The organism is Cedecea sp. FDAARGOS_727 (assembly GCF_012273235.1).
Taxonomy (GTDB): Bacteria; Pseudomonadota; Gammaproteobacteria; order Enterobacterales; family Enterobacteriaceae; genus Cedecea; species Cedecea davisae.
Genome location: NZ_CP050966.1, coordinates 3,505,973 through 3,563,643, shown reverse-complemented (window position 1 = coordinate 3,563,643; position 57,671 = coordinate 3,505,973). Strand labels below are relative to the sequence as shown.

The following is a 57,671-nucleotide window of genomic DNA, read 5'->3' as shown; positions in this document are numbered from 1 at the left end:
TACGGCACTCTGCTTTGCGTGTCCGATAAGCCGCTGCACGGCGAGATAAAACTGCCGGGCCAGGCAAACCGCTTCTATGAAGGGGCGATTTCCGAGCACCTGCAAATCGGCATTCGGGCCATTGATCTCCTGCGCGCCGAAGGTGAGAAGCTGCATTCACGCAAGCTGCGCACCTTCAACGAACCGCCATTCCGCTAACAACAATAATAAGGAAACTGGATGCAACACACCTCCACACTCGGCGCACTGCGTGCGCTGCTCACGGAGCGCGAACTGGACGGGATTATCGTCCCGCGTGCCGATGCTCACCAGAGCGAAGACTGCGCCCCACACGACAATAAACTGGCCTTTATCAGCGGCTTTACCGGCTCGGCCGGGCTGGCGCTGATCCTCGCCGACCGCGCCCTGCTGTTCGTTGATGGCCGCTACCAGGTACAGGCTCGCCACCAGGTGAATTTGCAGGAGTTCGACATTCATCACCTGCATGATGAGCCGCTGCACCTTTGGCTGCGCGACAATCTCCCCGCAGGAAAACGTATCGCCTTCGAACCACTGCTAATGGTAAACAGCCAGTACGAAAATCTGCGTACCAGCGGCTGTGACCTGGTGACCGTGGATGACGATCCGCTCGATGCTATCTGGCCCGATCGCCCGGCGGCACCCTGCGGAGCCATTAGCGCCATGCCGGAGGAGCTGAGCGGTGAAAGTTCTACCTCAAAACGCTCTCGCGTGGCTCAGGCGCTGAATAAAACCGGTGCCGATTACCTGGCGCTGACGCTGCCGGACAATATCGCCTGGCTGCTGAACGTGCGCGGGTCCGATATTGCGATGAACCCCGTCCCACACTCCTTCGCCCTGGTGAGCGCCAGCGGCGACATCGAGTGGTTTGTTGATCCTGCCAAACTGCACGGGCTGGATAACGCCGCGCTGGCAGGGATCACGCCCCAGCCGATGGAGGCTTTTATCGGGCGCTGCCAGCAGGTCGCGGCGGGAAAACGCATCCTTATTGACGCCGATTACTCACCCGTGGCGGTTCGCTTCGCCGTTGAACAAGGCGGCGGCGAGGTAATATGGGCCGCAGACCCGGTAACGTTAATCAAATCCAACAAGAATGAAACCGAGCTGGCGGGCTACCGCAGCAGTCACGTTGATGACGGCGTTGCCTGGGTGAATTTCCTGGCCTGGTTAACCCGGGAAGTTCCGCTGCGCGAGGCCGCAGGCAACCCTGTAACGGAGCTGGAAGCCCAGGAAAAACAGCTCGGCTTCCGCCAGCAGAGCGCTAACTTCACCGAGCAGAGTTTTAGCACTATTTCCGCCGCGGGCAGTAACGCCGCGATGTGCCATTACCACTCTTCCCCGGAAACCAACTTCGCGCTTACCGGCGACCAGTTCTACCTGAATGATTCCGGCGGCCAGTATTTCAACGGCACCACCGACGCCACGCGCACCCTGAGCTTTGGCGAACTGGACGCGAACCGCCGCCTGCATTACACCGCGGTGCTCAAAGGCTTCCTGGCGCTTATCTCTCTGCAATTCCCGCAGGGTACTCAGGGCCACCAGCTGGATGCGTTTGCCCGCGCCCCGCTTTGGGCGCTGGGGCTGGATTACGACCACGGCACAGGGCACGGCGTGGGCCACCGCCTGATGATCCATGAAAACCCGCACCGCATGGCGAAAAAGGTAAACCCGTGGCCAATGCTGCCGGGCAACATCATTACCATCGAGCCGGGCTATTATCTGGCGGACCATTACGGTATTCGTATTGAAAACCAGGTGGAAGTCGTCGCTTCTCAGCCCGGTTTCTGCAAGTTTGCCTCGCTGACGCTCATCCCTATTGACCTGGCGGCGGTAGATTTTGATTTACTGAGTACCCGGGAGATAGCCTGGCTTGATGATTACCACCGGCAGGTGCGCGAGACGCTCTCCCCTCGCGTTGGAGAAGAAACCCGCCGCTGGCTTGCATCAGCTACGGAGCCGGTCAGCGTTCAGCGCAGCCGGTAACCGCTCAAAGGCCGCAGAAATGCGGCCTTTTTCATTGATTTGCTGGATTAATCGGCAGTTGAGCGCATTTCGCCAAAACAGGCTTTGACAACCCGCCCCCCCGCCGTTAATATGCGCCCCGTTCACACGATTCCTCTGTAGTTCAGTCGGTAGAACGGCGGACTGTTAATCCGTATGTCACTGGTTCGAGTCCAGTCAGAGGAGCCATATTTGAGAATCCCGCTCAGGGAAAACCGAGCGGGCTTTTTGCTTTTGTCTATGGCAAACGGCCTGCATTACTCCCAGGCGCGTTCGGCCTTGCTGGCGTCAAACACCGGCGGAGGCCTGCGGAAACGGCGGGTCAGCCAGGTGAGATACAGCACACCAACCGCAGCCCACACCAGCCCAAGCGTCAGTGAGGTGGCTTCGAGGTTTACCCACAGCACCGCGACGGTAGCCGCGCCAATCAGCGGCAAAATCATATAATGCAGTTTTTCCCGCCAGGTTTTATTGCGCCCTTCACGCCGCCAGAAGTGGTTAAACACCGACAGATTGACGAAGGTAAAGGCCACCAGCGCGCCAAAGTTGATCAGCGCCGTTGCCGTCACCAGGTCAAAGAAAAGTGCCGACAGCGCAACCACGCCCACCATAATGACGTTCAGCGCCGGAGTGCGCCATTTCGGGTGTACATAGCCGAAGTATTTTTCCGGGAACACGTTATCACGCCCCATCACGTATAAAAGGCGCGACACGCTGGCATGAGACGCGAGGCCAGAAGCCAGCGTATTCACAAATGTGGTGCAAAGGAATATCGACTGGAACAGCTTCCCACCCACGTAGAGTGCTATTTCCGGCAGCGCCGCATCCGGATTTTTAAAGCGGCTGATATCCGGGAAGAACAGCTGCATAAAGAACGACGCGGCGATGAAAATAATGCCGCCATAAACCGCCGTCAGGAAAATGGCTTTAGGAATAGTGCGGGCGGCGTCCGGCGTCTCTTCGGAAAGCGTGGTCACAGCGTCAAAACCCAGGAAAGAGAAGCAGACTATCGTCGCCCCGGTAATAACCGGGATCAGGTGCGCATTTTCGCTGATAAACGGCTGAAGCGACCAGACCGTGCCCACCCCCTCCCCTTTATGCAGACCCTGTACCACCAGGAAGATAAACACCACCATAATAGCGACCTGCACCAGCACAAACAGGGTGTTAAAGTTCGCCACCAGATTCACGCTTTTTAAATTTGCCGCAGTGAGGATGCAGACAAAGCCAACCACCCAAATCCACGGAGGCACTTCCGGGAACAGCGCCGACAGGTAAATCTTCGCCAGCAGAACGTTAATCATCGGCAAGAACAGGTAGTCCAGAAGCGATGACCAGCCCACCATAAACCCGACGTGCGGGCTGATAGCTTTTTGGGCGTAGGTATAAGCGGACCCGGCCTGCGGGAACTGCCGTACCAGTTTGCCGTAGCTGATGGCCGTAAACAGTACGCCCGCCAGCGCCAGCAAATAAGAAGCTGGAACGTGGCCATCACTGATGCCGGAGACGATGCCAAAAGTGTCAAACACCGACATCGGCGTGAGATAGGCAAGCCCCATCACCACAACCTGCCAGAGTTTTAGCGATTTACGCAACTGCGGTTTGCCCGCCTGCGAAGAGTGCTCGACCGGAGAACTAATCGCCATGACGATTTCCCCCCACGCGGATGCAGGTTCGCGAAGATATCTTCGTTCGCACAAGCCTGCTTAGCCTGGGGGTTAATCGTAATTGTCGGGGAGTGAGGGTCTGGCTGGCGTGCTCCGCTGGCCCGTCGTTATCAATGTGGCAGCAGCGCTCACCTTCGCCGTGCGGGTATTTAAACATTTGCGTCTGCATCATCTCATTTCCTCGTCGTACGCTTTGTCGTTAACTGGAGACCCGTTGCCGCCTGCGCTCCGTTACGCGACTTCGGGAAATGACAGGTTGCCCTGTAAATGTCCGGCCTGGCTCCGCTCAGCCCGAATGATGCTGCTTGTCTTTTCGGCTCGCCCGGCTACTTCTCTCCGCCGGGCAGGAGAGAAAATCAGGCGTTTTTCAGCATCCACTCAATTTCTGTTTCTGTGATAAGACGCTCAAACTGAACCAGCTCATCGTTCTTACAGGCGTGGAAGACATGGCTGAAACGCTCGCCCATCAGCTTGCGCAGCGAGTCGTTCTCCGTGAACTCCCACAATGCATCGCTCTGGCGAATCGGGAACGGCAGCCCTTCCTGCTCCAGGCCATTACCCTCAACCTCTTCTTGCAGCGGAAGATCGTTATCCAGGCCGTGCAAAATCCCCGCGAGAATAGCGGCCATGACCAGATACGGATTCGCATCGGCTCCGGCAACGCGATATTCGACCCGGTGATTATCCCGGTCGCCGCAGGGAATACGCAGCGCAACGGTGCGGTTGTTGTGCCCCCAGGAAGCCTGGGTCGGGACATACATTCCAGGCTGGAAACGGCGCCAGGAGTTAACGTTCGGCGCCAGTAGCGCCATAGAAGAAGGCATAAGGTCGATCATCCCCGCCAGCGAACGCTTGAGGAGGGCTGAATCTTCGCCGTCCGCGTCTGCGAGTACGTTTTCACCTTTATTGTTGAGCATGCTGATGTGGATGTGCATCCCGCTGCCCGCGTGCTCTTCGTACGGCTTAGCCATAAAGGTGGCGTGCATCTTATGCTTTTCTGCCACGGTGCGGACCAGACGCTTCAGCGCCAGCGCATCGTCGCAGGCGTCCAGCACGTTGTCGGTGTGATGCAGGTTGATTTCAAACTGCCCCGGCGAAGCCTCCGCCACCGCGCCATCTGCCGGGATCAGCTGCAAATGAGCCAGATTATCAATGTCGGTCAGGACGTCGGCAAAGTGGTTGAGGTTATCAACGGAGTAGACCTGGCTTTGGGTATTACGGTCATCCGTACCCGGCGCACACGGCGGCTGCAGGTAGCCTTCAGCATCGCGCTGACGGTCAATTAAATAGAACTCCAGCTCTACCGCTACCACGGGGAAAAGACCGCGCTGGCGCAGTTGCTGCCAGAGGCGGTTAAGCACATTCCGCGGCTCAACGTCAAAGGGAGCGCCATCTTCATCCAGCATGGTCAGCATCATCTGACCAATAAATTCCGGGTCCGCCGCCGACGGCGTCAATGTTCCCGGCACCGGCACACAATTGCGGTCCGGCTCGCCCAGTTCCTGCCCTAACCCCGCTTCTTCTACTACGTTACCCAGAATATCCATCGCAAATACGGATGCCGGGAAGTAGCAGCCTTTCTCTACTTTACGCAGCCCGGCAACCGGAATGCGTTTGCCACGGAAGCTGCCGTTAAGGTCAGTGAGCAGAACATCAACATATTGCGTATTAGGGTAACGCTCGAGGTAGTTTTTTACTTCGCGTGCAAACGCGCTACTTCGCCTCTCTTCACTGTGCTGAACAAAATTCTCTACTTCTACAATATTGGTTTCCATTATTCACCGCCGTTGCTTTGGATGCCGACCGTCGATTTCGACCGTTAAATATAATGTCCACTTTGAATTTTGATCCAAACAAAATGTTTGTCAAATGTTAATTGAAGTTTGCAAACACGTTACGCCGCTGCTAGATTGAAAAAATATTGAACGGAAACGGGCAACAAGGAATCGTTTGGCAATAATTTAGTCCATTATGTGAGGGTGATCATGGTCGATATATTTGACAAGCCAGTTATTGGTGTTGTGATGTGCAGGAACAGACTTAAGGGTCATGAGACCCAAACTCTGCAGGAAAAGTACCTGAATGCCGTATTGAATGCGGGTGGATTACCGATTGCTCTGCCACACGCTCTCGCGGAGCCGGAACTGCTCAATGCCCTGTTGCCCAAACTTGACGGCATTTTCCTGCCAGGCAGCCCCAGCAACGTCCAGCCAGGCCTCTATGGTGAAAATGGCGATGAGCCTGACGCCGATCCCGGGCGTGATGAGCTGAGCATGGCGCTTATTGCCGCCGGGCTCAAAAGGCGCATTCCCATTTTCGCCATCTGCCGGGGTTTACAGGAACTGGTTGTCGCCACCGGCGGGACTCTGTATCGTCGCCTGTGCGATCAGCCTCAGCTTCTGGAACACCGTGAAGATCCTGAGCTACCGGTGGAGCAGCAGTACGCACCATCCCACGAAGTTCAGGTAGAGGAAGGAGGATTGCTTTCGCATTTGATACCGGGTTGCAACACGTTTTGGGTTAACTCACTACACGGCCAGGGAGCGAAAACAATGGGGCCGCTGCTGCGCGTAGAAGCGCGATCGCAGGATGGTCTGGTGGAAGCCGCAAGCGTTCACGACCACCCTTTCGCCCTCGGCGTGCAGTGGCATCCTGAATGGAACAGTAGCGAATACGCCCTGTCGCGTTTGTTGCTAGAAGGTTTTATCACCGCCTGTCAGAGCTATCTCGCTGAAAAGCAGCGGCTCTGACCACTACTGTTAAGGAAATGCCAATATGAGCGATGACGGCCTGGCGCCGGGTAAACGTTTGTCAGAGATCCGCCAGCAACTGGGTCTTTCTCAACGTCGTGCCGCCGAACTGTCTGGATTAACGCATAGCGCCATCAGCACCATAGAACAGGACAAAGTCAGTCCTGCCATCAGTACGCTGCAAAAGCTGCTGAAAGTCTACGGGCTGTCGCTCTCCGAGTTCTTCGCAGAACCAGAAAAACCTGATGAGCCCCAGGTAGTCATCGATCAAGAAGATTTGATTGAGATAGGCAGTCAGGGGGTTTCAATGAAACTGATTCACAATGGGAACCCTAACCGAACGCTGGCGATGATCATCGAGACTTATCAGCCAGGTACAACGACCGGCGAGAGGATCAAACACCAGGGTGAGGAAACGGGCACGATACTGGAAGGTGAAGTGGTACTGACCGTCAACGGCCAGACCTGGCACCTCGTTGCGGGGCAAAGTTATGCCATCAACACCGGCATACCTCATAGCTTCAGCAACACCTCGGCAGGCATCTGCCGCATTATCAGTGCCCACACCCCCACCACGTTCTAATATTCCGACGGCCTGAATTATTCAGGCCTTATTTAAACAACGTTTTTAACAGGAATGATTTCCTGGGGCTTTTTGCAGCCCAAATTTGCCTGAAGAGACCCAGTAAGGCCATTTATCCGATTGAATAAAAGGAGTAAACATGGACTTTCAGCATCTGAATTACTGGCAGGAGAAAGCAAAAAACACCTCGCCGGAAACCCGCCTCTTTATTAATGGTGAATATTGTTCTGCACAGGACGGAGGAACTTTTACCACTGCCGATCCTTTTGCACAGCACGCGCTGGCAGAGATCGCCCGTGGGAAAAAGGCCGACGTTGATCGTGCCGTACGCGCCGCCAGAGACGTATTTGAACGAGGAGACTGGTCGCAGGCATCTCCCGGCACACGCAAATCCGTTCTCAATAAACTGGCTGATTTAATCTTGCAACATCGCGAAGAGCTGGCGCTGCTGGAAACGCTCGATACCGGCAAGCCCATTCGCCACAGCCTGCGCGACGATATTCCCGGCGCGGCTCGCGCTATTCGCTGGTACGCGGAAGCCATTGATAAAGTGTATGGCGAAGTGGCGACAACCGGCGTCAACGAACTAGCACTGATTGTGCGCGAGCCAATTGGCGTAATTGCCGCCGTCGTGCCGTGGAACTTCCCGCTGCTGCTGGCCTGCTGGAAACTTGGCCCGGCGCTGGCGGCGGGCAACAGCGTTATCCTCAAGCCTTCCGAAAAATCCCCGCTATCAGCGATCCGCCTGGCGGCGCTGGCAAAAGAGGCAGGCCTGCCGGACGGTGTATTAAACGTCGTCAGCGGGTTCGGCCACGAGGCGGGCCAGGCGCTCTCTCAGCATCCCGATGTGGATGTCATGACCTTTACCGGCTCCACCCGCACCGGCAAACAGCTCCTGAAAGACGCCGGGGACAGCAACATGAAGCGCGTGTGGCTTGAAGCGGGCGGGAAAAGTGCGAATGTCGTTTTTGCCGACTGCCCGAGCCTGCAAAAAGCAGCCGCAGCCACCGCAGCGGGGATCTTCTATAACCAGGGCCAGGTCTGCATCGCGGGAACTCGCCTGCTGCTTGAAGAAAGCATTGCCGATGACTTTATTGCCCAACTGAAAGCGCAGGCCAAAAACTGGCTGCCGGGTAACCCTCTCGACCCTGAAACCACCATGGGCACGCTTATCGACAGCGCACACGCCGACAACGTACACGGCTTTATTCGCGACGGCGAAAGTCAGGGCAGGCTGGCGCTGGATGGCCGCAACGGTACGCACCCCGCCGCTATCGGGCCAACTATCTTTATAGACACCGCGCCGGACGCCCGCGTAAGCCGCGACGAAATTTTTGGGCCGGTGCTGGTCATCACCCGCTTTAAAACCGAAGCCGAAGCGCTGGCATTAGCTAATGACAGCGATTACGGGCTTGGCGCCGCCGTCTGGACTAACGATCTTTCCCGCGCTCACCGCATGAGCCGCAACCTTAAAGCGGGTTCTGTTTTCGTCAACAACTACAACGACGGCGATATGACCGTGCCCTTCGGCGGCTACAAACAGAGCGGCAACGGACGCGATAAGTCCCTGCATGCCCTCGAAAAATTTAGCGAATTGAAAACTATCTGGATTGCCCTGGAGCCTTAATCATGACTGAACATACCACCAGCTATTACGCAGCCAGCGCCAATAAATATGAACCCTTTCCGCAGCTAACCGAATCCTTAACCTGCGATGTCTGCGTGGTCGGCGGGGGTTATACCGGCCTCTCCTCCGCGCTGCATTTGTCTGAAATGGGTTATGACGTGGTGCTGCTTGAGTCCGCGCGCATCGGCTTTGGCGCCAGCGGGCGCAACGGAGGGCAACTGGTAAATTCCTACAGCCGTGACATTGACGTAATAGAGCGCCGCTATGGTCCTGAAGCGGCCAAATTGCTCGGCGGCATGATGTTTGAAGGCGGGCAAATTATTCGCGAGCGCATCAAGCGCTACCAGATCGACTGCGACTATCGCCCTGGCGGCCTGTTCGTTGCCATGAACCACAAGCAGATGGAAACCCTGGAAGAGCAGAAGGGCAACTGGGAGCGCTACGGCAACACGCAACTCGAACTGCTGGACGAGGCAGAGCTTAAACGCGAAGTGAACAGCGACCGCTACGTGGGCGCCCTGCTCGATCACAGCGGCGGCCATATTCACCCGCTCAATCTGGCGATTGGGGAGGCTAACGCCATTCGCCTCAACGGTGGACGCGTATGCGAACAGTCGCCGGTCACCCATATTCAGCACACCAGCCCGGCCGTGGTGAGTACCGCAAAAGGCCAGGTTACGGCACGCTTCGTTATCGTTGCCGGTAACGCTTACCTGGGCAACAAGCTGGAGCCAGAACTGGCGAAACGCAGCATGCCGTGTGGCACCCAGGTGCTGACCACCGAGCCGCTGGGTGAAGACCTGGCCCGCTCGCTGATCCCGAAAAATTACTGCGTGGAGGATTGTAACTATCTGCTGGATTACTACCGCCTGACCGGCGACAACCGCCTGCTGTACGGCGGCGGCGTGGTGTATGGCGCTCGTGATCCGGCGGATATTGAGCGCCTGGTAATGCCAAACCTGCTGAAAACCTTCCCGCAGTTGAAGGGCGTAAAAATTGACTACAGCTGGACCGGTAACTTCCTGCTGACGCTGTCACGCCTGCCGCAGCTTGGCCGTCTGGATAACAACATTTATTACATGCAGGGTTGCAGCGGCCACGGCGTCACTTTCACCCACCTGGCGGGCCGCCTGATTTCGGAACTGCTGCGCGGTGATGCTGAACGGTTTGATGCCTTTGCGAATCTGCCGCACTACCCGTTCCCCGGTGGCCGTACTTTCCGTATTCCGTTTACCGCTATGGGTGCGGCCTATTACAGCCTCCGCGATCGCCTTGGGGTTTAAATAAACTCGACGCACGGAGCGGTCTCCTCCGTGCGTTTTTTTCTACCTTTCCTGAGCCGTATCACCGCTGTACATCTTCAGGACTTCAGGCGGTTTTCAGCAGCCTTCTGCGTTGCGCACTACTCCACATCAAATTTTGCGGGATAGGGATCTTCAATAAGCCGGTCATCTGATGGCTGCCGTAGCCAGCGCCGCCAGCCCTGCGTATCCGACTGTAGGTCTATCTCGCGGTCAAAATCGTGGGATTCGCAACTATCCAGCTTCTCTTCAACACCGTGTTTATGGCGAATAAATGAGGCCAGCTGATCCTGATCGAAGCTGCCTTCGAGGTAAGGATAATTGATGCTCATCCTTGCCTCCCCCCTCTCCTGCAACAGCGAATTGATGCGGCCAAAGAGACGGTCAACTCGCCCGTTTCGCTGCTCGTTGTCACCCGGTGTCCAGGCAATACCATAATGGTGCACCTGATGACAATGCAGATGAAGATTCACCCCCTCCTGCATCACCGAGGTCGCCACCAGAACATTCGGGAAGAAGGGAGAATTAAAGCCACGAATCAAGCGTTCGCGGTTGCCAGACTGCCCGCTGGCATACCAGGCCGGGCTATTAAGGCTGGTTAATTCACGCCAGCTGTACCCGTTGTTTTCCAGCCTCTGCCCAACAATTTTCACGCACAGGGTTTCAAACGTTCCAACGGCATCCACAAAGTAGCGCAGCATCAGCGAGTTTTTTAGCTTTGGCTTAACCCACTTAATAAAATGCAGGTAGCGCTGCTGAACATCGGCCCGCTGTGGCTCGCGGTTAAATTCAGTAAACCAACAATAAAGTTCGATCATCACCGGGCTGGCAAACAGGTAGCCGGTACGCAAATAGTTGGCAAAGTTTTCAATGATGGCCATCCCGTCCGGGCGGTCACGCCACTGCTCCAGCTGCCGCGTTGCCGATTCAGGCAGGAGGTCAAACATCAATCCCCAGGCGGTGGGCAACGGCCGGGTATATTTCACTCCCGGCAGAGGCCCAGATTGTTGAGCGCGGGCATCGCGAGCGGCATCTCCGTAGTTATCACGATGCCGATCCCCGGACGTTCTACGATAATAATAGTGATAAGCACCGTTTGTACCGTCCAGGGCCGGCTCCAGGAACAGAGAAAACAGACTTTCCGGGCGGCGGAAACGCAGGCTGACATTAGTACAGTCGGTGCGGCGCAGGCCGGTATTTTTGGTAACAAACAGGTCAGCAATTTTACTGAAGAGCTTTATATCGTTATTGGGGTCGGATTCATCATCCGCACTCTCTTCCGGCAAAGGGTCGTCCGGATCCTGGGTTTCCCCATGTTTGCCGGGCTGGAGTTTAGCCAGCACCTCCCGGGACCAGGATGATCTGCGCCACTCCGCCTTTTCTTCATCGGACAGACGCCAGGCAATCATTAACCGCTCTGCCATTGTTTCGTCGTAACGGGCATTTATACGTTGAGTAATTTCACGTACAGAGGGGATCCGGCGAACAAACACCAGATGTTTACTGCTGTCCAGCGGGACTTTGTGGTCGAACAAATCGTGCGCCATACAGGCTTTAACCAACGCATCGTATTTGGGGTGATCGGGGAAGCGATGATAGATATCGTGAAACTGCCGGGTCAGTTTGCTTAACAGCGTCGAGTCGCGAGCGTGGTTAAAATCCTCATGGATACTTTCATCTCTATTTCCATTCTGACTTTGCTCTGCGCTGGCGGTACTGCCCGTGGACTCAAACCCTTCGAGATAACCGTAGAGCATGCGCTTATCACCCCCAGACTTTTTCTCCTTGTCCAGCTCCAGCACCAATTGCTTCTGGTAAAGGGCGAAGAACAACTCGGCATCCATTCGCCCCTTAAAATTCGCTGCGCTTGCGTGCTCATGGCGGTATTCATACTTACAGTGATTGCCCTCTTTGCCCTGCATCTTCCGCAGGCGGCGGATGGAAAAATGCTTCATTAGTGCCCGAACATCATCCTTATCAAAGCTTTTAGAGAGCTCGCTGAAATAGCTCAGGATGTCGAAGATATTGCGCGGTTGAGAGTGATTTGGCGTTGCCGTTAGCAGCAGAACATTACTGGCCAGCCTGTCCTGCTCGTTGCCAAAGAAGGCCTCTGCCGCCGCGGCACGCTGAGAATCGCCCCGGTTACGGAAGTAGTGGGCCTCGTCGATAATAAGCAGATCAAACCCGCCTTTCCCCAGCGCCTGTTTTATTCGCTGCCGATAATTCCTGGCATAACGCCTGGCGGCTTTATTGGGATTGTCTTTTTCATCCGGGGGCACAAGCCCGCTTAATGAATGAATGGTAGTCAGATAAAAGTGATGTTTTTTTTGCTCTACGGCCTCTACCAGACACGCTAATCTCGGGTGAATTTGCGGAGCATATTTCGCCTCTCCTTGTGGAGAAGTAAACGCATTGTTTACTGCCCGATAGTGCTGCCGGGTAAAGGTAGCAAATTCCGTTTTCCAGTTATTACAAAGCGTCGAGTTAGGCGCCATCACTAAAATACGCGCATCGGGTTTTACCTGCCATAACAGCAGCATCACGCCCATAGCCTGGTAGGTTTTCCCCATGCCGACTTCATCGGCAAGTAACGCCAGGCGGCGCTTATTCAGCAGATTCCAGAGCCCGGCCACGCCTTCGGCCTGCTTAGCCGCCATGCTGGACGCCTCGCTTTGGTATTCCCAATGCGGGTTTGAAGCATCGAAGTTCATTACGGCAGAGACTTCAATCGGCGTGATGATTTTTTTTAACTTATTCGACATAGCCGCAATCCTTTGTGATGGCAGTGATGTAACTCAGGCTTTCCGCATCTCCCTCCAGGCGGGGAGCGGTAACTTGCAAAGACTCCCACTGGAGCGGTGTCACCGTGATAGCGTCTGCCCCGCACTGACGGCGAATGCTGCCGACTCGTTTTTTTGCCAGTGCTGCAAGGCTGTTAACCTCCTGAGCCAGAAACCAGTCGAAGACCGTATTTTTCGCCAGTTCAACACGCTCCCTGGCCATTTCTGCCAGCTCCTGCAGGCAGCCAGGTTCGGTGAATAAACGGCGATAAAGCTGAGCACCCTCCTGGGTCTGCGCAAGCCAGTTACGCCGTTGCTGCGTCGCCTGGAAAAGTCGGAAATAGCTGATCGCGTCCGAAGAGACAATTTCCGCCTCACCTTCACCCTGCATCTCATCCTGTGCGCCAGCGGCTCTCAGCATGAGTCGTTCACTTGCCGCAGGATCTGCGGAACTCAAATAGCTATTCAGAAGATCGTCCAGAGAGGCGAAGCTCAACGCACGTCGGTACTCAGTGCCCGTTTCAACTATCATGCCCTGCCAGTCCGTTTTACCGGCCGTTCGCAAGGAATAAAACGGACTGTTCAGCACGGCATCACTCTTGAGTACACCCAACTTTTGCGGGAGCTTAAGTTCGTTGCCTCTGGCTTTCCATACCAGTTCCACCGGGCCATTAATACCCGGCAACAGCAGCTGATAGACCTCATCTTTCCTGGCGCCGAACCATTTTCCGGTAATCTCATATTCACAACGAGCCCAGTTAAAAATCACGGTAAGGTCAAATGGAGGTAAGACTTCCGGTTCCAGTTTCTCTTCTTCCAGCAATTCTTCACTGGCAAAATCATCGGCATCAACATCCCACTCGTTGCCACTGATTTCGGTACTGTGAGGTACTTTGTGCACAATACCGGCTTCTATATTCCGGCCCTTCTCCCCCAGGCTACTACAGCCCTGCCAGGTGAAATTCCAGGAGCCGATGGCCAGCCTTTTACTCTTGCTGCTTTCCGCCAGCCAAAGCTTGGCGTGAGTCATAAGGGCGCGGCTATCTTTGGCTACCGGGGAGTGGAAGAGCGCAAGTCTGTTATCGGCTATAAGCGCCTGTAGTCGGGCGTCCCATCGGGTGCGAATATAGCGCCCGTGGACAAGATCGGGCACCAGCTCAATCCTCAAATCAGGCTCGTCAAGCTTATCGATAAAGCTGGCCATGTCTTCGGCAAGATAGGGCGACCAAACGCTGAGCGTCATCAACTTGCCACCTTTCTTAAGCTCATCCAGCAGAGTGGGTCCCCCCAGACTGTGTATAAATGACCAATCATCATCCTTGCCGATAAATGTACGGCGGACAGGGAAAAACTCTTTATGATCCAGGTCGCTGTCGGTATGGATGAAAAATTGTTTTACCTGCTGATATTGCTGGTTGTTGGCAATACAGCGGAAATCCACCGCTTCCTGATTACGCCCCCAGCCGCTGAGGGTCAGGTTAGCGCTCCCGGCACCCACGACGATTTTTCTATCCTCGTCTTCAAGGTAAAAAACTTTGGGATGGAACAGGCTGCGATTTTCATCCAAATAGCCAGCAGATGGCGCACCACTCTTTGCAAGTTCGCGAACTGAAACCGGATACACGGCTACGGAAGTGCGCTTGGGCTTATCTTTTGCCATCACGCGCGGATCGCAGTAAATGCGGAAGTCGATACCGCTTTCATTTATCGCCTGCTGTAGCGCCTCGTAATCCATGCGGCTAACCGGCGGGTCTATCCCCAATACGGCGGGCAGAACCCAGGTTTCGACAAAAGCGATATCCAGGTTGAAGGTCGTCAGCCAGACGCGCTTCAACTTACCCATCTGTGAAATCTGTTTTTTGAAGGCTTCTAATAGTTTCATGCCGCGTTCCCCCACAATCCCCTCAACAGGTGCCGGAACTGCGGCAGGTAGTAATGGTTAACCCAATCGCTCTTCGTGCGCTCAGCATTCAGCTGCAACGGTGGAACCTGCAAAGAGATGTTATCCCCCTCCAGTATCAACCACGGGAACTGGCCGCGTGTTGCCATCAACGCCTGGTGGTAAGCCAGCAGGCCACGCACCTGTTCTTCAAGCTCTGGCGCGCTGGCAAGGGTTAATAGTTGCTGAAAACGCCGGGCAGGCGTACCGATAAGCGAGGCTAACAGCCCTTTGTCCTGCTGCAATTTTGCCGCTAGTTGCGGTAGATCTTGCGCAGTAAGTTTATGCTGATGCCAGAACTGGCTGAACTCTGCCAGCGTCTGGCTGCTTTGACGGCGCAGGCCAGAGAACATCAGGTCGATAAGCGCCAGGAACGGCTCAGCCCGGCTAATATGCTGCAGCGCCATTCGCTCATGCTCATCTATTTCCGGCATTTTCTCTGCAATCCGGATAGCACGGCTAAAGACTTCTGCGTCGGAAAGTTTCGACTCGACCTTCCGTTCCTGCTTCAGAACCTGATAAATCGCCCCCGCGGCGTTTTTATTCAGCTCTGTTCTTTGCAACCAGAATTCCTGCGAGTAGTCTCCTACTGTTTCAGGATCTCGGAAAGCCTTCACATAAGCGTTTTTAAGCGCGGGCGGAACCTTATCCCAGGCTGACTCGAGATCGCGTTTGTAAGAGACCTGCATCAGCGATGTTAAATACGCTAACGCCTGCGCACGTAATTTTTTTAGTGCAGGCACGTTGTTTATAAATGCTTCGGCGGCTTGCCAGACATGTTTATTATCCGGGAGATCGTAGTGGTATTCGGTGCTGAAAAACTGCATGTTTATCATCGGCGACTTGTAACGCCCGTTAGTCCCGAGAGCCAGCTGATTTGTCAGTATCTCACTGTCTCCGTCATGGCCAAAGGGCAACACTGGGTTATTATTTGCAGTGTTCCACCTTAGCCGGGCTTTGTTTATGCCCTGGACGCCAGTCAACATAACGCCTTTTTTTTCTGCCCCAATCATCGAATAGATGTAGATATTCTCGAGGTGAATAAGGCAGGCTGCGGTAAACTCCCGTGCCTGTTTTTTCGGGTAGGCTTTTTTCATCGCGCCCGCAGTTTGCAGCTTTTCATCCGCCATGAGCTGCCGCATTACGCTGTGATGCAGCAGGTTCAGCGTGTACTGTCGCACGTCGTTGGCGATCGAAGTGATGCGGCTGCGAAAGATGCTCTGCCCCCAGGATGACCAAATAACCAGTTGCCCAAGCGGATCTATATTCAACTCACCGGTCAGCGAGTCGTCGTATTCGGTCAAAAATTTCTCTATGTGCATATCATGGACTCAATCGTTAAACCTGTTGGGCTGGCAAGACGCAATATATGTGCTGCTGGAGCCCTTCCTTGTGTAGCCCTTCGATTTATTCTTATCGGCACATAAAAAGAACACCTTAAATATGTTTATATTTTCACCAATCATAGCTCTTTTATGGCCTTAAAACACGCATTGCCCGGCTACCGCCGGGGGGAATGTATTAGGTATGTTTTACGTTTTATTTATTAAATGTAAGCTACCAAAAAAGAGAGTCAGAATAATAGCTGGATGCCGCAGCGGAGATAAAAAGGAGAAAGACTCCAGCGCTTTTAGCGTTCTGGAATAATTTACAAAAGCATTACTAGTTACATCCTGAATATTGCGATAAAGACATAATAAAACCCCCGTCGCACAATATTTATACGGGGGTTTTATTGTCTGCTCTCAGCCTTTTCACGATTAGCTATTATCTACGGCTTGCCGCTTAAAGCGCCCCACCAGCAGAACCAATTTGCACCGGCATACCGGAGCGGCGGTTTAGCGCCTCGCTGACTACTACGGCATTTACGCCTGCGGCCTGGGTTTCGTTACGCAGTACGGTGGTCATCGGGAGCGGCACTTTTTTGTCTGACTCAAACTCCGCGCGGTTGCGGGACAGCGGCTCGTGGACTTCTAACCAGCGTTTGCCGTCCGGCTCGACGGTGACTTTTACCGGCTGGTCTATCAGCTGCACGCGGGTGCCGACCGGCACGTTGTCGAACAGGTATTTAATATCGTCGTTGCGCAGGCGGATGCAGCCCTGGCTAACGCGCAGGCCAATGCCGAAGTTGGCGTTGGTGCCGTGAATGGCGTACAGCTTGCCGATGTAAATGGCGTAAAGGCCCATTGGGTTATCCGGCCCCGGCGGCACAAAAGCAGGCAGCGTTTTGCCCTCTTTGGCGTATTCGCGGCGGGTGTTCGGCGTTGGCGTCCAGGCCGGTGCATCCTGTTTACGCTCCACGCGGGTGACCCAGTTGCGCGGGGTTTCACGCCCGGCCTGGCCGATGCCGATAGGCAAAATCTCAACCGTGTTGCTGCCCTTCGGGTAGTAATAAATACGCATTTCGGCCACGTTCACCACCAGGCCTTCGCGCACCGTATCCGGCAGGATCACCTGCTGCGGAATAACCAGCTGCGTGCCCACTTTTGGCAGGAACGGATCAACGCCGGGGTTAGCCTCCAGCATATTGCTGAAGCCCTGGCCGTACTGGGCGGCAAAGTGCTCAAGCGGCTGGGTATTACCCTCCGGCACGGTGATGGTTATTGGCTGGCCTACCAGGCGGCTGCCTTCCGGCGGAAGCGGATAAGTCACGGCCAGAGCGCTTTGGGTTACCGCTGCCAGCGCAAAAGAGAGGCTGGAGAAACGAATCATAATTTCCCTGTTATTAAACATGATGTGATTAGGCTAAGCATAACCGCCGTGGGCGTTTTCTGTAAGCCTTGCGGGGAAATATGTTCATTAACCAGGCGGCCGGGTTGCGACCGCCGCCCCGGCAAGGCATCATGTCCTCTTGTTTGTTAAGGAGACGTTATGCAGGAATTGATATCCGCACTGAAGCAATACGGCTTTCAGCCAGACCACACCACTTCCCTGATCGTCATTTTCGGCATCATTTTTCTCACCGCGCTAATTGTTCACGTTATTCTGCATCGCATTGTGCTGCGCACCTTTGAAAAACGCGCCCAGGCCAGTACCAGCCTGTCTTTGCAGATAATTACCCAGAATAAGCTGTTCCACCGGCTGGCGTTTTTATTGCAGGGGATTATCGTCAACGTACAGGCGGTGCTGTGGCTGCAAAAAGGCAGCGACGCGGCGACTATACTCACCACCTGCGCCCAGCTTTGGGTCATGCTCTACGCCCTGATGTCGTTCTTCTCGCTGCTCGACGTGGTGTTTGGCCTGTCCGGGAGATTCACTTTCGCCTCCCAGCTGCCGCTGAAAGGCATTTTCCAGGGCGTGAAGCTGATTGCCGCGATTGTTGTCGGCATCATGATGGTTTCGCTCCTGATTGGTAAATCCCCGGCCATTCTCATCAGCGGCCTTGGCGCGATGGCCGCGGTACTGATGTTGGTGTTTAAAGATCCGATCCTCGGCCTGGTGGCGGGTATTCAGCTTTCGGCTAACAGCATGCTGAAGCTGGGAGACTGGCTGGAAATGCCGAAATACGGCGCTGACGGGGCAGTTATCGACATCGGCCTGACCACGGTGAAAGTGCGCAACTGGGACAACACCATCACTACGATCCCAACCTACGCCCTGGTTTCTGACGCGTTTAAAAACTGGAGCGGGATGTCTGCTTCCGGCGGGCGCAGGATCAAACGCAGCGTTAACATCGACACCACCAGCATTCGTTTTCTGTCTCACGAAGAGCAGGACAAGCTGCTGAAGGCGAAGCTGTTACAGCCTTATATGGCGGAGCGCAGCAAAGAGATTGAAGAGTACAACCGGCAACACGCCGACGAACTGGTGCTGAACCAGCGCAAGATGACCAACGTTGGCACCTTCCGCGCTTACCTGAATGAATACCTGCGCAACCACCCGCGTATTCGCAAAGATATGACGCTGATGGTGCGCCAGCTAGCACCGGAAAACGACGGCCTGCCGATTGAGATTTACGCCTTCACCAATACCGTTGCGTGGGCGGAGTACGAGAGTATTCAGGCCGATATCTTCGACCATATTTTTGCCGTGGTAGAAGAGTTTGGGCTGCGTATTCACCAGGCGCCGACCGGGAACGATATTCGCTCTCTGGCCGGAGCCTTTAGCCGCTAAACGGGCTTTTGCCTGCTGCAATAAGCGGTTCTTTTGGCGGTCGCGGGTATTTTTTCAGCCAGCGGCCGCTGACCATTCGCCAGTAGAAGCACGCCCCGCGCACCGCCCAGTCTCCGAACATGCCAAGCCAGACGCCCACCACGCCCATCCCCAATACAATACCGAGCGTATAACCGGCGATTACGCGGCAGCCCCACATCCCGGCCATTGACACCCACATAGCAAAACGTGCGTCTCGCGCGCCCTTAAGCCCGGCAGGCAGTACCCAGGAAGCGGCCCAGATAGGCATAAACGCGGCGTTCATCCACAGCAGGACTTTAACCACCTCTTTTACGTCATCTTCACTGGTGTAGAACGAGGCAAAAAGCCCGGCGAACGGCGCGGTTCCCCACGCGATAACCGTCAAACCAAAGGTTGCCAGCCAGAAAGTGTGGCGCAGCTGGCGCTCCGCCTGGCCTATTTGCCCCTTTCCTAACCGCCTGCCGACGATGATGGTCGAGGCCGAACCCAGGGCGTTGCCCGGCAGGTTGATAAGCGAGGCAACGGAGAAGGCGATAAAGTTACCGGCAATCACGTTGGTGCCCATCCCGGCGACGAACATCTGCGTGAGCAGCTTGCCGCCGTTAAACAGCACCGACTCCACGCTTGCCGGAATGCCGATACCGAGCACTTCCCAGAGAATGCCCCAGTTAAGCGGCGTAAAGTAGCTTTTCAGCGAGATGCGCAGCGCCGGATTAAAGCCAATCATCAGCACGAAGATAATGCCCGCCGCGCCGATATAGCGCGAGATGGTCAGCCCCAGACCCGCGCCAACGAAGCCCAGCCCGCCCCAGCCAAAAATGCCGTAAATCAAAATACTACTGATGATGATATTGAGGATGTTCATGCCGCCGTTAATCAGCAGCGGGATTTTGGTGTTCCCTGCCCCGCGCAGCGCGCCGCTGCCGATAAGCGCGATGGCCGCCGCCGGGTAGCTCCAGACCGTGGTTTGCAGGTAAGAAAGCGCGAGGCCTTTTACTTCTGGCGTGGCGTTCCCGGCGATAACATCGATGATGTGTGTGCCCGCCAGGTGAATGCCTGCCGCCATAATGAACGAGACGATGGTCATTAAAATTAGCGACTGCCTGGCCGCCGCCCTCGCCCGCTCCGGATCGAGCCTGCCGAAGCTGAACGCCACCACCACCGTGGTGCCGAGATCGATGGCGGCGAAGAACGCCATAATCACCATATTGAAGCTGTCTGCCAGGCCCACGCCCGCCATGGCTTCTTTGCCAAGCCAGCTGACGAGGAAGGTGCTGAGCACGCCCATCAACAATACGCAGGTATTTTCGAGGAAGATTGGCACGGCCAGGGGCGTTATTTCTCGCCAGAACAGCACCCGGTAACTCTTACGTTTGGCGTACCACGGCGTTTTCGCCACGGCCTGGCGAAGGACTGCATGTAAGTTCAAGAAAGGACCTGCAAGGGAAGATAAAACGGCATTTCAAATAATGGGCGACAAATCGTTATCCTGCAAAGGATTTTTTGTCGCGGATTGCCTGAAAAGGCAACAAGATGTTGATAGTTTCCGCAAACGCACCGCGCCGTGCGATTTTGCCTTTGACAAGCCGGGCGTAATCGCTAAGATATGCCTCCTAAACGATTCCTCTGTAGTTCAGTCGGTAGAACGGCGGACTGTTAATCCGTATGTCACTGGTTCGAGTCCAGTCAGAGGAGCCATATTCGAGAGCCCGCTCAGGGAAACCTGAGCGGGCTTTTTGCTTTTTGTGATTTGGCTTTTGAGCGGCTGCTTTGAACGAGGAGCGGAGTTTCTAAATACTTACTTACATCGATGTACCTTGAGTCATAGAAAGCAGGTCACTTCAGTTGGCTTAAAGGATAATGACAAATCTCAGCTGATAACTGATAATTATAAGCTGTTAAGTCACATCAGAACGGAAAATGGCAATGTGTTACTATAATAAAAATGGGGTCTTGAGGATTTAGGGATTATAAATATATGAGATTTTACAGCATAGATTATCTACAAATGCAGTCTAACATCAATGACTATTTAAAATACATTGTTATATTTAGCACTTTATTTATCCTGATCGTTGTTTTTAGTCTGTATATGCGCCATCGTTTGCAAACTAAATATCGTGATTTAACAATCATAGCTTTCTTATTTTTGCTCTTTATTTCTGGCGTTCAGTATACTGATTATACCGACAGCCAAAATATACACTCCCAATCATCACAAATGGTTAACTTTGTTAGGTTGTTATCACAAGGAAAAGATGTGAATGAGAATGCGATATTTTCCAGTTCAGTACAACTTTCTGATGGCATTATCGTTAAAATTAATGACCTTTTTTATCGCGTCAACTTAAGCCCGGATCAAAAAACATACAATTTAGTAGAGGTTTCGTTAGTAAACCCAGAAATAGAAATCATAAAAAACTGAGGTGTGAAAATGATAATTTATTTACCTATCATTATAAAGTTGGGCCTGGGGATACTGTGTTTAATTGTTCAAATAAATCTTATGGGGAAAGGAAATCTGGCCCCCTCATCCGCAATGGATCAGGTTCAAAACTATGTGCTGGGCGGGATTATAGGAGGCGTAATTTACAACGAATCGATAACAGTACTACAGTTTGTCCTGGTCTTAATTATATGGACTTTTTTGGTATTTGTTCTTAAATTTTTGAAAGAAAACAATCGATTAGTTAAAAGAATAATTGATGGCAAACCTATTACTTTGGTACATAACGGCAGCGTTAATGTTAAGGAGTGTTTACGGAATGGTGTTTCTGCAAATGATTTAATGTTCAAATTAAGAGCAAATGGCATTTATGAAATAGAACAACTAAAACGCGTGGTTCTCGAACAAAATGGGCAGTTAACCATTATACAAAGTGGTGATGAAAACATACGCTATCCAATTATAGTGGACGGTTTAGCCAACCATGATCTGCTCGAAATCCTTAATAAGGACAGTGAATGGTTAGAAAATGAAGTTACAAAACAAGGCTTCAATAAAACCAGTGAAGTATATTTAGGTGAATACCTATCGGGTAGGATTAATTTATACGGATATGAAAAATAACATCCGAAATTAACGCCTTTATTATCAGGAGGCAGCCATTTCAGGTGTGCCTCTGCCTGAGAACACTAACATAAACGTCTGCTCCTGGCGCATAGCAGCCGCTCAAAACGCAGTCCCCCCTTAAAATTAGCAGGTATATATCTAATGCCCCCTCCAAATTCTATTCCCCGCGTAATTATCCCGTTTTGGGATAATTTCAAAGCCAGGAGATAGTCGAGTCTGGAGAAAGCAGGTAACGGCTTTCATTGACTCACCTGAGTATCAGGATGGATAAAATGGATAAGTTGAGAGAAGAAAATGACTGGCATCCGGCGGATATCCTTGCGGCATTGAAGAAGAAAGGAACGTCTATGGCGGCGGTATCTCGTAAAGCGGGGCTGGCGTCTTCTACGCTGGCAAATGCGTTAACGCGCCACTGGCCGAAAGGGGAAAGGTTGATTGCCGAAGAGATTGGCGTTGCACCTGAGCAAATCTGGCCGTCTCGCCAGCGTCAGGTTAAGGAGCAGTAAAATCATCGCCACCGGTATTGCCGGTGGCGAGAATCACCTACATCCCCAGCTCCCACTCCACTCCCCCAAGCACCTTGCCGTTAACCTGGATCTCGATAAACTGCGCGCCCGCGTAATACTGGCGGGTGGTGATTTTCTTTACCGCGTGTTTTTTCTCGATGGTTACCGTGCCGTTAGCCGGGAGTTCAAATGCGCGGAGCTTGAAGACTTTGGGCGCGGTTTTGTTGTTGGCTTTCATAAAGTGAATGATGTAGTCCACCACAATGTTTTGCGGGGCGGCGCTGGTCGAGCGAAGGCTGACTTTAAATTCCAGGCTTTCACCTAACAGGATCTGCTTTTGTTTCAGGACAAACGCATCAAGCGCTACGTCCGCACCGTGCTGCACGCCAATAAGCGCCAGCGCGTCCGGGTGGCCGTTTTTAATTAAGGTACGCAGCGCGTGGCGGGTTATCCAGGCCACCTTTTTCACATCGTCATTTCTGGCCTGCTGCTGCCAGCTTTGTAATAGCTCAATAACGTAGTCCGGGTGGTCTTTGGTGATGTCGTTCAGGTGGTTCGCCACGCTTTTTCTAACGAACAGCTCCGGGTCGAATTTCAGCGCCTCTAATATCTCTCTTGTCCCTGAAGGATCGGTAATAAACATGTGCAACTTTTCACCCCACGGCACGCGCGGGCGTGTGCCTTCAGATGCCCAGCGGCGGATGTCCACGTTGTCATCCTGGGCGCATTGCAGCAGAAAACGCATTGTTTCGGCGGGATTGGTTTTGATAAAGGGGCGCACCGCCCATTCAGAGGTAAAACAGGTGGTGACGACTTTCAGGGCATCCAGGGAACTCTCCCGGTGCTCAAGGCCGTAAACCTGAATAAATTCGGCAAAGGGCCAGACGGCAAACCCGCGCAAATTGTTCTCTTTAAGCACAGAGACAACCACGGCCAGCGCCTCCGGGTATTCCCGGGGCAGCTCCGCAGCCAGCGCGTCCCGAATAACCCGGACTCTGGCCTTCATTTCTAACTTATCCAGTTGAGCGTTCTTATCCAGAAAGGCACGCGTATTGAATGGCGGATAATGCCGCGCAACGGCGCTTGCCATCTCCTGCAAAAGAGCAGGATTAAATGCATGTTTAAACGCGTTTTCGTTCTGATTGTCTACAGACTCGCTCATTTCAATGCCCTGGTCACCGGTTAATATGCCGGAGTGTATCTTACATGTTCTCAGTTGCTCTGCGTTTTAATAACTGAACATGCCCCAGAGACATGCCGGACGCGGCTGATATAGCCTCTGTATCCTCGCTCAATGGAATAAGGCGGCACGCATACTCCTGTGCATTTTCATGACTCAACTTAGGCACGGTATTGCTGATATTTGCGGCCCGCCCCTCCAGCTCAGCTATTATCGTACGCCTTAGCCGATAAACCGTCCCCATCGTCACTCCGGATAGAAACGCAATAGACTCCAGGTCTTTGCTTACCATAAGCAGACGGCGGGCGTATTCGCTATCGCCTTCATGGTTGCTGCGGGGAAAAGTCTGCCAAAGATTTTCCATTTGAGCATAGTTTATTTTCTCAACCAAATACCTTAATTCAGCTACATACTTCCGTGAGCGCCTGCAAACAATCGCAATAGCCGGGACGTCATTGCTCAGCAATACAAGACGGCGGAGGTAGCGAGTATTATTTTCACTCTCCAGCCGAGGGTAACTACTGCGCAGTATATCTGCCCGGACTTTGTCGTTCTGCAACATCGCTCGGCTATTTTCTATAGCCAGATCCCTACAGCAGAGAAGATACAAATCTCTGGAGAGAGATGGAGTCGGATCAACTAAGCAGGTGTTTAGCGTACCGGGCGGTTGAGAAAATACGTGCGGACTAGACAAAAGCACGTCCCTTAACTTCTGTCAGACTTTATTACTAATACCGCCTGTCCGCGCCAGAGCACCAGTTGGGGCAGGTATACGATTCGGCAAGCGCCATATGGCCTGGTCGGTATTTCTTACGCCGCTTAAAGTCTGCAATGAGGGTAAGGCGGGGTGTGCCTCGGCGACGGGTAAAGGCGCCCAGTGAGAACAACCGGGCGTGGCCATATTGTTGATTCTGTTATCCATGGTGGTTTAACTCCTTTTCGCTGGAAAAGGAATTGAATACAGAATGGCTGACTACCTTACTATAATAAACCGGTCATATATCGAACAATAATTCGATATATTCAGCGATTAATTATGTTAATACCGCTAAGCAATCCGCCCTGGATTAGCGAGCACCATGCGGAATTTATCCACGTCGCAAATCACGTATTCATGCGCCACTTTCTGGATGTATTTCTCTTCTATCAGTTGGTTTATCACCCGGCGGTAAGTTCTTTCCGAGCAGCCAAAACGCTCTGCTTCCCGGGATACCTGGGAAAAGTCCACCAGCGGTTTTTGCTGCTGATAGCGTTCATAAAGGTCGGCAAGGATGTTCAGGACCAGCGGCTGGAGGAAGCGTTCCATCGTTTTTGCCATACCGCGCTGATAGCTGGTGGAGAGTAGCTGGCTTAGCCAGACGCCTACTTCGGCATGGCCGGTGAGCAGTGTGTCCATCATCGCCAGCGGGATGACTTTTACCGTCATGGTGTCGTGGGCAACCACCGAGAACTGGCTTGGGGTGTGGGTCAGGTATTCAATTTCGCCGATGATGGTATCGCTGACGAAGCGCTGCCCCAGGCTGAAGGTTTTACCGTTCTCCGCGCTGTAGTGCATGGTGTATTCGCCGAGCGTTATCCAGTACAGCGCTTTGATCTCTTCGCCCTGGCGCAGAATAAACTCACCGGGGCCGATCTCTTTATTCTTTAGCGGCGCGGCGAGCACGGCATCACGCAGGAGCTGATGCCCGCGCTGAGCGAATTGCTGAATAATATTCATAGTGTTGTCGCTCTCCGCTGCGCCGTATGTGGGCACTCAGCCAGGGTAAATAGTCGATTTTTCTTGCCTGGTTCTCCAGCCATCCGAGCGAAAAAGGCGCACGAGATTAACTATCACTCTGCGGTATTGTCAATACTCCGCATTTTTCTTCACTCCGCCCAGCCAGCACTGCCGCTATTCACCCGGATTTATCGCTCACCCGTTTAGCGTGGAAAAATCAAAACTGTGATCGCCGTCAGCCTGGCCGGACATTTGCCTTTTTCTGCAAGCAAACGGCTTTCTATCGTAGTGGCCTGAACCAGACCAGGAGATCGCCAGATGACACCACATATTAATGCCAACCCGGGCGACTTCGCCGAAACCGTGATCATGCCGGGCGATCCGCTGCGCGCGCAGTACATCGCGCAAACCTACTTAACTGACGCCATACGCGTGTGTGATACCCGCAATATGTTCGGCTTTACCGGCAACTACAAAGGCAAGCGTATTTCCGTGATGGCGCACGGCATGGGCATTCCGTCGGTCTCTATTTACGCTCACGAACTGATCAATGAGTTTAGCGTTAAACGCCTTATCCGCATCGGCACCTGCGGAGCCATCGACGAAAGCGTGGATATGCGCAACGTGATTGTCGCCACCGGGGCAGGCACCTCCTCTTCCGTTAACCGCGACCGCTTCGGCGGCTACGACTACGCGGCAGTGCCGGACTTTGACCTGCTCCGCCGCTGCTGGACAGTAGCCGAAAAACACAATATCCCGACCCAGTTCGGCAACACCTTTACCAACGACCTGCTGTACGACAAACCCGAAGGCATGCTTCCCGCCCTCAAAAAAATGAACATTCTTGCGGTGGAGATGGAGACCTCGGCGCTTTTTACTATCGCCGCGCAGTACCGCGCCCAGGCCCTGAGCCTGCTGACAGCCTGTGTAAACAGCGTTAGCGGCCAGGAGCCAACGGCAGAAGAACTACAAAGCACGTTAGACAACATGATTGAGCTCGCTTTAGAAACCGCAATTTTCTGCGATTGATTTCTCCCATAAGGGTTCTCCGATGACAAACTCTACACAACAGCCTGCCTCTGGCGGTATGAAAGTTGAATCAAACGGCGTTAATGCCGTGCCCGAAGCGGAACGTTACGGCAAACCTTCGGGCCTGTTCCCGATTTGGTTTTCCTGGAACGTTTCTATTCTGGGCATGACTTACGGCATTTACGTTTACTCCCTCGGCCTTAGCGTCTGGCAGTCTATTAGCGCCGGGATCGTCGGCTACCTGCTCTCCTGCATGCTGGTTGGCGTGCTGGCGGTCGGCGGCCCAAGAACCGGCCTGCCAACGCTGACCCAGACCCGCTTTAGCTTTGGCTACCACGGCAATAAATTCCCGACTCTGTTCGCCTACATCTCGAATATGGGCTGGAAGATAACCATTATTACCCTCGCCTCTTCCACCGGCGCGGCGCTGTTTGCCAAACTCTGGCCTGCAGCCTTTGCGCTGGCGGACGGTAAGCCGACGCTGGTATGTGTTCTGGGCTGGTTTATCGTCAGCCTGGCGCTCACCATGTCGGTCGCGATTTATGGCCACCAGCTGATCATGAAGGTGGAAAAATACATCGCCTGGCTGACCGGGTTTATGAGCATCATTTTTATCTTCCTGATGCTGCCGCATATTCACTGGGACAAGCTGGGCCAGAGCGCGGTACACGGCAACCTGCTGACCTGGATTGGCGGCATGGTTATGGCGATGACGATGGTTGGCCTGGGCTTCCTTAACTACGGCGGCGACTTCGCCCGCTATCTGCCAAAGAAAACTCAGGCCTCGAAGGTGATTTTCTGGACCACAACGGGGATTTCACTCCCGGTTAGCGTGCTGCTGGTGCTGGGTGCATTCCTGGTCGACAGCAACCCGGAGCTGGGCGCGGCGGCGGCGCAGTCGCCTATTGCCTCGCTGACTAACCTGCTGCCGTTCTGGTTCTACGTGCCGTTTTCCATCGTGATTATCGTTTCCCTGCTGGCCGCCGCCATTACCGGGGTTTACAGTTCCGGGCTGGCTTTGCTGGCGCTCGGCATTCCCGCCAGCCGCGCCACAACCACCACGCTTAACGCGGCAATCATCGGCTTCGGCGCATTTTACCTGATGTTTATTTCCGACTCGTTCCTGGCAACGTTCCAGTCGTTCCTGGCCTCTATTTCGGTGGTTATCGGCTCCGCAGGCGCTATTCAGCTTATCGACTTCATACGCCAGAAACGCCTGGGCTGGGATGTGACAATGGCTAATAAAGCCGGTTTCGGCGGCAGAGATGGCCGCTGGACGGCGCTGCTGGCGCTGGGCATTGCCACCATTGTTGGCCTGGGCTCGATTACCTCCGGCGACCCGTACATCGCGCATATCGTAGGGTTCCTGTTGACGGACGAAACCCGCCACAGCGTCTTTGCCACGGCTAACCTCGGCGTAATTGTCTCGATGCTGACGGGCGGCGTGATTTACTCTCTGCTGACCTTCGGCCTGAAGATTGAACTGCCGGGGATCTCATCTGCGCAGGCAGCATCTGCTCGCCCCGCTAAAGCACAAAAAGCGATTTAACCTCTAAAAACAAGCCCGCCGCGCCTAAGCGGGCTTGTTGCTTTCCCACTCCTGCAAGAAATCAATCAGCACCCGCACCTTAGCCGGAACGTGCCGCGTATTTGGGTAAACCGCGTAAATACCCTGAGAAGGGAAGCGGTACTCCGGCAAAATATGCCGTAATTCACCGCGCTCGATAGCCTCTCTCACCAGCCACTCGGGCAGCAGCCCCACGCCGCATCCCTGAACCACAAAGGCCATTAACGCCGCAGCGGTATCGGTCATAAAGCGGGACGGCCCGGTAATTGTCAGATCACGCGTTTCCCTGTCGCTGCCAATGACCTGCCATTCGCGCGGGGTTGGTAGCCGACGATGGATAACCCATTCTGCTTCAGCAAGTGCTTCAAGGCTGCTAATTGGATTGCGGGCAAGCCATTCAGGAGCGGCAACCGGCACGATTTCAAAGCGCTCGATCAGCGCCGCACGGTAGGATGAGTCCGCCAGCTTACCGAGGCGGATAGCCAGGTCGAACTGTTCGGAGATCAGGTTTATCGGCGCGGAGGATGAATCATGCCGAATAGTTAATTTGGGGTGCAGCTTGCCGAAGGCGCTTAACGCCGGGATGACCTTTGCCTGGCCGTATTCCGGCGTGGTCGAAATACGCAGCTCCCCGGAATAGCCGCCGTGGTGGGTCTGTACCTCTTCGACCAGTGCGTCGCTTTCTTTCAGCAGCAATAAAGCCCGCTGGTAGAAGACTTCTCCGGCCTGGGTTAAGGCCACGCGCCGCGTGGAGCGCACCAGCAGAGAGACACCCAGCTCAGTTTCCAGCTGGCGCACATTAAAGCTGATAACCGCCTTGGTCTGGCGCATAGACTGCGCCGCCGCCGTAAAGCCCCCGGCTTCAACCACCGCAACAAACATCGCTACCCGCTGTAGGTTAAGCATGTTAATCCATCACATTATCAAAATATTTTTGACAGTGTATCAGCAGATGCGGGATTTATCCGCCGGGCGGAACCTGCTGAAATCGCGTTTTACTTTGTACGAGAGCCATCATGCCCTACCGCCATAAGGTCGCCGCCGTCTATCTGCTCGGCTTCTTTCTCGACTTAATTAATATGTTTATTTCCAACGTCGCCTATCCACAAATTGGGCGCGAGCTGCACGCTACGGTCGCCGAGCTGGCGTGGATTGGCCACGGCTATCTTTGCGGGTTGACGCTGGTTATCCCGATTAGCGCCTGGCTGACTCAGCGCCTGGGCGCTAAGCGGCTGTTTATGCTCTCGCTCGGGCTATTTTCTCTCGGCACGCTGGCTTCGGGCATGTCTCCGGGGCTGGAAGCGCTTGTTGCCTCGCGTATTTTGCAGGGCATCGGCGGCGGGTTGCTGATCCCCGTCGGCCAGGCGCTGACCTGGCAGCTTTTTGCCGTGCATGAGCGGGCGAAACTTTCCTCGGTCATTATGATTGTGGCCCTGCTGGCTCCGGCGCTTTCACCCACCGTTGGCGGGCTGCTGGTTGAGTCGCTGGGCTGGCGGTGGATTTTCCTGGCGAGCCTGCCGCTGGCGCTGCTGACTTTATTGCTGGCGAGCCTGTGGCTAAAGCCCTCCCCGGTGCAGAAATCCAACACGCCGCTGGACGCAAAAGGGCTGGCACTTGGCTCAGTCGGGCTTTTTGCCATCCTGCTCGGCCTGACTCAGGCAAGCAGTCCTGGCGCTCATTTATCGGCGCTGCTGCTGTTGGCCGCCGGAGCGCTAATGCTGTGGCTATTTGTTCGCCATAACAGTAAACATCCTCATCCGCTGTTCAGCCTCCCGCTGCTGGCAGACCCGCTATTACGCTATGCGATGCTGGTTTACCAGTGCATACCGGGGCTGTTTATGGGCACCAGCCTGGTGAGCATTATTTATCTGCAAACACAGCTGGGGATGACTGCCACGCAAACCGGAGCGCTGATGGTTCCCTGGGCGCTGGCTTCCTTCGTCGCCATCTCTTTTACCGGCAGGATGTTTAACCGCCTTGGCCCGCGTCCGCTGATTACGCTGGGCGGCTTACTCCAGGCGGCTGGCATTCTGCTGCTGACTCAGGTCACATCCGGGGAGCAAATCGCGCTGCTGATTGCTGCTTATATTCTGATGGGCCTCGGCGGCAGCCTTTCCAGCAGCACGGCGCAAAGCACCGCATTTATCTCAACACCTGCGCGGGCTATGCCGGAGGCCAGCGCGCTGTGGAACATCAACCGCCAGCTGAGTTTTTGCTTCGGCGTGGCGCTGCTGAGCCTGCTATTAACGGTGCTGCAAAGCCAGCTTCCGGCACAGCAGGCTTATCTGCTCACGTTTAGCTTTGCCGCCGCCGGGACGCTTATCCCGCTGGCTTATCATTTACGGCTTAATAACCAGCAAATTAAGAATCTACTTATCAAAAAGGAGCCCTGAGCAATGAATATCTGGTTTAAAGAAGTTATCGACGCCCACGTCGCGATAGAACAGTGGCTTGGCGCCAAAGAAGGCGACGTTGAGGCCCTGCTGGCACGCTTTAGTGCAGATTACTCAATGGTGGCGTTAAGCGGTGCAAAGCTGGATTATCCTGGCCTGTGCGGCTTTTTTAAGGCTCAGGGCGGCAGCCGTTCCGGCCTGCAAATTCAGGTGGATGAGCTTACCTTGCTGGATGAATGGCCGCAGGGTGCGGCGGTGCTTTACCGTGAAACGCAGACCCTGAACGGGTCAAGCACGGTGCGCTGGTCTACGGTTATTTTCCGCCGCGAGGGCGATAAAGTGTTATGGCGCCATCTGCACGAAACCGGGCAAGTTTAATCCAGGCCGGGCGGTGAAAACCGCCCCGTTATCTTACAGCGCAATGTTGAAGTGGCTGCCGTCCGGCAGCTCAATATCAAGCTTAACTTTACCGCCCGCCGCCTCGACATAGCGTTTGAGCGAGGAAAGCTTAATATCGCGCCCCTTTTTCTCCATTTCGGCCACGGTTGGCTGCTTAACGCCAAGCTGTTTTGCCATTTCGTTTTGCGTTTTTCTCACCCGCTCGCGCAGCTCGGCGAGGTGGATATTAAGCAGCATTTCATCGGCCATCGCCTGCGCCGCAGCCACGATTTCCGGTTTTTCTGTGGCAAGCAGCTCTTCTAGTGTTCGACCCATTCTATTTGTTCCTTTTCCGTTAGCTGTTTCAAATGTGCTGCAAATTCCTTATCGGCCAGGGGGATCATGACATCATAAAAACGCTTTTCATTTCCGACCTTATTCCCGGCACACAGCAGGATGGCACAACGTCTTATATCAAAAGCAAAAAATAACCTTAATGGCTCCCCTCTGCACTGAACGCGCAACTCTTTCATATTTGCGTATTGCGAGCCTTTCACCGTGTCCGCATAAGGCCTGTTTAATAAAGGCCCCCTGTTCTTCAGCAACACCATTGATGCTATGACACAGGATTTGGTTGCATCATCCGATGCCGTAAACCAGGCATCAAACGTATCCGTCATTTTAATCGACCACACATCACCCTCAGCAATATAGGTTAATTCCTATATAGGCACAAGCCTATGCGGCTATTATGTGAGCAGCAGCCAGGTTAATCATCTGACATTCAGTGAATGGCCGAGTGGGATTCAGAAATAAAGATTAAAGTTCAGCGGGTTGCAGCGTTCCAGGGAAGAGGCTCGCAAATTTGCAGGGGTGAAGGGTGGATGAGAGAACCTCATCCACCCCGGGTTACTGATTATGATTTCCGGCTGGCAATAATAGCGTCTGCCACGTTACGCGGTGCTTCCGAGTAGTGATGGAATTCCATGCTGTAAGTCGCCCTGCCCTGAGACATGGAGCGCAGCGTGGTGGAGTAGCCAAACATTTCTGCCAGGGGAACATCGGCGCGAATGATCTGGCTGCCAAACCGCTCTTCCATGCCTTGCACCATGCCGCGGCGGGAAGAGAGATCGCCCATAATGTTACCGGCATACTCTTCCGGCGTTTCCACCTCGACGTGCATCACCGGCTCCAGAATAACCGGGTCCGCCTTCCGCGCCGCGTCCTTGAAGCCAAATATAGCCGCCATCCTGAACGCCATTTCCGAAGAGTCGACGTCATGATAGGAACCAAAGGTCAGCGTCGCTTTGATGTCCACCACCGGGTAACCGGCCAGCACGCCGGTGTTCATGGCTTCACGCAGGCCTTTTTCCACGGAGGGAATAAACTCGCGCGGCACCACGCCGCCTTTGGTGGCATCTTCAAACACAAAGCCTTTGCCCGGCTCAAGCGGTTCGAGCGTCAATACAACGTGACCATACTGGCCTTTACCGCCGGACTGGCGAACAAATTTGCCTTCAACGTCCTTCGCGATTTTGCGGATGGTTTCACGGTAGGTCACCTGAGGACGACCTATGTTAGCCTCCACGCCAAATTCGCGCTTCATGCGGTCAACGATGATTTCCAGATGCAGTTCGCCCATCCCGGAGATAATCGTCTGGCCTGACTCTTCGTCGGTATGTAGCCTGAAAGACGGATCTTCAGCCGCCAGCCGCTGTAGCGCGATGCCCATTCTCTCCTGGTCGGCTTTGGTCTTCGGTTCAATAGCCAGCGAAATAACCGGCTCCGGGAATTCCATGCGTTCCAGAGTAATAATGGCATCCGGGTCGCTCAGCGTGTCGCCCGTTGTCACATCTTTCAGCCCCACGCAGGCGGCGATATCACCGGCACGCAGCTCGTCAACTTCATGCCTGTCGTTAGCATGCATCTGTACGATGCGGCCAATGCGCTCCTTCTTCCCTTTCACCGGGTTATAAACCGAGTCGCCTTTTTTCAGCACCCCGGAATACACGCGGATAAAGGTCAGTTGGCCGACATACGGGTCGGTCATCAGTTTGAACGCCAGCGCCGAGAACGGTTCGTCGTCGTTAGCGTGGCGTTCAATCACGCCGCCTTTTTCATCAACACCCTGAATAGAAGGAATGTCGAGCGGAGACGGCATAAGTTCAACCACCGCATCCAGCATGCGCTGCACGCCTTTGTTTTTAAAAGCACTGCCGCACAGCATCGGCTGGATTTCACCGGCAATCGTGCGGGCGCGCAGCCCGGAAATAATATCTGCTTCGTCCAGATCGCCAGTTTCCAGATATTTGTCCATCAGCTCGTCGTTGGCCTCGGCCGCAGCTGAAACCATTTTTTCGCGCCACAACTGCGCCGTTTCCAGCAGCTCGTCCGGCACCGGAGCATAATCAAAGGTCATGCCCTGGGTTGCATCCTCCCATAAAATGGACCGCATTTTGATGAGATCGACTACGCCGGTGAAGTGATCCTCTGCGCCAATCGGGATAACGATCGGTACCGGATTAGCCTTTAGTCGGTCAACCATCATTTGTACCACGCGGAAGAAGTCGGCTCCCGGCCGGTCCATTTTGTTGACGAAAGCCAGGCGCGGCACGACATATTTATTGGCCTGCCGCCAGACGGTTTCCGACTGTGGCTGTACGCCGCCAACGGAGTCATAAACCATCACGGCACCGTCCAGCACGCGCATAGAGCGTTCTACCTCGATGGTGAAGTCTACGTGTCCCGGAGTGTCTATGATGTTGATACGGTGCGGTTCAAAACCGCGATCCATACCCGGCCAGAAGCAACTCACCGCGGCGGAAGTAATGGTTATGCCGCGCTCTTGCTCCTGAGCCATCCAGTCTGTCGTTGCTGCGCCATCGTGAACTTCACCCAGTTTATGGCTCATGCCGGTGTAAAACAGAATACGTTCCGTAGTCGTCGTTTTACCGGCATCGATATGGGCTGAAATACCAATGTTGCGATAGCGTTCGAGAGGGATGGGTCGGGGCATGATGCGTCCTTAGTCTTATCGACTGTTTAGTTGCGGCCGGAATGGCCGGTTCGTTTGTTCGCCATCATCATAGTACAACTGTACGAGTATATTCGAACTATCATAGTTATAGTTTATCCCGATGCTCGCTTAGCCTTCGGGTTTTGCTATAGTAGCCGGCCGCCGAGCCGCCACCGCCGACACAGGAACAGTATGATCGCCAACCATCCGGAACGTGAACAAATCCGCCTTGAAAATGTGCTTTTTGCCCTCGGGAATCCCCTCAGGCTGGAGATTGTAAAATCGCTGGCAGACGGCGTGGAGCTGTCATGCGGGGCATTGCGTAAAGACGTGGCTAAATCGACGATGACCCACCACTGGCGCGTACTGCGCGATAGCGGCGTTATCTGGCAGCGCCCCCAGGGGCGAGAGAATTTGATTTCGTTAAGGCGTGAAGATTTGGACGCGCGTTTTCCCGGCCTGCTGGAAACGTTGCTGCGGGTGATGGTGGACTAGACGTAAAAAAGCCGCCCTTCAGGCGGCTTCTTCAAATCAGCAACGGTTACTCAGACTTGGTGTCGGTAACTTTCTGCTCGCCCATCACTTTGAGCTTTTTAGAGATTTCACGACGCTCTTTAGACAGCTCTGCGTTTTTGATGATGTAGTCATCCACGCGGTCTTCGTAGTCGGTTTTCATGCTGGCGATGATGCCCTGCACCGCTTCGATGCTCATGCCAGGTTTGATGTAATCGCTCAGGTTGTCGAGCAGCAGAACACGTTTCTGGTTGTCACGGACTTTTTTCTCTACGTCCTGGATTTCACGCTGCAGTTTGTTTTTACGACGGAACAGACGAACAAACTCCAGAACGTCCTGGAAGGTAGGTTTGATATTTTCCATTTTTACACCCCTGCTAAATTGGTACTCGGATTCGTTAAGACAACCGCCATAACCTTAGTAGTAGCGGTTGACGATTACAATTTTTTGTCAGTCTCACTAACGGGCTTGCCCTATCTTAACCTCAAATTCTGCTGAATCGAAACAAGCATTATGATTTCTGTGCTTTACGCGCGCTATTTGCGCAGCGCCCGGCAAATCAGACTCGACAGCAGCTCAAGCTGGCGAGCCAGTTCCAGGCTAAGCCAGACGTAACCGTGGATCGGCGTTTCCTGTAGCTGGCCGTTCTGCCCGTCTTCCATCAGCTGGCGCAGTTCGGAGACAATCTCATTAAGCTTTTCGCTATTGGCCGAGATAGGCGAAGGGTTCCCCTCATGCAGCGCCTTCGCAATTGCCCCTAGGGTGCGCTGGGTCATTTGCTGAGTATCGCGCAGCGTATGGGCATTAATCATCAGAAAATGGCTGGCGCGGGTTGCCCAGTAAGCGTTGATTTGCAGCTCAAGCGTGCAAACCAAATTGCGGTTGATGGTCTGAATAGCCTCAAAAACCGACTTCTGGATGCGCGTTTCTTTGCTGCTCGGACCAATCAAAGCCCGCATTTTTACCACGTCGTTGAGCACTTTTTGCAGCGGCTTCTCGAGCCTTGGCCGCTCAACCAGGTTGGGCGAGAACCCGGCGGTGTAGATTTTACCGAGCGCCTGCACGAAGCTCGCCATCTGGATACGCCAGTGGATGAAGGCACGCTGCGGGTAAACGCTGGTGAACAGCATCGCCAGCAATGAGCCAAAAATGACGTCGCCGCTGCGCCAGAGCGCCACTTCCATATCCCCGGCTGGCGCACCGACCACAACCGACAGCGTGATGCCTATCAGCAGCGCCTGATACGGGCGTTTGCCCAATGCCAGATAGCCGCACAGGAACATCGCCAGCCCGCACCAGATAATCATCAGCGGCAGGGAATAAAGTTCCAGCTTCAGGGCTATCAGCCCCACGGCAGCGCCGAAAATGGTTCCGCCAATGCGCTGGAAAGCGCGCGGCACCACGTTGCCCCAGAACGAGATAGGCCCCATCACCACCACCAGCGTGATAAGCGGCCAGGTCCCTTCGGGGATTTGCAGCATGCGAACCAGAACGAAAGTCAGAACAAAGGCAAGCGCGATACGCACACCGTGCACGATGCGATAGTTACGGTAGATGCGGATCTCAAACGGGGTCAGTGATTTGTCGGGACGCACACCCGGCTCTCCGGAAACAAAAACGCGATTGTACTCGTTTTTCCAAAAACGAGATCATAAAGCCGCCGCCCGCAGGCCTTTTACGAGCGATATTTCACATTTCCTTGCTGAATATCAGAAATCAGGCGGCATAATGCCGCCTTATAGAACTTTAGCGCAGCCAGGGCGTTACCGTGACGCCCACCAGCAACCCTTCCGGACTGAGCAGGCGAGATACCGTTTGCCCCCACGGCTCAAGGCGGTTTTCAATCAACAGCTGATACCCCGCCTGCTTAAGCACCGCCGTTGCCTGCCCGACATCTTCAACTTCAAATTCCACCCAGCTTTGCGGCGTAACCTGGTCAGCAGGCCACAACGCGAGGCCAAAGCATGATTGAGCGGCCTGGGCGAGCGGCCAGAGGGCAAAGTGCTTCACCCCACCCAGCTCGCCGTGTTCCGTAGCCAGATAATCTTCATTGCCGTCCATCGCCTTTAGCGGCAACCCAAGCGCCTGCTGATAAAAAGCAGAGCTTGCCGCCACGTCTTGCGTTATCGGGCCATATCCGGCGACAAATAAAACCTTCAGCCCGGCAATCGCATCCACCATGGTCATTACCTCACTTAGACTTTAGCTACCGGGATATACATCTCTATTTCCCATACGCCGGAAGCAGAGCCGTCGCTAAGATAGATTTCGTAGCATGGCTTGCCGGTTAACCGATAACCGCCGTCGGCTTCGATCTGGTCGAAGAAGCGTTCCCAGGCCTGCTGGAATGCGTCGTTTTCAACGACGGCACGGCCGATGGCATAAGTATCCGCGGCAATTGAGGTGATAATTACGCCTTCACTGTTTTGCGGGAGGACGAAGTCATCCGCCACGCCCATTACCGTGTCTACGCGGAGTTTTTCTGCCGGGACAACGTCCGGGTCGTCATAATAAACGGCCAGCCAGTCGCCGTTCAGGCTGTGGGACTTCGCCCACAGAGCCAGTTGACCGAAGCCCTGCGGAACCGTTGTTTCCCACGGCCCAACCAGATGAAACCCGGCTACTTTGCGCGCCGGAACTTGCTGAACTTTGAACGTCATACTGCCTCCACGCTGATGAATAAATGCACTGTACATTTATACACTATATTTTTTGGGGCGAGCAAACAAGCTGCCAGTTTTGGGAGCAGCTTCGCAATCAGCTTAGGCCAAAAAACGGGCCGCGTGATTAGCGCAGCCCGTTAGCAGGAAGTCCGGTTCCGGTTAAAACTTGCGGCTGATGAAATCGCCCAGGCGAGAGAAAACGCCGCCTTTATCTATAGGGGTCAGGTTAACCAGCGGCCAGTGAGAAATAAGCTTGTCGCCATCATAGAGTTCAATTTCACCTACCGGCGCATTGGCGGCGAGCGGGGCTTCCATGTCCTGTTTATTCAGCACATATTTCGCCTTAATGTTCGGCAGCTCTGATTTTGGCAACGCCAGGAAAACATCCTGATCCGGGCCTACGCTGAAGTTTGCTTTATCGCCATACCAGATGTGCTCGCTGCCGATAGCTTTGCCTTTTTGCAGCACCTGCACGGTGTCGAAGTTATCCTGCCCCCAGTGCAGCAACTTACGCGCCTGCTCCTCACGCCCTTTTGAGCTTTCGCCGCCCATGATCACTGCTATCAGGCGGCGCTGGCCCAACACGCTGGAGGCGATGATGTTAAATCCGGCGCTTTCGGTATGGCCGGTTTTCAGCCCGTCGACGTTAAGGGATTTGTCCCACAGCAGGCCGTTGCGGTTTTGCTGGGTAATGCCGTTCCAGGTGAGGCTGCGCTCGCTGTACATATGGTAGAACTGAGGCTCACCGTGGATGATGGCGCGGGAGAGCACCGCCAGGTCGTAAGCCGAACTGTGCTGGCCGGGCGCATCAAGGCCGTGAACGGTTTCAAAATGGGTGTCATGCAGGCCAAGCTGCTCAACATAGTGGTTCATCATGGCAACAAACTGCTTCTGACCGCCGGCCACATAATCCGCCAGCGCCACGCAGGCGTCGTTGCCGGAGTCGATAATCAGCCCGCGGCTGAGGTCACGCACGGTCACTCTGTCGCCGGGTTTGATAAACATCAGCGATGAACCGTCAAATACCGGATTACCTTTCGCCCAGGCGTCTTTGCCCACGGTGACGATATCGTCCGGCGTGATGCGTTTGCTGTCGATAGCGCGGTCTACCACATAGCCGGTCATCAGCTTAGTGAGGCTCGCCGGGTTGCGCTGTACGTGTTCATTTCCCGCGGTTAAAACCTGCCCGGTGGTGTAATCCATCAATACCCATGCCCCGGCCTGAACCTGCGGCGGCTGTGGCTGATGGGCAAAAATATCATCAGCAAATGCGGTATTGACGGAAAGGGAGACAAAGCTCAGAGCGGCAAGCAGGCGGGTTTTCAACGGAATATCCTCAAAGACTTAATTTACAGCGGCTCGTTTTACGGGAGTTCTTGTTACTTTGCCTCTTTAAATTGCAAGAAAATATGACATTTCATATTTGGTAATAATAATGACTGATAATTGTACGGAATATATTCCTTCATTTATCGTACTGCGTTTATTCCTGGATTCTCGATTTGCGCAAGTTTGGGATTGTCGTCCCGGCGATTCATTTTTACTCTGGGCAAAGAAAATACACTTTGAAGGTAACCTTATGGTTGAGAGTAAACCCTGGTCTCCCGAGCTTGAAGGTCTGCGCGGCCTGGCGTCGCTTTGGGTGCTGTTAGGCCACATTTGCCTGCTGGTGCAGTGCAAAATTCCGTTGCTTTACGACCCGGGGATGGGCGTCGATTTGTTTATTTTGCTGTCAGGTTATTTGATGGCGAAGAATTATCAGGAACGGCGTGAGCGAGAGCCGTGGAATAAATTATCAACATTTCGTGTCTTCTGGCTGAGACGCTTCTTCCGCATCGCCCCGCTCTATTATTTATTGCTGCTGGTGGCGTTGCTATTTGGCGGCTGGTTTGGCGAAATGCGCGATATTATCGCCAGCGCCTGGCCTTCAACCGCCACCGCAAGCAGTCGCTATGCCGACCATTCATTTATCAATATTGTCAGTCATCTGTCGTTTATTTTTGGTTTTATCCCGGCCTACTCTTTCCGCACCGTTCTGCCGGACTGGAGCATCGGCCTGGAGATGCAATATTACCTGCTGTTCCCGTTTATTATGCTGCTGGTGATGCGCTACGGGTTCGCACTGAGCTCGGTGTTGCTGATGATCGTTTGCCTCGCCGCCCGCTGGCTGCTGCCGGGTTATTTCGAGGCTTTCCCGATGCCGTCGATGATCCTGATTAAGCTGCCGCTGTTTATTGCCGGAATGCTGATTTCCAGAGCTGTAATGCACAATAACCTGCGCTATTGTGCGCTGGCGCTGCTCGCCCCTGTCATTGCATGGCAGATGCATATTGCCGAAAATCATCTGCGGCTGGTGGCGGAGTGCGTGATGATAATCGGTATGATGGTGCTGCTTTGGCCACACGGGCAAGAAACGCGGCTGAGCCCCATCACCGCCCTGCCGCGTCGGCTATTAACCTGCCGGTTTAGCCTGTTTTTGGGCGATGTTTCTTACTCGGTTTATCTACTGCACTTGATGATAGTCATCCCGTTAATTGGCCTGCTGGTGCGCTACACGGCGTTTGCTCATCAACCCTCGCTGATACGCGCCCTGATTGTTGCCGCCATCACGCTGCCGCTGGTGTGGTTGATAGCCCTGGCGCTCTACCATAAGGTCGAAAAACGAGGGATTGCGTTAGGTAAGCGATTGATTGTCAGTACCGGGCTTCCCGCCGGACGTACGGCACCTTAAACGCGCTTTTCCTTCTGATGAGCAGACAGATGGTTTACCATTGGGTCAGATTACAACTAGCTCAATGGTAACCTCAGTGTCTGACTCTGCATCGCTTGCTACATTTCTGTTTCACGATTACGAGACCTTCGGCAAAAGCCCCTCCCTGGACAGGCCGGCGCAGTTTGCTGCCATTCGAACCGATGGCGAATTCAACGTTATTGGCGAGCCCGAAGTGTTTTACTGCAAGCCTGCGGATGACTACCTGCCCCAGCCGGAAGCCGTGATGATAACCGGGATAACGCCTCAGCAGGCGCTGGCCCGGGGCGATAACGAAGCGGCTTTTGCAAAACGCATTCACGCCATTTTTACCGTGCCGAAGACCTGCGTGGTGGGTTACAACAATGTGCGCTTCGACGATGAAGTTACCCGCAATATCTTTTACCGTAACTTCTACGATCCGTACGCCTGGAGCTGGCAAAACGATAACTCGCGCTGGGACCTGCTGGACGTGATGCGCGCCTGTTATGCCCTGCGCCCGGAAGGCATTGTCTGGCCGGAAAACGAAGACGGACTACCGAGCTTCCGTCTTGAGCATTTGACCAAAGCTAACGGAATTGAACACGCCAACGCCCACGACGCGATGTCCGATGTGTACGCAACTATTGCTATGGCTCAACTGGTGAAAACCCGTCAGCCGCGTCTGTTCGACTATCTCTACAGCCACCGCTCGAAGCAAAAACTACAAACGCTGATTGATATTCCGCAAATGAAGCCCCTGGTTCACGTTTCGGGCATGTTTGGCGCCGCACGCGGGAATACCAGTTGGATTGCGCCGCTGGCCTGGCATCCGGATAACCGCAATGCGGTGATTATGGTGGATTTGGCCGGGGATATTTCTCCGCTGCTGGAGCTGGACGCCGATACGCTGCGCGAGCGCCTGTATACGCCAAAAACGGCGCTGGGCAATACGGCAGCGGTGCCCATTAAGCTGGTACATCTGAATAAATGCCCGGTGCTTGCGGTAGCTAATACCCTGCGCCCGGAAGACGCCGAACGGCTTGGGATCAACCGCCAGCAGTGTCTCGATAATCTGAAGGTGCTGCGCGAACACCCTGAAGTGCGCGAGAAGGTGGTCGCCCTGTTTGCCGAGGCAGAGCCTTTTGTTCCTTCCGATAACGTGGACGCCCAGCTGTATAACGGCTTCTTCAGCGATGCAGACCGCGCTGCAATGCGCATTGTGCTGCAAACTGACCCGCAAAACCTTCCTGCGCTGGATATCACCTTCGCCGACAAGCGTATTGAGAAGCTGCTCTTCAACTACCGGGCGCGCAACTGGCCGGGCACGTTGAGCGAAGATGAGCAGAACCGCTGGCTACAGCATCGCCAGGAAGTACTTTCCCAGGAGGCTCTGCAGGCCTACGCCCAGGAGCTCGAGGCACTTTACAACCAACATGAAGGCGACAAAGAGAAGCTGGCGTTACTCAAAGCGCTGTTCGAATACGCTCAATATCTGGTGGGTTAATCTTTCCGGCAGGTAAAAAAAAGGCTCCCATCGACGGGAGCCTTTTTTATATTTGAATGCTATTACGCGATGTCTTCGTTGTACTGAGGCACCGGGTTACGGAAGCTGCGGGTGACGCAGGCAACGTAAATCAGGCCGATTGCGCCCCAAATCAGGCCGAGGATCATCGAGCTTTCTTCGAGGTTAATCCACAGTGCACCAACGGTCAGCGCGCCAATAGTTGGCAGAACCAGGTAGTTCAGGTGGTCCTTAAGGGACTTGTTGCGCTTTTCGCGGATCCAGAACTGAGAGATAACCGACAGGTTAACGAAGGTAAAGGCCACCAGCGCACCGAAGTTAATCAGCGCAGTTGCGGTTACCAGGTCAAAGTCGATAGCCATCAGCGCTACCGCGCCAACCAGCAGTACGTTAAACGCCGGGGTACGCCATTTCGGGTGAATATAGCCGAAGAAGCGGTTCGGGAACACGCCGTCACGGCCCATCACGTACATCAGGCGAGAAACGCCGGTGTGCGCCGCCATACCGGAAGCCAGCACGGTAATGGTGGAGAAGATAAGCGCGCCAACCTGGAAGGCTTTACCCGCAACGAACAGCATGATTTCAGGCTGAGATGCATCCGGATCTTTAAAGCGAGAGATATCCGGGAAGTACAGCTGCAGGAAATAGGTCGAGACGATGAAAATCATGCCGCCAATCAGGGCGGTCAGGAAGATAGCCCGCGGAATAACACGCTCGGCGTCCTTGGTCTCTTCAGACAGGTTGCTGATGCCGTCAAAGCCGGTGAATGAGAAGCAGAGAATAGTCGCCCCGGTAATCATCGGTGCAATGTGTGCGTTTTCAGACCAGAACGGTTTGCTACTTGTCAGCGTACCCGCGCCTTCACCGCCGGCAACACCGTAAACCACCATGCCCATAATGACCGCAATCAGCACGATTTGCAGCAGCACGATGACGCTGTTGAAGTTGGCAACGGTTTTGACGCTGCGCAGGTTAGAGACCGTCATAAAGCCGACCAGCACCACCACGAAGATCCACGAAGGGACGCCGGGTACCAGAGCTTCAAAATAGATTTTCGCCAGCAGAATGTTGATCATCGGCGCGAACAGATAGTCGAGCAGCGACGACCAGCCCACCATAAAACCGACCAGCGGGTTAATGGACTTCTGAGCGTAGGTATAAGCGGAACCCGCAGACGGGAAACGACGCACCAGCTTGCCATAGCTCAACGCGGTGAACAGAATCGCCACCAGAGCAAAGGCATAAGCCGTCGGCACATGGCCATCGGTCATCCCGGAAACAATACCGAAAGTATCAAACAAGGTCATCGGCTGCATGTAGGCAAGGCCCATCATAACTACCGGAACCAGCGTCAGGGTCTTATGCAGACCTGGGCGGGTGTTTGCACCTGCGGTGACGTTAAGCGACATGGTTGTTTCCCTCAATAGAGAAAGCCTGCGCAAAAGCAAAAATCTGCCCCATCTCAATTTCCTCGGCGACACGACTGTCGTTTTTTAAAAGCTAGTATCTATCCGGTACGAAGCCCGGCCTCTTGGTTTTTTTGGCAAATGCCGTTTGTCTGACTTAGTTGATTGCAAAAAAATAACCGACGTCTCTTAAACGTCGGTTAGTCTTCTATTTTTGCTGGCGCATATTTTGCACCATTAACGGGCACAATGACAAGATGTTAGAATCATCTTTGGCAATTTCTTTTTCACCGGCTCGCCGTCATAGACCTTAGTCCTTGTATTGGATTGTTGCCAGGTAAGAAAGTGCTATTTTTCCGGGCGGGCATAAACCTGCGCAATTTGCGCGTCGCAGACGATTTTCTCCCGCCACCATTCGCTGGCAAGTCCGGCGGTTTGCTCGTTCCAGCCTATCCAGACCGGCACAAAAGGCACCTGCCCGGCCACCTGCTTTTCCACCAGCGCCCCGCTGTCGATAAAACGCTGGGCCATATAGCGCGGCATGTAGCCGCAGCCGATGCCGCTGATTTGCAGTTCCAGCTTGATTTTGAAATCAAACACCGTGATGGCTTCCTGTTCTTCCAGCAGATGCATGGCACGGGCAGACTCTATTCTGGAAGTGTCCCCCACGACCACGGCGCGCGAACGCTTGATTAAGCGCCTTGTCAGCGGCTCCTCTGCTTTCGCCAGCGCATGGTGGGGGGCCACCACAAAGACTATTTCCAGCCTTCCCAGCAACGTAAAGCCAAAGCCGCTCAGGGAAGGCGGGTCGCTCATCGCGCCGACGATAATATCCGCCCGCCCTTCGGTTAGCGCCTCCCACGAACCGCCCAACACGTCGTTAATAAATTTAAGGCGCGTCACGCTGTAACTTTGATAGAAGGCTTCGATTAACGGGGTAAGCAGAGAGAACGGGAAAGCATTATCGACGCCGATAGTCAGCTCGTTTTCCCAGCCTTGTTGTAGCTTGATGGCCTGCTGCTCCAGCTCGCGCACCGAATGCAGGATCTCCCGCCCTTTTTCCAGCAGCAGCTCGCCGGTGCGGGTAAAACGCGACCGATGACCGCTGCGGTCAAGGATCTGGATATTGAGATCGCTTTCCAGCTTTTGCACGCTATAGCTCAGCGCAGACGGTGTTTTAAAGAGTTTTGCCGCCGCAGCAGCAAAACTCCCTTCTTTATCCAGCGCATCCAGAATGATCAGGACCTCAAGCAAAGGTTTCATACTCGCTCCCGGGTGCGCGGAGCCTGCCGCGCGGCTGTTATTGCATCGGCATAATCAGCGGATTGGGGTATTGATACTCGAAGCCTAGCTCATTACAGATGCGGCTGCCGTCAATCAACTTGCCGTGGCCGGTTTGCGCCTCGCTGCGGAACTGCGGAGCCTCCAGCCCAATTTGCCGCGCCATGTGCGAATAAAACTCGGCCCGCGTTGGGTGCGAAGGCGCGCAGAGGTTATAAACGTGCCCGCCCTTAGGCGCCTGCAACAGCAGCGTGATGGCGGCGATAACGTCTTCCAGGTGCACCAGGTTCACGCCGTGATGCCCGTTCGCCACATCTTTTTTCCCTGCCAGGAACCGGCCAGGATGGCGCTCCGGCCCGACCAATCCGGCAAGGCGCAGAATATCAACCGAAGTACCGGGCAGGCGATGCAGCCAGTCCTCCAGCTCTTTTAACACTCGCCCGCTGGCGGTAACCGGCCGAAGTGGCGCGGTTTCTTTAAGGTTGCCTTCACCCTCGCCGTATACGGAAGTGGAGCTGGTAAAGATGATGCGGGGCACCGAATGGGCCAGCGCGCTATCAACGATTTCCTGCACCGCCTGCAAATAGAAGTCATCGCCCTCGCCGCTGCGGCGAGCCGGCAGCGTTATCACCAGAGCATCAACGTTCAACAAGGCGTCCAGATCCTCGCTTTCGCAAACCAGCTCAGGCTGTAATTTCAGCTGATAGCTTTCGATGCCGCACATACGCGCCGCTTCTACGCCATCCAGCGTGGTTTTGCTTCCGCTGACCTGAAAACCGCGCGCTGCTAATGACAGCCCCAGCGGCATTCCCAACCACCCTAACCCGACTATTGCGACCCTTTTCATGCCTTGTCTCCTGACCTGACAGCATTATCTTCTGACGAGTGAATTTGACTCTCTATTAAGGCTACGCCACCGGCGCGTAACTGACAATTAACTCTCCCCAACAGAATATTAACCAGACGGGAAAAAACCCCTTGCACTCAACGCGTAATCTGGTTTACGTTAATTGGCACATAATGAATAGTCATTCATACGAGAATTTTATGACACGCGTTCCATTTAAAAACCACCATCATCACCATCACCCTGACTAGTCTTTCAGGCGATTGGTGCTGGGAGACGAAAAGATCTTCCAGTGGTGCGTGAACGCGAGATAAAGCCCCCGGAAGATTTCTTCCGGGGGCTTTTTTTTTGGGCGTCAGACAGGAATTAATAAGGGGTAACAACCGATGACCGACAACAACCGTTTACGCATAGCTATGCAGAAATCTGGCCGCCTTAGCGATGATTCACGCGAATTACTCGCCCGCTGCGGCATAAAAATCAACCTGCACACTCAGCGCCTGATTGCGCTGGCAGAAAACATGCCTATCGACATTCTGCGCGTACGCGATGACGACATCCCGGGTCTGGTGATGGACGGCGTTGTCGACCTCGGTATTATCGGTGAAAACGTACTTGAAGAAGAGCTGTTAACCCGCCGCGCCCAAGGTGACGACCCGCGCTATTTCACGCTGCGTCGCCTCGACTTCGGCGGCTGCCGCCTGTCTCTGGCAACCGCCGTGGACGAACCGTGGGACGGCCCGGCAAGCCTGAACAACAAACGCATTGCCACCTCTTACCCGCACCTGCTCAAGCGCTACCTCGACCAGAAGGGTGTGCAGTTTAAATCCTGCCTGCTTAACGGTTCGGTGGAAGTGGCTCCGCGTGCGGGCCTGGCCGACGCGATTTGCGACCTGGTTTCCACCGGCGCAACGCTCGAAGCCAACGGCCTGCGTGAAGTTGAAGTTATCTACCGCTCCAAAGCCTGCCTTATTCAGCGCGACGGCGAAATGCCGGAAGCCAAGCAGCAGCTCATCGACAAACTGCTGACCCGTATTCAGGGCGTGATTCAGGCCCGAGAGTCCAAATACATCATGCTGCATGCGCCAAGCTCCCGCCTGGACGAAGTTATCGCCCTGCTGCCGGGTGCCGAGCGTCCGACCATTCTGCCCCTGGCCGGTGACCAGCAGCGCGTAGCCATGCATATGGTGAGCAGCGAGACGCTGTTCTGGGAAACCATGGAGAAGCTGAAAGCGCTGGGCGCCAGTTCTATTCTGGTGCTGCCGATTGAGAAGATGATGGAGTGACCCGATGAGCAACTTCAACACGCTGATTAACTGGAACGAGTGCGATGAAAACGCCCGCAGTGCCCTGCTAATGCGCCCGGCAATTTCCGCCTCTGACAGCATTACCCGCACCGTTGCCGAAATTATCGACAACGTAAAAAGCAACGGCGACGTCGCGCTGCGTGAATACAGCGCAAAGTTTGATAAAACCGAAGTCCGGCAGCTCAAAGTGACTTCGCAGAAAATCGACGAGGCGGTAGCCCGCCTGGGCGTGGATATTAAAGAAGCGATGGCCGTTGCGGTTGCCAATATCGAAAAGTTTCATCTCGCCCAGCAGCTGGCTCCGGTTGATGTGGAAACCATGCCCGGCGTGCGCTGCCAGCAGGTTACCCGCCCGGTGGCTTCTGTGGGCCTGTATATTCCCGGCGGCTCTGCGCCGTTGTTCTCCACTGTACTGATGCTGGCAACGCCCGCCCGCATTGCCGGCTGCAAAAAAGTGGTGCTTTGCTCACCTCCGCCGATTGCCGACGAGATCCTCTATGCCGCGCAGCTGTGCGGCGTGCAGGAGGTGTTTCAGGTTGGCGGCGCACAGGCGATTGCCGCCCTGGCGCTGGGGACCGAAAGTATCCCGAAAGTGGACAAAATCTTTGGGCCTGGTAACGCCTTTGTTACCGAGGCGAAACGCCAGGTCAGCCAGCGTCTTGACGGCGCGGCAATCGACATGCCCGCCGGACCCTCAGAAGTGCTGGTCATCGCCGACAGCGGCGCAACGCCGGACTTCGTGGCCTCCGACCTGCTTTCTCAGGCGGAGCACGGCCCGGACTCGCAGGTCATTCTGCTGACGCCGGACGCCGCGATGGCCGAAGCCGTAGCCCAGGCCGTTGAGCGCCAGCTTGCCGCGCTGCCGCGTGCCGAAACGGCCCGTAAAGCGCTGGAAAGCAGCCGCCTGATTGTTGCCCGCGACCTTGCCCAGTGCATCGAAATCTCTAACCAGTACGGTCCGGAGCACCTGATTATCCAGACGCGTAATGCCCGTGGACTGGTAGACAGCATTACCAGCGCCGGGTCGGTGTTCCTGGGTGACTGGTCGCCGGAGTCCGCAGGCGACTACGCCTCCGGCACTAACCACGTGCTGCCGACTTACGGTTATACCTCCACCTGCTCTAGCCTCGGGCTGGCGGACTTCCAGAAGCGCATGACCGTGCAGGAGCTTTCCCCGCAGGGCTTCGCCTCGCTGGCAAAAACGATTGAAATCCTGGCCGCTGCCGAGCAGCTTACCGCCCACAAAAACGCCGTTACCTTACGCGTCGCCGCCCTGAAGGAGCAAGCATGAGCATCGAAGAGTTAGCCCGCGCCAACGTTCGCGCCCTGACCCCTTATCAGTCTGCCCGTCGCCTCGGCGGCAGCGGGGATGTGTGGCTGAACGCCAACGAATACCCGACGCCGGTTGAGTATGAGCTCAGCGCCAACACGCTGAACCGCTACCCGGAATGCCAGCCTAAGCAGGTTATTGCCAATTACGCCAGCTACGCAGGCCTCAAGCCTGAGCAGGTACTGGTCAGCCGCGGCGCGGACGAAGGCATAGAACTCTTGATCCGCGCATTTTGCGAGCCGGGCAAAGACGCGATTCTTTACTGCCCGCCGACCTACGGAATGTACACCGTCAGCGCCGAAACTATCGGCGTGGAGTGCCGCACGGTAGCCACTCTGGATAACTGGCAGCTGGATCTGCCCGCGATTGCCGAAAAGCTCGACGGCGTAAAAGTGGTTTATGTATGCAGCCCAAACAACCCAACTGGCCAGCTGATTAACCCGCAGGATTTACGCGTGCTGCTGGAAATGACGCGTGGCAAAGCGCTGGTTGTGGCCGACGAAGCCTATATCGAATTCTGCCCGCAGGCGACGCTGGCAGGCTGGCTTGAAGAGTACCCGAATCTGGTGATTTTGCGCACCTTGTCAAAAGCCTTCGCGCTGGCTGGCCTGCGCTGCGGCTTTACCCTGGCGAGTGAAGAGGTCATTAACCTGCTGCTGAAAGTCATTGCCCCTTACCCGCTCTCTACTCCGGTGGCCGACATTGCCGCACAGGCGCTTAGCCCTCAGGGTATAAACGCCATGCGTGAGCGTGTTGCTCAGGTGCTGCTTAACCGCCAGTTCCTGATTAGCGAGCTTAAAAATACGCCTTGCGTCGAGCAAGTTTTCGACAGCGAAACCAACTATGTTCTGGCGCGAATTACGGCTTCCAGCGCGGTCTTTAAATCACTGTGGGATCAGGGCATTATCTTACGTGACCAAAATAAACAACCGACTTTAAGCGGCTGCCTGCGCATCAGCATCGGCACACGCGAAGAGTGCCAGCGCGCTATCGACGCGCTGCGCCAGCAACCCGGCCTGCAGGCCACGGAGAGCAAATGAGCCAGAAAGTTCTTTTTATCGACCGCGACGGAACCCTGATTTCCGAGCCACCAAGCGACTATCAGGTCGATCGCATGGATAAGCTCGCTTTTGAACCGGCGGTTATCCCGGCTCTGCTGCAACTGCAAAAAGCAGGCTTCAGGCTGGTGATGATTACCAATCAGGATGGGCTCGGCACCGCCAGCTTCCCGCAGGTTGACTTCGACGGCCCGCACAACCTGATGATGCAGGTACTGACTTCTCAGGGCATCACCTTTGATGAAGTGCTGATTTGCCCGCACCTTCCGGCCGACAACTGCGACTGCCGCAAGCCTAAGCTGGCGCTGGTCACCGGTTATTTGCAGGAAGGCGTGCTGGATAAAGCCAACAGCTACGTGATTGGCGACCGCGCTACCGACATCGAACTGGCGGAAAATATGGGCATTCAGGGGCTGCGCTATAGCGGTGATACCCTGAACTGGCAGCAGATAGCCGAGAAGCTGACAAAACGCGACCGTTATGCGCACGTTGAGCGCAATACGAAAGAAACACAGATTGACGCGAAGGTCTGGCTGGATCGCGAAGGCGGCAGCAAGATTGCCACCGGCGTGGGCTTCTTCGACCACATGCTCGATCAGATCTGTACCCACGGCGGCTTCCGCATGGAGATCGCGGTGAAAGGCGACTTGTACATTGACGATCACCACACCGTGGAAGATACCGGCCTGGCGCTCGGTGAAGCGCTGAAACTGGCGCTCGGCGACAAGCGCGGTATCACCCGCTTTGGTTTTGTGCTGCCGATGGACGAATGCCTGGCACGCTGCGCGCTGGACATCTCTGGCCGCCCGCACCTCGAATATAAAGCCGAGTTCAACTATCAGCGCGTTGGCGACCTGAGCACCGAAATGGTCGAACACTTCTTCCGCTCGCTTTCTTACACTATGGGCGTAACGCTGCACCTGAAAACCAAAGGCAAGAACGATCACCACCGCGTAGAAAGCCTGTTCAAAGTCTTTGGCCGTACCCTGCGCCAGGCGATCCGCGTTGAAGGCGATACGCTCCCCTCCTCTAAAGGAGTGCTGTGATGAATGTGGTGATCCTCGATACCGGCTGCGCCAACCTTCATTCGGTAAAATCGGCTATTCAGCGCCACGGCTATGAGCCGCAGGTGAGCCGCGATCCGGATATTGTACTGCGCGCCGACAAACTTTTTTTACCCGGCGTGGGCACCGCGCAGGCGGCAATGGATCAAATTATCGAACGTGATTTGGTCGAGCTTATTAAAGCCTGTACCCAGCCTGTGCTGGGTATTTGCCTCGGCATGCAGCTGCTGGGCAGCCGCAGCGACGAAAGCAACGGCGTTGAGATGCTCGGCATCATCGACCAGCCGGTATTGCAGATGAAAGACTTCGGTCTTCCGCTTCCGCATATGGGCTGGAATCGCGTTTACCCGAAAGCGGGCGATCGCCTGTTCCGCGGCATTGAAGACGGGGCTTATTTTTACTTTGTTCACAGCTACGCGATGCCGGTCTGCGCAAACACCATCGCTCAGGCAAGCTACGGCGAGCCGTTCACCGCTGCGGTGCAAAAAGATAACTTCTGGGGCGTGCAGTTCCACCCGGAGCGTTCCGGCGCGGCCGGCGCTCAGTTGCTGAAAAACTTTCTGGAGATGTAAGCCATGATTATCCCCGCTCTTGATTTAATCGACGGCAAAGTGGTGCGTCTCCACCAGGGCGATTACGGCCAGCAGCGTGACTACGGCAGCGATCCTCTGCCTCGCTTACAGGATTACCAGGCCCAGGGCGCGCAAGTGCTGCACCTGGTTGACCTGACCGGTGCAAAAGATCCGGCCGCCCGCCAGATCCCACTGCTGCAAAAACTGCTGGCTGGCGTAAGCGTGCCGGTGCAGGTTGGCGGCGGCGTGCGTACCGGGCAAGATGTGGAAGCCCTGCTGGAAGCCGGTGCGGCTCGCGTAGTGGTTGGCTCAACGGCGGTAAAATCCCCGGAGCTGGTGCAGGGCTGGTTTAAACGCTTTGGCGCCGATGCGCTGGTGCTGGCCCTGGACGTGCGCATTGACGCCGCAGGCAACAAACAGGTGGCGGTCAGCGGCTGGCAGGAAACCTCCGGCACCACGCTTGAGCAGCTCGTCGAACAGTTTTTACCCTTCGGCCTGAAGCATGTCCTGTGTACGGATATTTCTCGCGACGGGACGCTTGCTGGCTCCAACGTGGAGCTTTATCAGGAAGTTTGCGCTCGTTTTCCGCAGGTGGCTTTCCAAGCTTCCGGCGGTATCGGCGGCATTGACGATATCGCAGCCTTGCGGGGTAGCGGCGTGAAGGGCGTGATTGTCGGGCGCGCGCTGCTGGAAGGTAAATTCAACGTAACGGAGGCCATTTCATGCTGGCAAAACGGATAATTCCCTGCCTGGACGTGCGTGACGGCCAGGTCGTAAAAGGCGTGCAGTTCCGCAACCACGAAATCATCGGAGATATCGTTCCGCTGGCTCAGCGCTACGCGCAGGAAGGTGCCGATGAGCTGGTGTTCTACGATATCACCGCTTCCAGCGATGGCCGCGTAGTAGATAAAAGCTGGGTCACTCGCGTGGCCGAAGTGATTGATATTCCGTTCTGCGTGGCGGGCGGGATCAAGTCCGTTGAAGACGCGGCGCAGATCCTCTCCTTCGGCGCAGATAAGATCTCCATCAACTCCCCTGCTCTGGCCGACCCGACGCTGATAACTCGTCTGGCAGAACGCTTTGGCGTGCAGTGTATTGTGGTGGGAATTGATACCTGGTTTGATGCCGAAACCGGCAAATACCACGTTAACCAGTATACCGGCGACGAAAGCCGCACTCGCGTCACTCAGTGGGAAACGCTGGACTGGGTGCAGGAAGTGCAAAAGCGCGGCGCGGGGGAAATTGTGTTGAATATGATGAACCAGGACGGCGTGCGTAATGGCTACGACCTGGAGCAATTAAGGAAAGTGCGTGAAGTGTGCCACGTCCCGCTGATAGCCTCCGGCGGCGCGGGAACGATGGAGCACTTCCATGAAGCGTTCCGCGATGCGGATGTTGACGGCGCCCTGGCGGCTTCCGTGTTCCATAAGCAAATTATCAATATTGGTGAACTGAAGGCTTTCCTGGTTCAGCAAGGCGTGGAGATTCGAGTGTGTTAACAGAACAACAGCTTGCCCAGCTGGACTGGGAAAAAACCGATGGCCTGATGCCGGTTATCGTTCAGCATGCGGTGTCCGGCGAAGTGCTGATGCTGGGCTATATGAATCAGGATGCGCTGGCAAAAACGCTCGATACCGGCAAAGTGACTTTCTTCTCGCGCACCAAACAGCGCCTGTGGACCAAGGGAGAAACCTCTGGCCACTTCCTGAACGTGGTGCGTATTGCCCCGGACTGCGATAACGATACGCTGCTGGTGCTGGTGAACCCAATCGGCCCAACCTGCCACCTTGGCACCTCAAGCTGCTTTGGCGAAGCCCATCACGACTGGCACTTCCTGTTTGAGCTCGAACAGCTGCTGGCCTCACGTAAAACCGCGGACCCGGCAAGTTCTTACACCGCGAAGCTGTACGCCAGCGGCACCAAGCGTATTGCTCAAAAAGTGGGGGAAGAAGGCGTGGAAACCGCACTGGCAGCCACCGTGAACGACCGCCACGAACTGACCAATGAAGCCTCCGACCTGATGTATCACCTGCTGGTACTGCTCCAGGATCAGGATTTGGACTTGAGCACCGTGATTGAGAATTTACGCGCCCGGCATAAATAACGGCTCGCTGTAGACGTAAAAAAGGCCGCTGATGCGGCCTTTTGTTTAGTGTTTTTTAGCGATTAATCTAACCATTCGGTGTGGAACACACCTTCTTTATCGGTACGCTTATAAGTGTGCGCCCCAAAGTAGTCACGCTGTGCCTGAATCAGGTTAGCTGGCAGAACTGCTGCGCGGTAGCTGTCGTAGTATGCAATAGCAGCCGAGAAGGTTGGCGTTGGGATACCATTCTGTACAGCATAGGAAATCACGTCACGCAGAGCCTGCTGGTAATCGTCGGCAATCTTCTTGAAGTAAGGCGCCAGCAGCAGGTTTGCAATAGCCGGGTTCTCTTCATAGGCGTCAGTAATTTTCTGCAGGAACTGCGCACGAATAATGCAGCCCGCACGGAAAATCTTAGCGATCTCACCGTAATTCAGATCCCAGTTATTCTCTTCAGACGCGGCACGCAGCTGAGAGAAGCCCTGAGCGTAAGAAACGATTTTACCCAGGTACAGAGCACGGCGAACTTTCTCGCTAAACTCGGCTTTATCACCGGAGAATGACTTAGCCTGTGGGCCACTCAACACTTTAGATGCCGCAACACGCTGCTCTTTCAGGGAAGAGATATAACGAGCAAATACGGATTCGGTAATCAGAGACAGCGGCTCACCGAGATCCAGAGAGCTCTGGCTGGTCCACTTACCGGTACCTTTGTTGGCAGCTTCGTCCAGAATCACATCAACCAGATATTTCCCTTCTTCATCTTTCTTGGTGAAGATGTCTTTGGTGATGTCGATCAGATAGCTGCTCAGCTCGCCTTTGTTCCACTCAGTAAAGGTTTCGGCCAGCTCTTCGTTAGACAGGTTCAGACCGTGTTTCAGCAGAGAATACGCCTCAGCAATCAGCTGCATGTCACCGTATTCGATGCCGTTATGCACCATCTTCACGTAGTGACCTGCGCCATCAGGACCGATATAGGTCACACATGGCTCACCGTCTTCTGCAACAGCAGCAATTTTAGTCAGGATAGGGGCAACCAGCTCGTAAGCGTCTTTCTGGCCGCCAGGCATGATGGATGGCCCTTTCAGCGCGCCTTCTTCACCGCCGGAAACACCGGTACCGATAAAGTTGAAGCCTTCGGCAGACAAATCACGATTACGACGGATGGTGTCGTGGTAGAAGGTGTTCCCGCCATCAATAATGATATCGCCTTTATCAAGGAACGGTTTCAGGGAGTCGATGGCAGCATCAGTGCCAGCGCCCGCTTGCACCATCAACAGGATACGACGCGGCGTTTCAAGGGACTCAACAAACTCTTTTACGGTGTAATAAGGAACCAGCTTCTTGCCAGGATTCTCTGCGACGACTTCTTCAGTCTTCTCACGGGAGCGGTTGAATACGGAAACGGTATAGCCACGGCTTTCGATGTTCAGCGCCAGGTTGCGCCCCATCACGGCCATACCAACAACGCCGATCTGCTGTTTGGACATTACATACTCCTGTCAGGTGTGGACTCTGTCGTTTAGACAGACTTAATTGCGAAATTATATATTATGATAAGAGTAAGTGGTACACAGAATCGGATATTCAGACAATAAACAGCACACTTGATCAATGTTCAATCAAGCCAGAGACGTACAAGTCATTAAAAAAAATTAAATCTCAAAACTAAAAAGCCTCATAAATAGTTACAGTTTTCTTAATAACTAGCTCAGAAGAATATTTTTCCTCGATTAGCCTACGAGCGTTAACACCCATAAACTCACGAACATGTTGATTATTAATTAAATTAGAAAGTTTCACAGCAAACTCTTCTATATTGTTTTTTGGGACCAGATAACCATTATATCCATCAATGATTAAACTTCCGCAACCACCAGAATCGAAACTTATTACAGAACGACCAATGGCACCTGCTTCAAGTAAAATCCTGGGAATACCTTCCGAGTATACAGATGGCAGAGCAACGATATTAACCCCTTCAATAATTTCTCTAATATCATTTCGCTTACCCAACCACTCAATATCGCCAGAGTTGTGCCAACTTTCTATTTGGGAAATACTAATTGCATCGCGGTCATTGTCCACGATAATGCCTGCTACTAATAGATCAAAAGTAACGCCTTTTTGCTGCAAGATTTGCTTTGCCTTAATTAAAGTACCCAGTCCTTTGCTCCAAAGCATTCGGCTTGCAAAAAGAACTTTCACCTTATAAAGGCGAGGCTCATTTTTATAAGAAAAATAATCTGTATTGATACCCGCACCATCTATAACATCGGTTTTGCTTTTTGGTATTTTCATTAATGACATAATTTTTTCTTGATCCTGCTTATGCTCAAAAAGCACCCTGCAGTTTGTACTCAAGAAAAAGTACCGATACATAACTTTTATAAAACACTTCATCATTCGATAGAATAGGTTACTACTCTCGAATACTCGACCAAGACCAACAAAGCTATAAACAAGTTTCTTATTTTTCATTTTAACCCAAATACAGCTCATAATTCCTGGTTTAATTGTTATAGAATGAACAATATCTGGATTAATTTTATTTAACTGTTTAAAACAGTAGAAGACATTAAATATAAAAAGGAATGGATTTAAACTATGCTCTTCGGTTTTACTATCTACACATTTAAAACCTAGCCTGGTGAGCTTCTCGTAAATATTATTATCCGAAAAATTAGCTAATACATAAACATCATAACCAGCATCAATTACTGCCATGGCACGCTCTAGCCAGTGTAATTCAAAATACCATGCTGAGTTAACGAAATAACATATTTTTGTCTTCATACTTAGAAAAAAGCATCTCCTTTCACTGCTAAATGAAATTTTCAATCTATATTAGATGCCACAAGATTAATCATCCCTGATTTAACCTTGAGGAAAGGATTTTTGATAATCACCAACAGACTAACATATACTCATAAATTAAATCACGTTCAGGTTGAAGATGCACAAATTTGAATTTATACCCTAGATTCAAATCCTCAACAAACTTTTTACATTCAAATATTTGCTCTGGTTGAAGCCATAGATGATAAACTGAAATCAATAAAACCGGTTTATTGCTTCTGATTGTGTTCTCTGCACCTTTCAGTGCTTTAAGCTCATAGCCTTCAATATCAAACTTAATGAGTCCGACATTTTCTTCTAACAACATTCCATCTATAGTCACTGATTCAACATTGAAATCAGCAGATTCACTTTCAACGACACAAGATCCAACACCATCGTCACCGACTTTAACCATCGCCAGATGACCAGCAACGTCACTAACAGCAACATTTAATGGTTCGATGACATCAGCAAGATGTTGTTTATTGCGTTCAATATTACGCAACATGCAATTGTAGTTATCCAGGATTGGCTCTAGTGCCAGAATGCGCTTGAAGCCGAAATTCGCGAACATGATTGCCGTGTCACCAACCCATGCACCACAATCTATAGCAATAGTGTCTTTAAAGTTTTCGGTCAACCGATTTGGCAAATACTTCAGCCCTGAATTAAAATAGTTAGTTGCAAGAGTGATAGGCAACTCGGAGAGATCAAGATGTCCATAGTTAGCCCTTTCCTTTTCTAAAATAGAATTAATATTAGCTAAAATGATTCTGTCTTCATCTGTGAATAAGCTTAAAGACAATGGAATCGATAACTCCATCCCTGTATGCTCAAAAAAAGGCAAGCATTCATAAAAGCCGAAAAGTTTCTTTTCATTTAACAAACTAAATTCATCAAGCCCTACTCTAAACTCATCCCTAAGTTTAGCTATGCGGGATTCATTGGCACGAAGATAATAATAAAACTGATTCGTTGGAGCTACTTTCATCTGAAAAGCAACAGAATTGAGTGGCAATTCATCAAACTTCTTCGAAAAGTTTTGAGCTAAGTCTAAATGATGAGAATTAGTACTTGCAGAAAGTGAGTCCATTTTTTCAGAAACAGAATCAATTCTTGTAAAAACATCACTAAATTTTTCAGATACATCTTTGGTCAACAGGCTTGCATTCAAATCAATTTTTGTATTGATCGTATTAACAATAGGTTCAATAACTAACTTGTGGGCCAAACCTCTTAGTCTGGAAACAATCGCTCGTCTAAACTTATTAGTTGTTTGTATTGGTTTTATTGCTTTCTTGCTCATTAACTCATTATAGAGAGGTAAAACGTATTTATGATAATAGTCATTCGTATCCGGTGAAAAACCTATATCTGCTTTTTCAGGAGAAAATCCTTCAATCTTTCCTTGCTCAAAAACGGCAACCGCAGCTTCCTGATAAGCCTTTAACCCATCCCCCTTCAATCTGGATGCATGGAACACCAAATCAAACATATGATGTAAATAGAAATGATTCAGATAGTTATCTAATAAACCAGACTTAATTAAATGGCTCTTGATGATGTTGTAATTATTAAAGGATATAAGTGCTTTATCTGCACTGGCACTGGATGATCCTGCATTCATGACCCGATAATTATAAACAGGGACATTGAGCAAAGTAATTTTATCAATTATTGTATAAGTGATGAATTTAAATGGCATATCCTGGTACGAAGCACCGGGACTCTCATAGAATCGAATAGCATTGTCTTCAAGAAAATCACGCTTATATAATCCCGTCCAAATTGAGGACTCTAATAGAAACAATTCTACGGAGGTCTCTGGGATAATTTCCGCGATATTATTAGCATCAAAATCACAAAGATGAGCTAAAGACTGAGTATTTATTATAACTTCATTACTGATTCTATTGAAAGTTGCCTTTACTACTGGGTTTGGTCTTTTACTGAAAGCATCCAGTAAACATTCAAGCATATTAAGTTGAACCCAATCGTCAGTTTCAACAATTGCTACAAAATCCCCTGATGCAACATCTAATCCTGAGTTTATCGCTGCACCATACCCCGCATTTTTCTTATGTATAGCAATTATGCGACTATCACTAGCGGCATACCGGTCAATAATTTGAGGACAAGAATCAGGACTTCCGTCATTAACAATAATGATTTCAGTATTTTTATGAGTCTGTGAAATAACACTGTCGAGGCACTGCTCGAGGTATTCTTCACCGCCATAAACAGGTAATATTACAGAGATTTTATATTCTTCATTATTCATATTCTTTAGTAACCTGTTGTATAGTGGATTTAAAACTATAACGTTGATTAAACTTGGTAAAAATCTCTCGGCTTTCTTGTGCCATACCGTGGAGATCATCCTTTTTCAGAGTAGCAATGAATGCAGAACATTCTTCGGCCGAATTTAGTTGATGGTATATCTTATCAGAATCAATACCTTCCATTGCAGCCCGGGTCGATACGAGTGGAACACCATATGAAAGTGCTTCAAGGCATTTTACCTTCATCCCTGACAGCAATTCATCTGGATTAATAATTACATCACAAGAGCTATAGAACTCCTCCAGACTGTCACAGAAACCCAAGATATTTACAAATTTCGGGTGTTCCTGCCCAGCCAAAGCACCACATATAGTTCCAGCAATATCGAGCCTAACATAGTGTTTATAATTTTTAAGACTCTCTATGAAATTATTAATTGCTACTACATTTGGGTAATGTCCTGATGCCATAAATCCAACCACAAGCTTTTTATCTTGCATTGGAGTG

At 53.2% G+C, this 57,671-nt stretch carries 52 protein-coding genes, 2 tRNA genes and 1 other annotated feature (2 of these 55 running past the window's edge); of the genes, 28 read left to right on the top strand and 26 right to left on the bottom strand.

Annotated features, from left to right (window positions below; genetic code table 11):
- From FOC35_RS16730 to FOC35_RS16720, 3 genes are all read left to right on the top strand, one after another.
- On the top strand, positions 1-198 hold the 3' portion of the coding sequence (locus tag FOC35_RS16730; protein ID WP_172569565.1) for an AMP nucleosidase. The gene continues 1,257 nt to the left of window position 1, outside the view; the window shows 198 of its 1,455 coding nt (coding positions 1,258-1,455); its start codon lies beyond the left edge, outside the window; its stop codon occupies positions 196-198.
- A 21-nt stretch (positions 199-219) separates the two neighbouring features.
- Positions 220-2,001 carry an aminopeptidase P family protein gene (locus tag FOC35_RS16725; protein WP_172569564.1) on the top strand — a complete coding sequence of 594 codons (1,782 nt, stop codon included), beginning with the start codon at positions 220-222 and terminating at the stop codon, positions 1,999-2,001.
- A 131-nt stretch (positions 2,002-2,132) separates the two neighbouring features.
- Positions 2,133-2,208 (top strand) — tRNA-Asn (locus FOC35_RS16720).
- Between the two features lie 68 nt (positions 2,209-2,276).
- Here FOC35_RS16720 and FOC35_RS16715 read toward each other — a convergent pair.
- Both FOC35_RS16715 and FOC35_RS16710 read right to left on the bottom strand, forming a co-directional pair.
- Complete coding sequence (locus tag FOC35_RS16715) at positions 2,277-3,665, bottom strand: APC family permease (RefSeq protein WP_172569563.1); 1,389 nt, start codon at positions 3,663-3,665, stop codon at positions 2,277-2,279.
- A gap of 377 nt (positions 3,666-4,042) precedes the next feature.
- Positions 4,043-5,461, bottom strand: a complete 1,419-nt coding sequence (locus FOC35_RS16710; protein WP_172569562.1) for a glutamine synthetase family protein — start codon at positions 5,459-5,461, stop codon at positions 4,043-4,045.
- Between the two features lie 210 nt (positions 5,462-5,671).
- Here FOC35_RS16710 and puuD point away from each other — a divergent pair, with 210 nt between their 5' ends.
- From puuD to FOC35_RS16690, 4 genes are all read left to right on the top strand, one after another.
- Positions 5,672-6,436, top strand: a complete 765-nt coding sequence (gene puuD / locus FOC35_RS16705; protein WP_172569561.1) for a gamma-glutamyl-gamma-aminobutyrate hydrolase — start codon at positions 5,672-5,674, stop codon at positions 6,434-6,436.
- A gap of 25 nt (positions 6,437-6,461) precedes the next feature.
- Entirely contained in the window at positions 6,462-7,019 is a 558-nt protein-coding gene (gene puuR / locus FOC35_RS16700) for an HTH-type transcriptional regulator PuuR (protein ID WP_172569560.1), read from the top strand.
- Between the two features lie 139 nt (positions 7,020-7,158).
- Entirely contained in the window at positions 7,159-8,646 is a 1,488-nt protein-coding gene (puuC, locus tag FOC35_RS16695; protein WP_172569559.1) for an aldehyde dehydrogenase PuuC, read from the top strand.
- 2 nt (positions 8,647-8,648) lie between these two features.
- Positions 8,649-9,929 (top strand): FAD-binding oxidoreductase, encoded by a 1,281-nt coding sequence (locus FOC35_RS16690; protein WP_172569558.1) that lies wholly within the window; start codon positions 8,649-8,651, stop codon positions 9,927-9,929.
- 119 nt (positions 9,930-10,048) lie between these two features.
- Here the strand turns inward: FOC35_RS16690 and FOC35_RS16685 are convergent, their stop codons facing one another.
- From FOC35_RS16685 to ldtA, 4 genes are all read right to left on the bottom strand, one after another.
- Entirely contained in the window at positions 10,049-12,709 is a 2,661-nt protein-coding gene (locus FOC35_RS16685) for a DEAD/DEAH box helicase family protein (protein ID WP_172569557.1), read from the bottom strand.
- The gene (locus FOC35_RS16680) at positions 12,699-14,609 is read right to left on the bottom strand and encodes a hypothetical protein (RefSeq protein ID WP_172569556.1); all 1,911 of its coding nucleotides are present in this window, start codon (positions 14,607-14,609) and stop codon (positions 12,699-12,701) included. The genes FOC35_RS16685 and FOC35_RS16680 overlap by 11 nt, the downstream gene beginning before the upstream one ends.
- Positions 14,606-15,988, bottom strand: coding sequence for a hypothetical protein (locus FOC35_RS16675; RefSeq protein WP_172569555.1), 1,383 nt, complete (start codon positions 15,986-15,988; stop codon positions 14,606-14,608). Before FOC35_RS16675 ends, FOC35_RS16680 begins: the two co-directional genes overlap by 4 nt.
- A 463-nt stretch (positions 15,989-16,451) precedes the next feature.
- Positions 16,452-17,378 carry a L,D-transpeptidase gene (gene ldtA / locus FOC35_RS16670; RefSeq protein ID WP_172569554.1) on the bottom strand — a complete coding sequence of 309 codons (927 nt, stop codon included), beginning with the start codon at positions 17,376-17,378 and terminating at the stop codon, positions 16,452-16,454.
- A gap of 159 nt (positions 17,379-17,537) precedes the next feature.
- Here ldtA and FOC35_RS16665 point away from each other — a divergent pair, with 159 nt between their 5' ends.
- Entirely contained in the window at positions 17,538-18,779 is a 1,242-nt protein-coding gene (locus tag FOC35_RS16665) for a mechanosensitive ion channel family protein (protein ID WP_172569553.1), read from the top strand.
- Here FOC35_RS16665 and FOC35_RS16660 read toward each other — a convergent pair.
- On the bottom strand, positions 18,769-20,229 hold the full coding sequence (locus FOC35_RS16660) for an EmmdR/YeeO family multidrug/toxin efflux MATE transporter (protein ID WP_172569552.1): 1,461 nt from the start codon (positions 20,227-20,229) through the stop codon (positions 18,769-18,771). The two genes, FOC35_RS16665 and FOC35_RS16660, sit on opposite strands and share 11 nt — an antisense overlap.
- Before the next feature lie 193 nt (positions 20,230-20,422).
- Between FOC35_RS16660 and FOC35_RS16655 the strand changes: the two genes are divergently transcribed.
- The 4 genes from FOC35_RS16655 to FOC35_RS16640 all read left to right on the top strand — a co-directional run bounded on the left by FOC35_RS16655 (position 20,423) and on the right by FOC35_RS16640 (position 22,379).
- A tRNA-Asn gene (locus FOC35_RS16655) sits at positions 20,423-20,498 on the top strand.
- A 280-nt stretch (positions 20,499-20,778) separates the two neighbouring features.
- Entirely contained in the window at positions 20,779-21,225 is a 447-nt protein-coding gene (locus FOC35_RS16650) for a DUF3290 domain-containing protein (protein ID WP_172569551.1), read from the top strand.
- 9 nt (positions 21,226-21,234) lie between these two features.
- Complete coding sequence (locus tag FOC35_RS16645) at positions 21,235-21,870, top strand: DUF421 domain-containing protein (RefSeq protein ID WP_172569550.1); 636 nt, start codon at positions 21,235-21,237, stop codon at positions 21,868-21,870.
- 266 nt (positions 21,871-22,136) lie between these two features.
- A complete protein-coding gene (locus FOC35_RS16640; protein WP_172569549.1) occupies positions 22,137-22,379 on the top strand; it encodes a helix-turn-helix transcriptional regulator in 243 nt (80 codons plus the stop codon).
- A 37-nt stretch (positions 22,380-22,416) separates the two neighbouring features.
- Here FOC35_RS16640 and FOC35_RS16635 read toward each other — a convergent pair whose 3' ends face one another.
- The 3 genes from FOC35_RS16635 to FOC35_RS16625 all read right to left on the bottom strand — a co-directional run bounded on the left by FOC35_RS16635 (position 22,417) and on the right by FOC35_RS16625 (position 25,276).
- Positions 22,417-23,541, bottom strand: a complete 1,125-nt coding sequence (locus tag FOC35_RS16635; protein WP_172569548.1) for a DNA alkylation repair protein — start codon at positions 23,539-23,541, stop codon at positions 22,417-22,419.
- A gap of 40 nt (positions 23,542-23,581) precedes the next feature.
- Complete coding sequence (locus FOC35_RS16630) at positions 23,582-24,121, bottom strand: hypothetical protein (RefSeq protein ID WP_172569547.1); 540 nt, start codon at positions 24,119-24,121, stop codon at positions 23,582-23,584.
- Between the two features lie 486 nt (positions 24,122-24,607).
- The gene (locus FOC35_RS16625; protein ID WP_172569546.1) at positions 24,608-25,276 is read right to left on the bottom strand and encodes a Crp/Fnr family transcriptional regulator; all 669 of its coding nucleotides are present in this window, start codon (positions 25,274-25,276) and stop codon (positions 24,608-24,610) included.
- 318 nt (positions 25,277-25,594) lie between these two features.
- Between FOC35_RS16625 and deoD the strand changes: the two genes are divergently transcribed.
- Together deoD and FOC35_RS16615 are read left to right on the top strand one after the other, a co-directional pair.
- Positions 25,595-26,305 (top strand): purine-nucleoside phosphorylase, encoded by a 711-nt coding sequence (deoD, locus tag FOC35_RS16620; protein WP_172569545.1) that lies wholly within the window; start codon positions 25,595-25,597, stop codon positions 26,303-26,305.
- 22 nt (positions 26,306-26,327) lie between these two features.
- Positions 26,328-27,854 carry a cytosine permease gene (locus FOC35_RS16615; RefSeq protein ID WP_172569544.1) on the top strand — a complete coding sequence of 509 codons (1,527 nt, stop codon included), beginning with the start codon at positions 26,328-26,330 and terminating at the stop codon, positions 27,852-27,854.
- A gap of 24 nt (positions 27,855-27,878) precedes the next feature.
- Here FOC35_RS16615 and FOC35_RS16610 read toward each other — a convergent pair whose 3' ends face one another.
- Positions 27,879-28,778 carry a LysR family transcriptional regulator gene (locus FOC35_RS16610; protein ID WP_172569543.1) on the bottom strand — a complete coding sequence of 300 codons (900 nt, stop codon included), beginning with the start codon at positions 28,776-28,778 and terminating at the stop codon, positions 27,879-27,881.
- Between the two features lie 110 nt (positions 28,779-28,888).
- On the opposite strand from FOC35_RS16610, the gene FOC35_RS16605 reads away from it, so the two are divergent.
- A complete protein-coding gene (locus FOC35_RS16605) occupies positions 28,889-30,265 on the top strand; it encodes an MFS transporter (RefSeq protein WP_172569542.1) in 1,377 nt (458 codons plus the stop codon).
- A gap of 3 nt (positions 30,266-30,268) precedes the next feature.
- The gene (locus FOC35_RS16600; RefSeq protein WP_172569541.1) at positions 30,269-30,643 is read left to right on the top strand and encodes a DUF4440 domain-containing protein; all 375 of its coding nucleotides are present in this window, start codon (positions 30,269-30,271) and stop codon (positions 30,641-30,643) included.
- Positions 30,644-30,676: 33 nt separating this feature from the next.
- On the opposite strand, the gene FOC35_RS16595 is transcribed toward FOC35_RS16600, so the two are convergent.
- The 3 genes from FOC35_RS16595 to fusA form a co-directional block, all read right to left on the bottom strand.
- Complete coding sequence (locus FOC35_RS16595) at positions 30,677-30,979, bottom strand: helix-turn-helix domain-containing protein (RefSeq protein WP_172569540.1); 303 nt, start codon at positions 30,977-30,979, stop codon at positions 30,677-30,679.
- Positions 30,964-31,338 (bottom strand): type II toxin-antitoxin system RelE/ParE family toxin, encoded by a 375-nt coding sequence (locus FOC35_RS16590; RefSeq protein ID WP_039898416.1) that lies wholly within the window; start codon positions 31,336-31,338, stop codon positions 30,964-30,966. The genes FOC35_RS16595 and FOC35_RS16590 overlap by 16 nt, the downstream gene beginning before the upstream one ends.
- Positions 31,339-31,559: 221 nt before the next feature.
- The gene (gene fusA, locus FOC35_RS16585; protein ID WP_172569539.1) at positions 31,560-33,659 is read right to left on the bottom strand and encodes an elongation factor G; all 2,100 of its coding nucleotides are present in this window, start codon (positions 33,657-33,659) and stop codon (positions 31,560-31,562) included.
- A 192-nt stretch (positions 33,660-33,851) separates the two neighbouring features.
- Here fusA and FOC35_RS16580 point away from each other — a divergent pair, with 192 nt between their 5' ends.
- Entirely contained in the window at positions 33,852-34,154 is a 303-nt protein-coding gene (locus FOC35_RS16580) for a helix-turn-helix transcriptional regulator (protein ID WP_172569538.1), read from the top strand.
- Between the two features lie 46 nt (positions 34,155-34,200).
- Here FOC35_RS16580 and FOC35_RS16575 read toward each other — a convergent pair whose 3' ends face one another.
- The 5 genes from FOC35_RS16575 to dacD form a co-directional block, all read right to left on the bottom strand.
- A complete protein-coding gene (locus FOC35_RS16575) occupies positions 34,201-34,536 on the bottom strand; it encodes a DUF496 family protein (protein ID WP_016537189.1) in 336 nt (111 codons plus the stop codon).
- 173 nt (positions 34,537-34,709) lie between these two features.
- On the bottom strand, positions 34,710-35,768 hold the full coding sequence (locus FOC35_RS16570) for an FUSC family protein (protein ID WP_016537190.1): 1,059 nt from the start codon (positions 35,766-35,768) through the stop codon (positions 34,710-34,712).
- A 151-nt stretch (positions 35,769-35,919) separates the two neighbouring features.
- A complete protein-coding gene (locus tag FOC35_RS16565; protein WP_172570386.1) occupies positions 35,920-36,354 on the bottom strand; it encodes a VOC family protein in 435 nt (144 codons plus the stop codon).
- Positions 36,355-36,368: 14 nt separating this feature from the next.
- Positions 36,369-36,833 (bottom strand): DNA gyrase inhibitor SbmC, encoded by a 465-nt coding sequence (gene sbmC, locus FOC35_RS16560; protein ID WP_172569537.1) that lies wholly within the window; start codon positions 36,831-36,833, stop codon positions 36,369-36,371.
- A gap of 162 nt (positions 36,834-36,995) precedes the next feature.
- Positions 36,996-38,162: a serine-type D-Ala-D-Ala carboxypeptidase DacD gene (gene dacD, locus FOC35_RS16555; RefSeq protein ID WP_016537193.1), complete on the bottom strand. Its 1,167-nt coding sequence runs from the start codon at positions 38,160-38,162 to the stop codon at positions 36,996-36,998.
- Between the two features lie 253 nt (positions 38,163-38,415).
- Here dacD and FOC35_RS16550 point away from each other — a divergent pair, with 253 nt between their 5' ends.
- Both FOC35_RS16550 and sbcB read left to right on the top strand, forming a co-directional pair.
- The gene (locus FOC35_RS16550) at positions 38,416-39,567 is read left to right on the top strand and encodes an acyltransferase (RefSeq protein ID WP_172569536.1); all 1,152 of its coding nucleotides are present in this window, start codon (positions 38,416-38,418) and stop codon (positions 39,565-39,567) included.
- Between the two features lie 76 nt (positions 39,568-39,643).
- Entirely contained in the window at positions 39,644-41,071 is a 1,428-nt protein-coding gene (gene sbcB, locus FOC35_RS16545; protein WP_172569535.1) for an exodeoxyribonuclease I, read from the top strand.
- 62 nt (positions 41,072-41,133) lie between these two features.
- On the opposite strand, the gene FOC35_RS16540 is transcribed toward sbcB, so the two are convergent.
- The 3 genes from FOC35_RS16540 to FOC35_RS16530 all read right to left on the bottom strand — a co-directional run bounded on the left by FOC35_RS16540 (position 41,134) and on the right by FOC35_RS16530 (position 44,623).
- A complete protein-coding gene (locus FOC35_RS16540) occupies positions 41,134-42,498 on the bottom strand; it encodes an APC family permease (RefSeq protein WP_016537196.1) in 1,365 nt (454 codons plus the stop codon).
- A gap of 345 nt (positions 42,499-42,843) precedes the next feature.
- Entirely contained in the window at positions 42,844-43,758 is a 915-nt protein-coding gene (locus FOC35_RS16535; protein WP_172569534.1) for a LysR substrate-binding domain-containing protein, read from the bottom strand.
- 37 nt (positions 43,759-43,795) lie between these two features.
- Complete coding sequence (locus FOC35_RS16530; protein ID WP_172569533.1) at positions 43,796-44,623, bottom strand: SDR family oxidoreductase; 828 nt, start codon at positions 44,621-44,623, stop codon at positions 43,796-43,798.
- A 200-nt stretch (positions 44,624-44,823) separates the two neighbouring features.
- On the opposite strand from FOC35_RS16530, the gene hisL reads away from it, so the two are divergent.
- From hisL to hisIE, 9 genes are all read left to right on the top strand, one after another.
- Positions 44,824-44,874, top strand: coding sequence for a his operon leader peptide (gene hisL / locus FOC35_RS16525; RefSeq protein WP_099516347.1), 51 nt, complete (start codon positions 44,824-44,826; stop codon positions 44,872-44,874).
- Positions 44,850-44,972, top strand: a sequence feature (His leader region). (Overlaps the previous gene by 25 nt.)
- A 37-nt stretch (positions 44,973-45,009) precedes the next feature.
- Positions 45,010-45,909, top strand: coding sequence for an ATP phosphoribosyltransferase (gene hisG, locus FOC35_RS16520; protein ID WP_016537199.1), 900 nt, complete (start codon positions 45,010-45,012; stop codon positions 45,907-45,909).
- Positions 45,910-45,913: 4 nt separating this feature from the next.
- Positions 45,914-47,221 carry a histidinol dehydrogenase gene (hisD, locus tag FOC35_RS16515; protein ID WP_172569532.1) on the top strand — a complete coding sequence of 436 codons (1,308 nt, stop codon included), beginning with the start codon at positions 45,914-45,916 and terminating at the stop codon, positions 47,219-47,221.
- Positions 47,218-48,300 carry a histidinol-phosphate transaminase gene (gene hisC / locus FOC35_RS16510; RefSeq protein ID WP_016537201.1) on the top strand — a complete coding sequence of 361 codons (1,083 nt, stop codon included), beginning with the start codon at positions 47,218-47,220 and terminating at the stop codon, positions 48,298-48,300. Before hisD ends, hisC begins: the two co-directional genes overlap by 4 nt.
- Positions 48,297-49,364, top strand: coding sequence for a bifunctional histidinol-phosphatase/imidazoleglycerol-phosphate dehydratase HisB (gene hisB, locus FOC35_RS16505; protein WP_172569531.1), 1,068 nt, complete (start codon positions 48,297-48,299; stop codon positions 49,362-49,364). The genes hisC and hisB overlap by 4 nt, the downstream gene beginning before the upstream one ends.
- Entirely contained in the window at positions 49,364-49,954 is a 591-nt protein-coding gene (gene hisH, locus FOC35_RS16500) for an imidazole glycerol phosphate synthase subunit HisH (RefSeq protein WP_172569530.1), read from the top strand. The genes hisB and hisH overlap by 1 nt, the downstream gene beginning before the upstream one ends.
- A gap of 3 nt (positions 49,955-49,957) precedes the next feature.
- The gene (gene hisA, locus FOC35_RS16495) at positions 49,958-50,695 is read left to right on the top strand and encodes a 1-(5-phosphoribosyl)-5-[(5-phosphoribosylamino)methylideneamino]imidazole-4-carboxamide isomerase (protein WP_172569529.1); all 738 of its coding nucleotides are present in this window, start codon (positions 49,958-49,960) and stop codon (positions 50,693-50,695) included.
- The gene (hisF, locus tag FOC35_RS16490; protein ID WP_172569528.1) at positions 50,677-51,453 is read left to right on the top strand and encodes an imidazole glycerol phosphate synthase subunit HisF; all 777 of its coding nucleotides are present in this window, start codon (positions 50,677-50,679) and stop codon (positions 51,451-51,453) included. Before hisA ends, hisF begins: the two co-directional genes overlap by 19 nt.
- Positions 51,447-52,058: a bifunctional phosphoribosyl-AMP cyclohydrolase/phosphoribosyl-ATP diphosphatase HisIE gene (hisIE, locus tag FOC35_RS16485; RefSeq protein ID WP_016537206.1), complete on the top strand. Its 612-nt coding sequence runs from the start codon at positions 51,447-51,449 to the stop codon at positions 52,056-52,058. Before hisF ends, hisIE begins: the two co-directional genes overlap by 7 nt.
- Before the next feature lie 62 nt (positions 52,059-52,120).
- Here hisIE and gndA read toward each other — a convergent pair whose 3' ends face one another.
- The 4 genes from gndA to FOC35_RS16465 form a co-directional block, all read right to left on the bottom strand.
- Entirely contained in the window at positions 52,121-53,530 is a 1,410-nt protein-coding gene (gene gndA / locus FOC35_RS16480) for an NADP-dependent phosphogluconate dehydrogenase (protein WP_172569527.1), read from the bottom strand.
- Positions 53,531-53,708: 178 nt separating this feature from the next.
- Entirely contained in the window at positions 53,709-54,836 is a 1,128-nt protein-coding gene (locus FOC35_RS16475) for a glycosyltransferase family 4 protein (protein WP_172569526.1), read from the bottom strand.
- A 109-nt stretch (positions 54,837-54,945) separates the two neighbouring features.
- Complete coding sequence (locus FOC35_RS16470; protein WP_172569525.1) at positions 54,946-57,162, bottom strand: FkbM family methyltransferase; 2,217 nt, start codon at positions 57,160-57,162, stop codon at positions 54,946-54,948.
- Positions 57,155-57,671, bottom strand: the 3' portion of a protein-coding gene (locus tag FOC35_RS16465) for a glycosyltransferase (protein ID WP_172569524.1). Its footprint extends 812 nt past the window's final position; only the last 517 of its 1,329 coding nucleotides appear in the window; its start codon lies beyond the right edge, outside the window; the stop codon is at positions 57,155-57,157. The genes FOC35_RS16470 and FOC35_RS16465 overlap by 8 nt, the downstream gene beginning before the upstream one ends.

Bases quoted from the DNA above. Each gene is read 5' to 3' on its own strand.
- ldtA (WP_172569554.1), bottom strand. From the start codon at position 17,378: ATGATTCGTTTCTCCAGCCTCTCTTTTGCGCTGGCAGCGGTAACCCAA.
- hisG (WP_016537199.1), top strand. From the start codon at position 45,010: ATGACCGACAACAACCGTTTACGCATAGCTATGCAGAAATCTGGCCGC.
- FOC35_RS16610 (WP_172569543.1), bottom strand. From the start codon at position 28,778: ATGCTTAACCTACAGCGGGTAGCGATGTTTGTTGCGGTGGTTGAAGCC.
- FOC35_RS16540 (WP_016537196.1), bottom strand. From the start codon at position 42,498: ATGTCGCTTAACGTCACCGCAGGTGCAAACACCCGCCCAGGTCTGCAT.
- hisH (WP_172569530.1), top strand. From the start codon at position 49,364: ATGAATGTGGTGATCCTCGATACCGGCTGCGCCAACCTTCATTCGGTA.
- FOC35_RS16635 (WP_172569548.1), bottom strand. From the start codon at position 23,541: ATGAGCGAGTCTGTAGACAATCAGAACGAAAACGCGTTTAAACATGCA.
- FOC35_RS16530 (WP_172569533.1), bottom strand. From the start codon at position 44,623: ATGAAAAGGGTCGCAATAGTCGGGTTAGGGTGGTTGGGAATGCCGCTG.
- FOC35_RS16605 (WP_172569542.1), top strand. From the start codon at position 28,889: ATGCCCTACCGCCATAAGGTCGCCGCCGTCTATCTGCTCGGCTTCTTT.
- FOC35_RS16600 (WP_172569541.1), top strand. From the start codon at position 30,269: ATGAATATCTGGTTTAAAGAAGTTATCGACGCCCACGTCGCGATAGAA.
- FOC35_RS16550 (WP_172569536.1), top strand. From the start codon at position 38,416: ATGGTTGAGAGTAAACCCTGGTCTCCCGAGCTTGAAGGTCTGCGCGGC.
- FOC35_RS16665 (WP_172569553.1), top strand. From the start codon at position 17,538: ATGCAGGAATTGATATCCGCACTGAAGCAATACGGCTTTCAGCCAGAC.
- FOC35_RS16625 (WP_172569546.1), bottom strand. From the start codon at position 25,276: ATGAATATTATTCAGCAATTCGCTCAGCGCGGGCATCAGCTCCTGCGT.
- hisA (WP_172569529.1), top strand. From the start codon at position 49,958: ATGATTATCCCCGCTCTTGATTTAATCGACGGCAAAGTGGTGCGTCTC.
- puuR (WP_172569560.1), top strand. From the start codon at position 6,462: ATGAGCGATGACGGCCTGGCGCCGGGTAAACGTTTGTCAGAGATCCGC.
- FOC35_RS16715 (WP_172569563.1), bottom strand. From the start codon at position 3,665: ATGGCGATTAGTTCTCCGGTCGAGCACTCTTCGCAGGCGGGCAAACCG.
- FOC35_RS16725 (WP_172569564.1), top strand. From the start codon at position 220: ATGCAACACACCTCCACACTCGGCGCACTGCGTGCGCTGCTCACGGAG.
- FOC35_RS16690 (WP_172569558.1), top strand. From the start codon at position 8,649: ATGACTGAACATACCACCAGCTATTACGCAGCCAGCGCCAATAAATAT.
- puuD (WP_172569561.1), top strand. From the start codon at position 5,672: ATGGTCGATATATTTGACAAGCCAGTTATTGGTGTTGTGATGTGCAGG.
- FOC35_RS16680 (WP_172569556.1), bottom strand. From the start codon at position 14,609: ATGAAACTATTAGAAGCCTTCAAAAAACAGATTTCACAGATGGGTAAG.
- FOC35_RS16565 (WP_172570386.1), bottom strand. From the start codon at position 36,354: ATGGTGGATGCGATTGCCGGGCTGAAGGTTTTATTTGTCGCCGGATAT.
- hisC (WP_016537201.1), top strand. From the start codon at position 47,218: ATGAGCATCGAAGAGTTAGCCCGCGCCAACGTTCGCGCCCTGACCCCT.
- hisF (WP_172569528.1), top strand. From the start codon at position 50,677: ATGCTGGCAAAACGGATAATTCCCTGCCTGGACGTGCGTGACGGCCAG.
- FOC35_RS16595 (WP_172569540.1), bottom strand. From the start codon at position 30,979: ATGGGTCGAACACTAGAAGAGCTGCTTGCCACAGAAAAACCGGAAATC.
- FOC35_RS16685 (WP_172569557.1), bottom strand. From the start codon at position 12,709: ATGTCGAATAAGTTAAAAAAAATCATCACGCCGATTGAAGTCTCTGCC.
- FOC35_RS16580 (WP_172569538.1), top strand. From the start codon at position 33,852: ATGATCGCCAACCATCCGGAACGTGAACAAATCCGCCTTGAAAATGTG.
- FOC35_RS16640 (WP_172569549.1), top strand. From the start codon at position 22,137: ATGGATAAAATGGATAAGTTGAGAGAAGAAAATGACTGGCATCCGGCG.
- FOC35_RS16535 (WP_172569534.1), bottom strand. From the start codon at position 43,758: ATGAAACCTTTGCTTGAGGTCCTGATCATTCTGGATGCGCTGGATAAA.
- puuC (WP_172569559.1), top strand. From the start codon at position 7,159: ATGGACTTTCAGCATCTGAATTACTGGCAGGAGAAAGCAAAAAACACC.
- gndA (WP_172569527.1), bottom strand. From the start codon at position 53,530: ATGTCCAAACAGCAGATCGGCGTTGTTGGTATGGCCGTGATGGGGCGC.
- FOC35_RS16675 (WP_172569555.1), bottom strand. From the start codon at position 15,988: ATGCACATAGAGAAATTTTTGACCGAATACGACGACTCGCTGACCGGT.
- FOC35_RS16645 (WP_172569550.1), top strand. From the start codon at position 21,235: ATGATAATTTATTTACCTATCATTATAAAGTTGGGCCTGGGGATACTG.
- FOC35_RS16615 (WP_172569544.1), top strand. From the start codon at position 26,328: ATGACAAACTCTACACAACAGCCTGCCTCTGGCGGTATGAAAGTTGAA.
- sbmC (WP_172569537.1), bottom strand. From the start codon at position 36,833: ATGACGTTCAAAGTTCAGCAAGTTCCGGCGCGCAAAGTAGCCGGGTTT.
- FOC35_RS16470 (WP_172569525.1), bottom strand. From the start codon at position 57,162: ATGAATAATGAAGAATATAAAATCTCTGTAATATTACCTGTTTATGGC.
- deoD (WP_172569545.1), top strand. From the start codon at position 25,595: ATGACACCACATATTAATGCCAACCCGGGCGACTTCGCCGAAACCGTG.
- FOC35_RS16710 (WP_172569562.1), bottom strand. From the start codon at position 5,461: ATGGAAACCAATATTGTAGAAGTAGAGAATTTTGTTCAGCACAGTGAA.
- hisB (WP_172569531.1), top strand. From the start codon at position 48,297: ATGAGCCAGAAAGTTCTTTTTATCGACCGCGACGGAACCCTGATTTCC.
- FOC35_RS16630 (WP_172569547.1), bottom strand. From the start codon at position 24,121: ATGTTGCAGAACGACAAAGTCCGGGCAGATATACTGCGCAGTAGTTAC.
- FOC35_RS16475 (WP_172569526.1), bottom strand. From the start codon at position 54,836: ATGAAGACAAAAATATGTTATTTCGTTAACTCAGCATGGTATTTTGAA.
- FOC35_RS16650 (WP_172569551.1), top strand. From the start codon at position 20,779: ATGAGATTTTACAGCATAGATTATCTACAAATGCAGTCTAACATCAAT.
- hisD (WP_172569532.1), top strand. From the start codon at position 45,914: ATGAGCAACTTCAACACGCTGATTAACTGGAACGAGTGCGATGAAAAC.
- fusA (WP_172569539.1), bottom strand. From the start codon at position 33,659: ATGCCCCGACCCATCCCTCTCGAACGCTATCGCAACATTGGTATTTCA.
- FOC35_RS16575 (WP_016537189.1), bottom strand. From the start codon at position 34,536: ATGGAAAATATCAAACCTACCTTCCAGGACGTTCTGGAGTTTGTTCGT.